Raw genomic sequence first — 55,553 nt, 5'->3', positions numbered from 1 at the left:
CTGGACGAACAGCTTGTCCGGTGCGCCAATGCCCTCTTCCGCGGCCCGGTTGAGGAAGCCGAAGTTGTTGCGGATGTTATTGCTGAACTGGGTAATCAGCTTGGTGCTGACGATATCGAACTGGTGCGCAGAAGTAGCCTGGTCGGCGCGCTCGATGACCACCGCGGTGCAGGCATCGCCAAAGATGAAGTGACTGTCACGGTCGCGGAAGTTCAGGTGGCCGGTGCAGATCTCCGGGTTGACCATCAGGATCGCCCGCGCCTGACCTAGCTGGACGCTGTTGGCCGCCGCCTGGATGCCGAAGGTGGCCGAGGAGCATGCCACGTTCATGTCGTAACCGAAGCCCTGAATACCCAGGGCCGCCTGCACTTCGATGGCCACCGCCGGGTAGGCGCGCTGCAGGTTGGAGCAGGCGACAATCACCCCGTCGATGTCCGCTACGCTCTTGCCGGCGCGGGCCAGGGCTTCGCCCGCTGCCGCGATGGCCATCTCGCAGAGAATGCCCCACTGTTCGTTGGACCGCTCGGGGATCCGCGGCACCATGCGCTGCGGGTCGAGAATGCCCTCCTTGTCCACCACGAAGCGACTCTTGATCCCCGAGGCGCGCTCGATGAAGGCGCTGCTCGATTCGGTCAGGGCCTCGACCTCGCCGCTGGCGATCTTCGCGGCGTTATCGGCATTGAACTGCTCGACGTAGGCGTTGAAAGACGCCACCAGCTCATCATTGGAAATGCTGTTGGCCGGGGTGTACAGGCCGGTACCGCTGATGACGACGTTATGCACGGTCATTCCTCTATCCACGTTGCCGCAAGGAGCGGACGATTATGCTGACGCCTGTGGCGGCTGGCCATAGGCACAAGATGCTGGACACTGCCGGGCAATCCCACTGATCGGCCCAGCGCAAAACGTAGAGTTTGCCACAGCCGAGGCGGCTGCGCCCGCCACTCAAACAAGCGTCTGACCAAGCACCCTTGGCAATCGCCAGGGCGCGTAGTGCCAAACAATCCCTGGAGCAGTGTAGCGAGCCCGCAATGGCTGAATGATGCGCCCAGCACATTATTGCCCTTCCGCCGACACGCCAATGAAACTATCCTGCGGACGAGGCCGGGACCCGCATGGCCCATCGTCAGGATCCCGCCGCCAGGCTGGACCCACTCCCCCGTGAACCCTGTGCCACCGGCGACCCTGCTCAAGTGGCGTGCGCTGCTGCCTCAACCAGGCGCCAGCACATCGCGGTTGCCCCATGCTGCGGAGCCGACTACTGCATGCTATCCCTTCCCGCCTTCGCGACAGGCCTGCCGGCCCGGGTATTGCTGCTCGCCCTCGCCTATGCCGTGTCCGGCCATCTGGCGCTGATGCTGGCCATTCCCCCCGGTTTTGCCAGCGCCATCTTCCCGCCGGTGGGCATCGCCCTGGCGGCGGTGCTGATCTGGGGTTACCCGATGCTTGCCGGGGTGTTCCTCGGCTCGACTCTGCTCAACCTCAGCATCGGCTTCAGCGGCTTTGAACACCTCAGCCTGAAGGGCCTGCTGATCGCCATGGGGATCGCCCTGGGCACGTCCGTGCAGAGCCTGATCGGCGCCTGGCTGATCCGCCGCTTCGTCGGCTTTCCGACCCCGCTCGATACCGAACGCAGCATTTTCCTGCTGCTGATGCTCGGCGGCCCGCTGGCCTGCCTGATCAGCGCCAGCGCCGGCGTTGGGGTGCTTTACGCCGGCCAGGCCATCAGTGGCGCACAGGTTTCCTTCAGCTGGTGGACCTGGTGGGTCGGCGACTGCATCGGCGTGCTGATCGCCACGCCCCTGATGTTTATCCTGTTCGCCGAACCGCGTGCGCTCTGGCGCAGTCGGGCGACCAGCGTCGGCCTGCCGCTGCTGGTCAGCTGCGCCATCATGGTGCTGATCTTCATCCGTGCCGGCACGGCGGAGCAGGACAATTTGCGTCTGCGCACCCACGAGCAGGCGAAGATGATGGCCGCGACCCTGAAGTTCCGCTTCGAGCTGTACAACCGGGCGCTGCAGTCGATCGAGCGCCTGTTCGCGGCCTCGCAACAGGTCAGCCGCGACGAGTTCGCGACCTTCGTCGGGCGCTTGCCCATCGCCTATCCGGGCATTCTGGCCCTGAGCTGGAATGCCCGGGTCAGCGCAGACCAGCGATCGGCCTATGAAAGCGAGATGGCCGCCGCCGGCTTTGCCGACTTCCAGATCCGCCAGCGCGACAGCCTCGGCGCCCTGCTACCGGCAGAGCAGCGCGGCAGCTACGTCCCGGTCACCTTTATCGAGCCCTTTGCCAGCAATGCGCCGGCTGTGGGCTACGACGTCGCCTCCGACCCGACCCGCCGCGCCGCCCTGGAGCGCGCGCGCGACAACGCCACGGCGGCAATGACTGCGCCGATCGGCCTGGTTCAGGATGATCGCCAGCAACCCGGCGTCCTGCTGTTCTACCCCCTGTACCGCAGCCACCAGCCGCCTGCCGAGCTGGTCGAGCGCCGCCGCCAGCTAAGGGGCTACGCCGTCGCCGTGATCCGGACCGACCAGCTGGTCGACTTCGCGCTCGGCAACTACCCGAGGCAGGACTTCCACCTGCGCCTTAGCGACATCAGCGAGCCCGATCCCATGCCCCTGTATGGCCAGGATCTGGCCGCCTTGCCGGCCTATGCCCAGCCACTGGTCTGGCAGGAAGACTGGGACCAGGGCGGGCGCAGGCTGCGCATCGAGATAGCGCCCAGCGAGGCGTTTCTGCTCGAGCAACGCAGCCTGCAATCCTGGGCCGTGCTGGCCGGCGGACTGGTATTGTGCAGCCTGCTCGGCGGGCTCCTGCTGACCATCACCGGGCGCGCCGAGCAGGTCAGGCGCCAGGTCGAACAACGCACCCTGGAGCTGAGTGCCATCCTGGAACATGCCGCCGAAGGCATCCTGATCTTCGATCAGCAGGGCCTGATCGAACGGGCCAACCCGGCCAGTGCGGACTTGTTCGGCTACCGGATCGAAGAACTGGCCGGGCAGCCTATCGGCCGGCTGATTCCGGCGCTGCACGGGTGCAGCGCGGCGACCCTGCAGGCGCAGCTCGGGCGTGCCCGTGAAGTCAGTGGCAGCCATGCCTGCAACCAACAACTGGAGCTGGAAATCAGCCTCGGCAGCTATGAGCTGCCCGGACGCCGCCTGTACATCTGCATGCTGCATGATATCGGCGAACGCAAGCGGGTCGAGCGTCTGAAAAGCGAATTCATCGCCACCGTCAGCCATGAGCTGCGCACGCCGCTGACCTCGATCAAGGGCTCGCTCGGCCTGCTCGGCGCGGGCGCGGTCGGCGAACTACCGCCGCAGGTCCATGACCTGGTCAGGATCGCGCAGAGCAATTCGGAGCGCCTGGTCTGCCTGGTCAACGACATTCTCGATGTCGAGAAGCTCGAGTTCGGTCAGGCCGGCATCAACCTCAGCTGCACCGACCTGCGGCCACTGCTGCACGAGGCGCTGGCGCACAACCTGGGCTATGCCGACGCCTTCCAGGTTCGGCTGCAGCTGGACGACAGCGCACTGCCCGCCCAGGTGATGGTCGAGGTCGACACCCTGCGCCTGCAACAAGTGCTGAGCAACCTGATCGCCAATGCGGTGAAGTTCTCGGAACCGCAGCAGCAGGTCGATATCTCGGCGGCAATCGTCGATGCCAGCGTGCGCATCCAGGTGCGCGATCACGGCCCCGGTATTCCCGACGAGTTCCGCCCGCGCATCTTCCAGAAATTCGCCCAGGCCGATGCATCCGACAGCCGCCGGCGCGGCGGCACCGGCCTCGGCCTGAGTATCTGCAAGACCCTGGTGGAACGCATGCACGGGCAGATCGGCTACAGCAGCGTGGTCGACCAGGGCAGCACCTTCTATTTCAGCCTGCCACTGAGCCATGCCTGAGCCGGCGGTGGGACCTACACGGCCATCACCCGTCCGGGCGATGGCCGCCGTCACGGCCAACCGTATGCTCTGCCGACCCCACACAACAACAATACCGGGTCGACACCATGCACAAACTCCTTCTGCTGCTCCTGTTGGCAATGCACTCCGCAGCCAATGCCGCCACCGGCGTGTTTCCGGCCAGCACCTTCAACAACCTCGATCACGGCCTGTACTGGTTCGGCTACGGCGATAGCTGGCAGAAAGCGGTGCCAGGCAACAGCAACGCCTATTACAGCCCGAGCAAGCCGACCCTGATCTACGTCCACGGCTGGCAGAATGGTTCGTCGGTCAACCAGAACCGCGAGACCTTCAATCGTGAGGACGCCGGCGGCCCCAACCTGGACCTGGCCCATGCCTGGCTGGCGGCGGGCTACAACGTCGGCATCCTCTATTGGAACCAGTTCGCCGACGAAGGCGAGGTCAAGGACGCCGAGGCCAAGATCTGGACCGCCAGCGGCCCCCGCGCCATGCGCTGGCGCAACGCCAGCGGCGCCTACAGCAGCGGGCCGGCACAATCGGCCGGCGACCTGCTGTTCCAGAGCTACAAGGACAACCTGGCCGGCTACAGTGGCAACAATATTCGCCTGCTCGGTCACTCCCTGGGCAACCAGATGGCCATCGTCCTGACCAAGAAGATCAGCGACGCGGTCAGCGCCGGGACCGTCAACAGCAAGCTGCTGCCCAAGCGCGTCGCCCTGCTCGATCCCTTCTACTCCAACTACGCCAAGAGCTACCTGGGCAACAAGTGGGTCGGCGAGGTCTGCCGCAATTACGTCAGCGAGCTCAAGACCAAGGGCGTGATCTTCGAGGCCTACCGATCTTCCGGGGCCAGCAGCACCGGCTTTATCGGCGACAGCAACAGCGGCCTGATGAACATGACCGCCTTCAGCGAACTCAAGCCCTGGTACTTCAACAGCGTGCAACTGACCGAGAAGCACAACGCCGCGGTCTGGCACTACTTGTGGTCGTTCGGCTTCAACCCACCGCTGATCACCGGCAGCAGCAACCAGGCCGCCTCGGCCAGCACCTCCGACAGCCGCATAAACACCCTGATGAACGGCAGCCAGAAACTGGTGCACGACCAAGGCGCCTATACCAAGGAACCCTCGGACGACAACTTCAAACAGACTGCCCGCTGACCGCCATCACGCCGCCCCGCTGCCCGGGGCGGCTCAATCCTGCGCCCGTGTCCTGGCTGGCGCGGCTAACGCCAGTCTCGACGAATCGCCGCTTAGCCATCTACATTGCCTGTTTGAGCCTCTGCGCCGCAGGAACCCGCATGAACCTGTCACTGCTCAGCCGCTACGCCTTCTTCGTCTGCTGCGTACTATTCACCCTGGTCAGCCTGACCTTCCTCGAACATCAATGGTTGTGGCCCCTTAGCCTGCTCGGCGGCGTGCTCAGCCTGGTCGGCATCGGCGACCTGCTGCAGAGCCACCAGGCGATCCGCCGCAACTACCCGATCCTCGGCAATATTCGCTATCTGGTCGAAGGCATCCGCCCGGAAATTCGCCAGTATCTGCTGGAAGCCGACCGCGAGCAGCTGCCCTTCTCCCGCGCCCAGCGTTCGCTGGTCTATGCCCGGGCCAAGGACCAGATCGCCGACAAGCCCTTCGGCACCCTGATCGATGTGTACCAGAACGGCTTCGAGTTCATCGGTCACTCCATGCGGCCGGCGCCCCTGAGCGACCCCAACGGCTTTCGCGTGAGCATCGGCGGGCCGCAATGCCGCCAGCCCTACTCGGCTTCGCTGCTCAACATCTCGGCGATGAGCTTCGGCGCGCTTAGCGCCAACGCCATCCGTGCGCTGAACAAGGGTGCCAAGCTGGGCAACTTCGCCCACGACAGCGGCGAAGGTGGTATCAGCCCCTACCACCTCGAGCATGATGGCGACCTGATCTGGGAGCTGGGCAGCGGCTATTTCGGTTGCCGCGGCAGCGACGGCCAGTTCGACCCCGACCGCTTCGCCGAACAGGCCCGCCTGCCGCAGGTACGGATGATCGAGATCAAGTTGAGTCAGGGCGCCAAGCCCGGCCACGGTGGCATCCTGCCCAAGCACAAGGTCACCGCGGAAATATCCCGGGCTCGCGGCGTGCCCATGGGCGAGGACTGCGTCTCGCCGGCCCGCCACAGCGCCTTCAGCACGCCGATCGAACTGCTGCAGTTCATCGCCCGCCTGCGCGAGCTGTCCGGCGGCAAGCCGGTGGGCTTCAAGCTGTGCCTGGGCCACCCGTGGGAGTTCATGGGCATCGCCAAGGCCATGCTGGAGACCGATATCCTCCCCGACTTCATCGTCGTCGACGGCAAGGAAGGCGGCACCGGCGCCGCGCCACTGGAGTTCACCGACCATATCGGCGTGCCCATGCGCGAGGGTTTGCTGTTCGTGCACAACACCCTGGTCGGGCTGAACCTGCGCGACAAGATCAAGCTCGGCGCCAGCGGCAAGATCGTCAGCGCCTTCGACATCGCCTGCGTGCTGGCGATCGGCGCCGACTGGGCCAACTCCGCCCGCGGCTTCATGTTCGCCGTCGGCTGCGTACAGAGTCGCTCCTGCCACACCAACAAGTGCCCGACCGGGGTGGCCACCCAGGATCCGCTGCGCCAGCGCGCGCTGGTGGTGGCGGACAAGGGCCAGCGGGTCTACAACTTCCACCGCCACACCCTTCAGGCCCTGGCCGAGATGCTCGCCGCGGCGGGCCTCGACCATCCGGCGCAGCTGAATGCCCACCATCTGGTGCGGCGCATCTCCGCCAGCGAAATCAAGCTGTTCGCCCAGGAGCATGTCTACCTCAAGCCGGGCGACTTGCTGGGCGAGACGATCGAGGGCGAGTTCTATCAACGGATGTGGAAGATGGCCCGCGCCGACAGCTTCGACGCCGCACCGAGCTGAGTCACCGACCAGCACCCTGAGAGGCCGACTGCCTCGCGGGCCGATAGACGCCGTCGAGCAACCGCTTCACTTGGTAGGCGCGCCAGCCGAGTAGGCGCGTGGCCGTCAGCACCCCGCCCATGAGCGCGCCACCGACCCCGGCGGTGACCACGTCCGAGCCGGTCAGGTAGAAGTTCTTGATCGGCGTCTGCGGGTGGATCCAGTGCTGTTCGAAGCGCTGCACCGTGTGCTCGATGCCGTAGATCTCGCCGCCCTGGTTCCACTGGAACCACTCGGTGGACAGCGGCGTGGACAGCTCGCAGTAGTCCAGGGCCGCGCGCAGCTGCGGCTGGTGCCGGTACAGCGCCTCCAGCAGCACCTCGCTGATGCGCTGCTTGAAGGCCTCGTAATCCTCGCCACGCTTGTTCCAGGTGCTGCCCTTCCACTGCTCAAACCACTGCGGGAAGCTCGGCGCGACTATCTCTACCGTCGACTTGCCGGGGTAGCGACGGTCCCAGTCCGGATCCTTGGCCGAGGGGAAGGAAATGTAGATCATCGGAAGATCCAGCCCGGGTGAATCCAGGAAGCGCTTGATGCTCAGGTCGTGGTCGAACTCGGGGTAGAGCCAGTAGTTGGTCTTGGGTAGCCCCAGGCTCGCGGCATCGCCCTTGAAGCCGGCATACAGGCAGACGTGGGAGGCCGAGGGCTCGACCTGCTGGAGCCGGTCCAGCAGGCCGTGGCGCCGGACCACCTCGGGCGGCAGCAGGCGCTGGTAGGTCGGCAGCAGGCCGGCGCAGCTGACGATCTTGTCGGCGGTGATCTGGTGGCCATCCTTCTCCAGGCGCACGCCGTAGGCGCGGTTGTCCTCGACCAGCACCTGCTCCACCCCGGCATAGGTGAACACATGGCCGCCGGCCGCCTCGATCACCGGGATGATGGTCTCGGCGAAGCGGATCGAGCCGCCCACCGGGTAGTTGCCACCGGTGATGTAATGCTTGGCGACCATGGCGTGCATCATGAACGCGGCTTGGGCCGGGGGCAGGCCGTAGTCACCCCACTGAGCGGTGAGCACGCCGATCAATTGCTGATTGTCGGTCAGTCCCTCCAGTACCTGACGGGTGCTCTGGAAGAAGTAGGCGGGGAACAGCCGACGGCGCAGGCGGTTGTAGAGCACGCCCAGCGCCCGGGGCAATGCCTGGCCGGCGAAGAAGCGCGGGATCCGCTGGCTGACCTCGCTGATCAGCTCGACGTAGCGGTCGATGGCCGCGCCTTCCTCGGGGAAGTGGCGCTTGATCTCGGCCTTGAAGGCGTCACGCCCGGCCAGGTAGCGGAACTGCTGGTCGCCGATGACGATGTGGTCGTAGTGCGCGTCCATCGGCGCCCACTGCAGCTGGCCGTCGCTGATCACGTCGAACACCCGGCGGATCATCGACCAGGGCTTGTGCACCTCACCGATGTAGTGCACCCCCACATCCCATTCGTAGCCCTCGCGCTGGTAGACGTGGGTGTAACCGCCGGCGGTGTAGTGCTGCTCCAGCACGCAGACCTTCTGCCCCGTCTTGGCCAGCAGCGCGGCAGTGCACAGGCCGCCAATGCCGGAACCGATGACGATGGCGTCGTAATGGTCGAGGGCCTTGAGCTTGCGAAAGCGGGTTCCAGTGCGTTTCATCGCGAGCTCCATGTCATTTTTGTTGTGCAAGTATTTGCATAGATAGACCAGACGCCTTGCAAATGCAACTTTTTGCATATCAGCCTAGAATGGCCGCACATCACCGATCACGGATTGTCCATGTCCCTGCGCCACGCCATCCTCACCCTGCTGGAGACCGAACCGGCCAGCGGCTACGACATCGTCAAACACTTCAAGCAGTCGCTCGGCTACTTCTGGAACGCCAAGCACCAGCAGGTCTACCAGGAGCTGCGCCGCCTGAGCGACGAGGGCTGGCTGCTCTGCGTCGAACAGGCCCAGAGCGACAAGCCGGACAAGAAGGTCTACAGCATCAGCCCCAGCGGCCGCGCCGAGCTCAAGCGCTGGCTGGCCGAGCCGGCCGCGCCGAACACGCTCAACGACGCGCTGCTGGTCAAGCTGTACGCCGGCGCCCTGGCCGAGCCGGCCGAGTTGCGCGTGGAGATGGCCCGCCATCGCGCCATCCACCAGGACACCCTAGACAGTCTGCAGGACATCGAGCAGCAGTACCTGGAACTCGACCCCGCCGAACAGGCCCGCCAGCGCCTGCCCTACCTGACCCTGCGCCGCGGCATCCTCGGCGAACGGGCCTGGCTAGCCTGGGCCGACGAAGTCGAGGCTGAACTGGCAGCACGCGCCGAGCAGCTGAACGCAGAAGCCTTTGACAAATAACAATAAAGGCCGACGAGAACCTGCCCAGTTACAATTCGGTTCATGCTGTAAGAACAAGCGCTAGTTCATCGCTGGCGACACAGCCAGAGCAATCGTATTTCCACCTCAAACAGTCTTTAGCCCAGCAACTAACACACCGAAAAACATCCACTTATCGGACAAACTTGTCGCTCTACTTGCGGAGGCTACGCTCTAAGGGTCAGTCAAGAAGTGCTGGTACTGGCACACCGAACAACAACCTCCGAGTTTCAAAGGGGAAGTACCAATGCGAACAATCACACTCAGTATCGTGGCGTTGGCAGTATCGACCGCCACCTTGCAAATGGCTTCTGCCAGCCAGCAAAGCGACTCGAACGGCTTTATCGCAGACAGCTCGCTCAACATCCTCAACCGCACTTTCTATTTCAACCGCGACTTCCGTAATGGCGGTTCCAATGGAGCCGGTACCAATGCATTCAAACCCGCATCCGAGCGCAATGGCTACCGCGAGGAGTTGGCCCATGCATTTATGCTCATGTACGAGTCCGGCTTTACTCAAGGCACGGTCGGCTTCGGCGTGGATGCCTACGGCTATCTGGGAATCAAGCTGGACAGTGGCGGTGGCCGTACCGGCACCTTCCTGCTGCCGGTAGGCAGCGATGGCCACCCTGAGGACGATTACAGCGAAACGGGCGGAGTCGTTAAAGTCAGACTCTCCAACACCGTGTTGAAAGTCGGCGAAAAACGCGTCGAGAACCCGGTAGTGGCGACCGGTGATGCACGCCTGATTCCGCAAACCGCTACCGGCATCTTCCTCACCAGCGACGAGATCGACAGCCTGAGTCTCGATGCCGGCCATATAACCGCGATGAACGAATTCGGCAGTACCAATTCCGACGGTGAACTGCAGATTCAATATGCCGGTAATGTCGGGGATACGGTGGACTGGGTCGGCGGCTCCTACAGCGCCGGCGACAACTTGAGTGTTAGCCTGTTCGCTTCTGAAGTAGAGGACACGTGGCACCGTTATTATGGCAATGCCAACTACAACATCCCGTTCAGCGACCGCAATGCCCTGAACTTCGATTTCAACATCTACCGCACTCTGGATGAAGGCAAGGCACTGGTCGGTGCCATCGAAAACACCACCTGGTCGCTGGCCTCCAAGTACAGCTTCGGCGCCCATGCACTGTCCTTAGCCTTCCAGAAGGTCGACGGCAATGACGGCTTCGACTATATCGGCTTCAACGCCATCTATTTGGCCAACTCGCTGCAATACTCCGACTTCAACGGCCCGCGCGAAGAGTCCTGGCAGGCACGCTACGACCTGAATATGGCCGACTATGGTGTACCGGGCCTGACCCTGATGGCGCGCTATGTCCGCGGCGACAATATCGACTACACCCAGGCCGACCCCTTGAGTGGCTTCTTGATAGCCGGGGGCGACGACGAGAACCACTGGGAGCGCGACCTGGAAGCCAAATATGTGGTGCAAGGTGGCGCCGCCAAGGACCTGTCCTTCCGCGTCCGCCAGGCAACTCACCGCAGCTCGTCCAACCAGATCGATGGCGACGTCGACGAGGTGCGTTTTATCGTCGAGTACCCATTGGGCGTGCTATGAAGACGACGCTCTGCGCGAGCGCCACTCAGCCTGCCGGGCTGCAGCGATGCTGCCCGGCTTCTTTTCGCCGCTACACCGCCCCTGGCCTGTCCCTCGAGCTGATTATCGGATAGCGACACCGCTCGCTTGACCGACGCTCATGCCGAGCATAAAAAGGGCGCGCGCCTCCCACAATTCACGCTGACGGACTCCATCCATGGCCTTGCACACCTGGTTGCTGTATCTCACCGCCGTCATCGGCCTGGCATTGACACCCGGTCCCAATGGCCTGCTGGCGCTGACCCACGGCGCGCTCTATGGCCACCGCAAGACCCTGTGGACAGTGAGCGGCGGGGTAATCGGCTTCGCCGTGCTGATGGCCCTGTCGATGTTCGGTATCGGTGCCCTGCTGCAAACCTCGGCCAACGCGCTGACCTTCCTCAAGTGGATCGGCGGTGCTTATCTGCTCTGGCTCGGCTTCCAGCTCTGGCGCGCCCCGCCGCTGCAGCTCGAAGCCCCCGTGCAGACCACCGGCAAAGCCGCCACCAGCCTGTTCCGCCAGGGCCTGCTGTCGGCGCTGTCCAATCCCAAGGTAATCCTGTTCTTCGGCGCCTTCCTGCCGCAGTTTCTCGACCCGCAAGGCGACCTCTGGCTGCAGTTTGCCGTGATGGCCTTGACCTTCGCGGTGGTCGAAGGCCTGGTCGAATACCTGCTGGCCCGCGCCGCCCACCGCATTCGCCCCTGGCTGACGCGCTGCGGCCGGGGTTTCAACCGCAGTTGCGGTGGTCTGTTCGCGCTGATGGGTGCGGCCCTGCCGATGGCCCGCTGAAGTACGGGTGCAAGGCGTTACCCTAGTCGATAGTTGAGGCACAGGTGCGGTAGCCAACTGCCGCATTTGCCTGGCGCTAGCACCTCAGCCCGCCGAGGAGCCATGGATTGCACCTGCCCCGCCGCATTGCTGTACTTCGTCGCCCAGTACCGATGGTTGTCTGGGCAGCCCCACTGGTCACGGGCCTGCTCGTCGGCCTGCGGGCCTGGCCGGCGTATCTGTGGGCACGCCGGCGTCCGGCCAAGCCGACGCACTAGCTGACCGGCGCAGAAGCGTCCAGGCCTGCAGCGACAAAATCCGCCGGCCTCACGCCTGACGGATCAGGCCGGCGATGTCATCGACCCGGGCGCGCAGGTCTCCCTCCAGGCGCTGAATTTCCAGGCGGTGGCGCTGCTCCTGCTCGAGTTGTTGCGCGCACAGCTTCAGGGCCGTCAGCACCAGCAGGCGTTCGCCGATCAGGGTTGGCGCGGCCGCCTTGGTTTCGGCCAGGAGCTTTTTCAGCAGCAATGCCGATTCACTCAGGGCCTGCTGCTTCCCGGCCGGGGCCTTGATGCTGTAGTCATTGCCGAGGATGGAAATGACCGTGATGGTTTCGCCGACCTGACTCATACCTGGGCAGCACTCGCATCGGCCTGGTTGCCGGAGGCCAGATCGACCAGGGCCTGGATGCGCACTGCGGCGCTGCTGTGCAGCTCCTCGTGCTCCAGCGCGCTCAGCTGCAGGGTCTCGTTCTCGTCCTTGACCTGCGCCAGCTCGGCACTCAGCTGTGCATTGGCGCCAAGCAGCGCCTTGTTCTCCTGCACCAGCTCGCCGACGAGGCGCTCCAACTGGCTGAGACTGTTTTCCAACATATTGAATACTCGTGCTTTTTGGCGGGGCGCCACAATAATGAAAAGCCTCGGCAGACGCCAGATGGCGAGTGACGTGGTCTGCGGCAATTTGGCTGCCAGCGCACCGCCATCCAGCCAAACGGGCGTCAGCGCGGCTGCCAAGCATGCCCGACTGCGACCGCCCAGCTGTGCCGCGAGTTCCCTGCGCACGTCACCCAGGGCGCGTTCGTCGTCACCGGCCCCGCATTCCCGGCAGGCCGCATTAGACTGAAAAGTGATCGATTCGCCGGTGGAGGTGCGCCATGAGCCCGTCAACCGAATCCACTGTGCCGGGCCTTCCGGCTGGGCACGGCAGCGAGCTGCCAGCGCTGATCCGCCAGTACGCAGAACCCTTGCCGGACCTGCAGGATCCGGCCTTCGCCGAGTTGTTCGACCGCTATGGCGACGCCCGCGTGGTCCTGATCGGCGAGGCCAGCCACGGCACCTCCGACTTCTATCGAACCCGCGCGGCCATCACCCAGCGTCTGATCGAGCGACACGGCTTCAACATTGTCGCGGTCGAGGCCGACTGGCCGGATGCCGCCCGCCTCGATCGCTTCGCCCGCCAGCGCGAAACCTCGGTCTGGAGCCAGACCGCCTTCGCCCGCTTCCCCAGCTGGATGTGGCGCAACACCGATGTCTCGCGCTTCATCCACTGGCTGCACCATCACAACCAGCGCCTGAGTGCCGAGCAGCGCGTGGAGTTTCGCGGCCTGGATGTCTACAGCTTGCGCAACTCGATCGACGAGGTGCTGCGCTACCTGGACCGGGTCGACCCACAACGGGCGCAGCAGGCACGCCGGCGCTACGGCTGCCTGTCGCCCTGGCAGGACGACCCGGCGCGCTATGGCCTGTATGTCGAGCACGGCAAGGCCGACTCCTGCGAGGACGCCGTGGTCGCGCAGCTCAACAGCCTGCTGAGCGAACGCCTGGAGGCCCTGGCGCAGGACGAGGAGGCACTGTTCAACGCCGCGCAGAATGCCCGCGTGGTACGTGCCGCCGAGCAGTACTATCGGGTCATGTACCGCGGCTCGGCGGCCTCCTGGAACCTGCGCGACCGGCATATGTTCGACACCCTGCAGACCCTGCTGGAGCATCGGGGAGAGCAGGCGAAGGCCGTGGTCTGGGCGCACAACTCGCACATCGGCAATGCCGCCGCCACCGCCATGGGCTGGCGCGGCGAGTTCAACATCGGTCAACTCAGCCGCCTGGCGTGGGGCCGCGACGCGGTGCTGATCGGCATGGGCACCGACCACGGCCGGGTCGCGGCCGCCGACGACTGGGATGGCCAGATGCAAATCAAGCAGGTGCGTGCGGCGCGGCCGGACAGCTGGGAATACCAGTTTCACCGCAACAGTCCCGGCGCCGCGCTGCTCGACTGGCGCGCCCCCGAGCGCCAGGACTTGCGCGAGGCGCTGTCGGTGCCGCTGCTGGAGCGCGCCATAGGCGTCATCTACCGGCCGCAGACCGAGCTACACAGCCACTACTTCGAGGCCGTGTTGGCCGATCAGTTCGACGCCTTCATCTGGCTCGATGAAACCGGCCCGATCAAGCCGCTGAGCGCCCCCGAAAGCGCGAGCCACGACGACGAGACCTATCCGTTCGGGATCTAGCGGTCGGCACTGGCGCGGCCGCTGGCGATACCGGCAGGCATGTCGCAGGCTCTTCCGCGCTCGGCCCGGTCTCGGAGCACCTACGCTATAGATGACAGCCCGCGCGCCGTGTCGGTTGCTCGGCCGCGCCGGGTGCAATGAGCCTGCGCTCGCCGCCTATTTTTTCATCGCAAGGAGATCAGCCATGATGATTGCCCGTTGGAGCATCGATGCGAAGTTCGGCTACAAGCAGAATGTGATCGACCTGATGCAGCGCTGGATCCGCGAGATCGCTCCCCAAGTTGGCTTGGGCGCGGACAAGATGCGCCTGCTCACCGGCTCGATCGGCGCGCTGGAGGCAACCGTGCAGACAGAGCACCTGATCAGCGACCTCAGCGAACTCAATCAGGCCTGGGAAAAGCTGGCGACCATCGAGGCGCACAAGCAATGGAGCAAGGAACTCGAGCCCCATGTCGTTTCCGGGACCAACCGCTGGGAAATCTACCGCGTCCTGTAACCTCGGTTGCCAATGGCTGGTGACGCCGCCACGCCAACCCACTCGCCGCCTTGCGACAGGCAAGGCGGCATGGGCTAAGAGGCTGCGCCGCTACGCCGCCGACTTTGGCCTGGTGGTGCTGATGGCCAACCAAGCGGGCCCCTCCGGCGGCTACCGGGTGGCCGGCAGAAGCGCCCTCTGGGCTGCCGGCACCGGCAGCCAACGGGTCAAGGCGACCAGGCAATCGACCGACTGGGGGGCGAATGCCTGGCGCTGTCCATCTGAAGTCGTCCCGCCCGCGCCGGCGAACCAGCGGACGCAGCAATCCCTCCAGCTGACAGCCGGGATACGCCACAGCCCCGCGGGAAAGGCCGGACTTGCCCCGCGGGCATGCGACGCCTACCAGCCGGCGACCGGCCCGGTCCCGCTAGCGGGCGAGGCGACCGGCCCTCTCGCCCTGGCTCACGCCGAGCGCCGGATCAGCGCTTGATTGAGCCGCGGGAACCTCCAGGTGTGCACTGTGGCTGTAGGGCCAGGAGTGGATGGCCCCATCCACCACGCGGTCGTGCGGGGGCGAGGCCAGCTCCTCCAGGTGGCGAATGATGTCGTCGGGCTTGAGCACCAGCAGGTCGCAGTTCAGGCTGTCGAGAATGTTCTCCGCGGTATTGCCGATCAGGGTGCCGGACAAGCCACTGCGGGCGACGCTGCCGATCACCGTCAGCGCCACGCCAAGCCGCTCGGCGACCGCCGGGATCAGCGATTCGGCCGGCCCCTCGACCAGGTGCAGGCGCTCATCGCCGACCTCGTACTCGGCCTGCAGCGCCCGGCAATGCGCCAGGTACAAGGCCTGGACGCTCTCGCGAACCTGGAAGGTCGGATCGCTGGCCATGAGTTCGGGACAGGGATAGGCGGACATCATGTGCAGGGAGCCGCCGGTCATCTTGGCGATGTCATAGCCATGGCTGACGATGCCGGCATGCAGGACCCGATGATCGAGATCGCTATTGCCGGCGTCGATGGCCGCGAGAATGGTCCCACCCGCCCAGGGCCTGGTGCTCTTCACGATCAGCACCGGGCAGGGGCAAAAACGCAGGAGCTTCCAGTCTTCCGACGGCAGGATGGTTTTGAGCAGGGGGTTGTCGGGCAGGTGCTGCTTGATCACCAGGCCGCATTCATGCTCCTGCTGCACGGCAATGACGGTCTGGTGCAGGCTGTGATCCCAGGCCTGCTGAGCGCTGACGCTGAAGCCCTCCTCGCGCAGAGCTTGCTCGGTGTCTTGCAAGGCGGATGACAACTGAACCTTCTTGTCACAAGCCAGCAGGTGCAAGTGTGATTCGGTGGCGCTGGCGATCAGCTTGGCTCTGTCGAGAAGCAGAGCGTCGGGCTGCTGTGCATCCATCACCACCAGAGTGCTGCGAATGGTTTGCATAACTAGCGTCCTGTGCGTGAGTACGATGGATATCGACTCGGCGGATCGCACGCATTGACGGACTGCCCTGTCCCTCCGTCGAGCCTAGGGTCGCAGGCGTGGTCGGTAAAAAACTGGCAGGCGACCACTCAGCTTGAAGTTCGCTGCCGATACCGCCGGTGCACTGACGGTTACATCTGGCGGACGCGTCCCTCGAGGTGGATGAGCGGGCCGCTGCCGACCCAATGAAAATGAACGCCTCCTGCAATGGGTACCTAAACGTCGTTGTGGCTATCGAGTGAGCGAGCCCTGGGGCATAGCTGGCCAATGAGTTCAATTCGAAGGGAATGCGACCTGGAAGGAACCGCAGAAACCATGACCAAGCATCTATCCGAAACACCTCTGCACTGCAGCTAGCCCGTGACCTGCGGGCGAAACCTTCGAGGGGGGTGATGGCGGTTCATTACCTGTGCTCCAGCGCAGCTCCCTGACCTTCTAAGCCCTGATTCCTGTTCGCTCGACTCAAGCTTTACTAGTGTGGGTACACCCGCAGACGATGCCAAGGTCACCAGTCGATTGACTTAAGCCGATTCGCGCTTATGCCAATGACCAGTTGATCTATCCCTTGGCTGCGATCCAGCGTGCGGGCGTGTCTTATTGGTCGACTGACCCTCAGCTGGTCGCTCGCGCGGCCATCCAGCGGCGGTACTGGCGCGTGCGCCTGGCCGTGGCGAACTGCTCCAGCAGCAGCGCGCGCAGGGGCGAGACCTGCGGATGCGGCAAGCGTCCACGGCTGAGCCGGCGCAGCTGGAACTTGACCACCGCCATGTAAGCCAAAGAGGCCAACGCCTTGTTCTTCCAGCGCAGGGGGGCCAGTTGCGGGTGACTGTCGCGGCCGGCCAGCCATTCGCGCGGCAACTGCGGATTGATCGCCAGGGCCGTGGCGATGCCGGCCATGGCCACGCCGCTGGCGAGTACCTGCTCGACCACGGCGCGGCGGCGAATGCCACCGGTGACCATCACCGGCATCCGGGCGACACCGGCGATGCGCTCGGCGAACTCCAGAAAATAGGCCTCGCGCGCCAGACTGCGGCCATCGCGGACATCGCCCTGCATGGCCGGCGCCTCGTAGCTGCCGCCGGACAACTCGACCAGGTCGACGTCCAGCTCGTTGAGCATCTGGACCACCCGGCAGGCATCCTCGGCGTCGAAGCCTCCGCGCTGAAAGTCCGCCGAATTGAGCTTGACCGCCACACAGAACTGCGGCGCAACCGCCGCGCGCACCGCCCTGACCACCTCCAGCAGCAGCCGCGCGCGGTTTTCCAGCGGGCCGCCCCATTGGTCGCTGCGCCTGTTGCTCAATGGCGAAAGGAACTGGCTGAGCAGGTAGCCGTGGGCGGCGTGGATCTGCACGCCGCTGAAGCCGGCCTGCTCGGCCAGCTGCGCGGTGCGCACGAAACGCCGGATCACCTCGGCGATATCCGCCTCGTCCATGGTCTTGGGCACGGCGAACAACCTCGACAGGCGCCCCAGCTCCAACGCCACGCTGGATGGCGCCAGCGCCTGCTGACCGAGACTGGCCTGGATCTGCCGCCCCGGATGATTGAGCTGCAACCAGAACTGGGCGCCCTGGCTCCGGCCGATACGCGCCCACTGACGAAAGCCCTCGAGCTGCCGCTCATCCTCCAGCACCACACCGCCGGGGCCGGTCATGGCGCGACGATCGATCATCACATTGCCGCTCAGCAGCAGGCCGGCCCCGCCATCGGCCCAGCGCTGGTAGAGGCGTCGCAGCTCGGCGGAAGGGCCCTGCTCGGCATCGGCCAGGTTTTCCTCCATGGCCGCCTTGGCGATACGGTTGGGGATGGTGGTGCCATTGGGCAACTGCAGTGGCTGGAACGGCGACATAGGAAGGCTCCTCATGGGTGACGCGAGGATGCTAAGGTTAAAGTCAACTTTAATGTCAAGCGGCCACGGAGCGCGTCTATGAAGATTGGTGAACTGGCCAAGCGCAGCGGGCTGCCCCCTTCGCGGCTGCGCTTCTACGAGGCCAGCGGCCTGATCGGCGGCGTCAGGCGCCAGGCCAACGGCTACCGCGACTACCCACCGCAGACCCTGCAGACCCTGGAGATCATCGGCTGTGCCCAGCAAGCCGGCTTCAGCCTGGAACAGATTCGTCGGCTGCTGCCCGATCCGGATCAGCAACACTGGGCTCATGACGAACTGCTCGCCAGCCTGCGCGCCAAGGTCGCCGAGATCGAAACGCTGCAACAGCGGCTGGGGCAGAACAAGACGCAGCTGCTGGCGATCATCGCCAGTATCGAGGACAAGCCCGACGGCATGCACTGCACGGCAAACGCCGAACGAGTGCTGGCGCAAATGAAAGGCGAACCGCCCCAAGGCCAGGCGTCTTGAACCGCAGCGCCTGGCGGGTCTAGCCTTCGCAGCCCACGGCAAGCAGGGTTTTCCGGCGACGCCCACGCCCTCCCATCCATTGCTGATTGCAAAGCCGGCGCCACGCTGATATCTGTACATGCAAACAGTGCCCGGCCCCATCATGCAGCCCCCGCTCGATTCCGCCCTCTACTACCTGACCAACTTCCACAAGGCCCTGGCCTGGCTCCAGGCACGTCATCACGACCTGCTGCTGGACGAAGAACTGGCCCTGCTGCGGCAGTTCGGCGAACTCGCCCTGCCCGCCCAGGCCCTGCTGGTGCGCATGATCATGCGCAAGGGCGTGCACTTTCGCGCCAGCAAGCTGAACTACGCGGAGATCGGCTGCCCGCTGCAGGCCGCCGAGGCGCTGCTCGACCATGGCTGGGTGCGCGAAGACGCCGAGCTGGAGCCGGCGCAATTGTTCGCCCTGCTGCGCAAGGCCGAGATCATCGAACACTTCGCCGTCGGCGCGCGCAGGTCCCTGAAGAAGGCCGAGCTGCTCGAGCTGCTGGCGGCCGAGCGTCCTGGGCCACGCCCCTTCGCCGACTGGTGCCCCGGCCTGGACGAGCGGGTGTTGAGCCTGTGCATCGACGGGTTGTGCGAACGCCTGCGCCTGATGTTCTTCGGCAACCTGCGCCAGGACTGGTCGGAGTTCGTCCTCGCCGACCTCGGCATCTTTCGCTACGAGCCGGTCGAACTGAGCCAGGACTCCCGCGCCTTTCGCCGGCGCGCCGACGTCGACTGCTACCTGCAGCTGCAGCGCTGCCGCGAGCGCTTCGAGGCGGGCGAGCCGATCGGCACGGTCCTCGCGCAGATCGACCGGCTCGACTGCGCCACGCCCTTTCTCGCCGCGCGGCGGGCCAAGCTGCTGTTCCGCCTGGGCCAGCAACGGGAACGCGAGGGCCAACTGGACAGTGCCCTCGCCTGCTACGCCGACTGCCGGTACGCCGGGGCCCGCGTGCGCCGCATCCGTCTGCTGGAGCGCCTGGCCCGCCCGGCCGAGGCCCACGCCCTGGCCAGTCAGGCCGCCCTGGCAGCGGAAGATGACAGCGAAGCCCAGGCCGTGCAGCGAGCGCTGTCGCGCCTGAATCGCCAACTCGGCCTGGCGCCACCGCCCAAGCCCAGGGAGCCGCAGCCCTCGCGGATCGAGCTGAGGCTGCCCAGGGCCGCCAATCAGAGCGTCGAGCAGGCGGTACAGGCCCACCTGAGCGAACCGCACGGGCCGGTGCACTATGTCGAGAACAGCCTGATCTGCAGCCTGTTCGGCCTGCTGTGCTGGGAGGCGATCTTCGCCCCGCTGCCGGGCGCCTTCTTCCACCCGTTCCACAGCGGCCCGGCCGACCTGCTCAGCTCCGACTTCCACGCGCGCCGCGCCGAACTGTTCGGCGAGCGCCTGGCACTGCTGGAGTCGGGCGCCTACCGCGAGGCGATCCGCCAGACCTATGCGCAGAAGTTCGGCACCCAGTCGCCCTTCGTGTTCTGGGCCGCGCTGGAGCAACCCTTGCTGGAGCAGGCGCTCGCCTGCCTGCCGGCGGCGCACCTGCGTGCCTGGTTCGAGCGCCTGCTGCGCGACATCAGGGCCAACCGCACCGGCATGCCGGACCTGATCCAGTTCTGGCCGGCGCAGCGGCGCTATCGGATGATCGAGGTGAAAGGCCCCGGCGACCGCCTGCAGGACAACCAGCGGCGCTGGCTGGCCTTCTGCGCCGAGCATGGCATGCCGGTGGATGTGTGCTATGTGCAATGGTCGGACACATGAGCGACAGGATCATCCCGATTCGGCCGCTGCCTGAGCGGCGCACCCTCTACCGCGTCGCGGTACGCGCACTGTGCGAGTTCACCGCCAAGGTCGGCGACCTGGACCTGCGCTTCACGCCCTCGCCCACCGCCCAGGAGGGCATGGCCGGCCATGCCATGGTGGTCGCCCGGCGCGGCGCCGGCTACCAGGCCGAACTGCCCCTGAGCGGCGAATACCAGGGCCTGCAGGTGCGCGGCCGGGCCGATGGCTACGACCCGGAGGCAAACCGCCTGGAAGAGATCAAGACCCACCGCGGCGACATCGCGCGCATCCCGCAGAATCACCGCCTGCTGCACTGGGCCCAGGCCAAGGTCTATGGCTGGCTGCTGTGCGAGGAGCGCGGCCTCGACGAAATCGACCTGGCGGTGGTCTATTTCAATGTGCTGAGCCAGCACGAAACCAGTTTCCACGAATCCTTCAGCGCCGAGCAGCTGCGCACCTTCTTCGAGCTGCAGTGCAACCGCTTCATCGCCTGGGCCGAGCAGGAACGCGAGCACCGTCGCCTGCGCGACCTGGCCCTGGCGCGCCTGCGCTTTCCCCATGCGCAGTTTCGCAGCGGCCAGCGCCAGCTGGCCGAAGCGGTGTACCGCGCCGCCCGCGACGGCCACGGCCTGATGGCCCAGGCCACCACCGGCATCGGCAAGACCCTGGGCACCCTGTTTCCGCAGCTCAAGGCATTTGCCGAGCAGGGTCTGGACCGTCTGTTCTTCCTCACCGCCAAGACCCCCGGCCGGCGCCTGGCCCTCGATGCCCTGGCGACCCTGCGCGCACAGGAGCAGGCGATGCCGCTGCGGGTGCTCGAGCACGTCGCCCGCGACAAGGCCTGCGAGCACCCGGACAAGGCCTGCCACGGCGACGCCTGCCCGCTGGCCAAGGGCTTCTACGACCGCCTGCCCGCCGCCCGTCAGGCCGCCCTGGAGCGCCGCTGGCTCAATCAGGACGGCGTGCGCGAGGTGGCCCTGACCCATGGCGTCTGCCCCTACTACCTGAGCCAGGAGCTGTGCCGCTGGGCCGATGTGGTGGTGTGCGACTACAACTACTACTTCGACATGGGCGCTCTGCTGCACGGCCTGACCCAGCTCAACGAGTGGCGGGTCTGCCTGCTGGTGGACGAGGCGCACAACCTGATCGAGCGCGCTCGCGGCATGTACAGCGCCGAGCTGGAACTGGGCCGTTTCCAGGCCCTGCGGCGGATCGCCCCGGCGTCGCTGAAGGGGCCGCTGGAGCGGGTCCAGCGTCACTGGCAGCAACTGCAACAGGACCAGGAGGCGGCCTACCAGGTCTACCCGACCGCCCCGGACCTGTTCGTCATGGCGCTGCAGAAGGCGGTCGGCAGCGTCACCGACCACCTGAGCGAACAACCGGCGGGCAATGCCGCCGAACTGCTGCGCTTCTACCTGGACGCCATGCTGTTCTGCCGCCTGGCTGAGGCGTTCGGCCCCCACTCGCTGTTCGATATCAGCCGCAGCGACGATCTCGGCGGACGAGTGCTGTCGACCCTGTGCATCCGCAACATGGTGCCGGCGCCCTTCCTCGCTCCACGTTTCGAGGCGGCCCATAGCGCCACGCTGTTTTCCGCGACCCTGAGCCCGGCCCGCTATTACGCCGACCTGCTCGGCCTGGCCGAGACGACGCCCTGGATCGATGTCGAATCGCCGTTCAGCGCCACGCAACTGCAGGTGCAGGCGGTCAGCAACCTGTCGACCCGCTACGCCCACCGCGACTCCTCGCTGGCGCCGATCGCCGCGCTGATGGCCCGCCAGTTTGCCAGCCAACCGGGCAACTACCTGGCCTTCTTCAGCAGCTACGCCTATCTGCAGGCGGCGCTCGACGCCTTCGTCGGCGCCCATCCGCATGTGCCGGTGTGGGTGCAGTCGCGACAGATGGATGAAAGCCAGCGTCAGGGCTTCCTCGAGCGTTTTCGCAGCGGCGGCCAGGGCATCGGTTTCGCCGTGCTCGGCGGCGCCTTCGGTGAAGGCATCGACCTGCCCGGCGAACGCCTGATCGGCGCCTTTATCGCCACCCTCGGCCTGCCGCAGATCAACCCGGTCAACGAACAGATCAAGCTGCGCATGCAGGAGTTGTTCGGCGCTGACTTCGGCTACGACTACACCTACCTGTTCCCCGGCCTGCAGAAGGTGGTGCAGGCCGCCGGCCGGGTAATCCGCACCCAAAACGATCGCGGTGTGGTCTACCTGATCGACGACCGCTTCAACCAACCGGCCGTGCGCCGCCTGCTGCCAAGCTGGTGGCGGGTCGATCGCTGCCGCCTGCCGCTACGTTAGAGCGCCGGGCAGCCGGGCCTACTCGCCGATGTCTTCATTCCACAGTTCGGGGCGGGCGGCGATAAAGTCCTCCATCAGCGCCACGCACGTCGCCTCTTGCAGCACCTCGACCTCCACGCCCCGCGACCTGAGCAATTCTTCCTCGCCCATGAAGGTCTGGTTCTCGCCGATGATCACCCTCGGAATGCCGTACAGCAGGATCGCCCCGCTGCACATCGCGCAAGGCGACAGGGTGGTGTAGAGCACCGACTCGCGGTAGGTCTGGGCCGACTGGCGACCGGCGTTCTCGAAGGCATCCATCTCGCCATGGCGGATGGCGCTGCCCTGCTGCACCCGGCGGTTGTGTCCACGACCAATGATCCGGCCCTGATGGACGATCACCGAGCCGATCGGAATGCCGCCCTCGGCCAGGCCCTGTTGGGCTTCCTCGATTGCCGCTTGCATGAAGGGATCCATGCTGACTCCTGTTGCCACTGACTGAAGCTGAGGGCCAGGGACGGCGCACCGTCCCGGTTTGTCCTGCGTCTATAGCACATAGCGCCCAACGGCGATGAAATGCAGCAGGCTGCCGGTCATCACGAACAGGTGCCAGATCCCGTGCCAATGGCGGAAACGCTCGTCATAGACGAAGAACACGATACCCACTGTGTAGCACAGCCCCCCGGCGGCCAGCCAGGCGAAGCCCGCCGTACCCAAGGCGGCGAGCAGGGGTTCGACCGCCACCAGGACGATCCAGCCCATCAGCGTATAGATCACCAGGGATAACACCCGCGCCTCCGAGCGCGGCTTGATTTCCTGCAGCATGCCGATCAGCGCCAGGCTCCAGACGATGCCGAGCAGCCACCAGCCCCAGGGGCCTGCCAGCGTGACCAGGCAGAAAGGGGTGTAGCTGCCGGCAATCAGCAGGTAGATCGACAGGTGATCGAACTTGCGCATGATCACTTTCGCGCGGCCGCGCAGGCTGTGGTAGAGGGTCGAGATGCTGTAGAGCAGCAGCAGGCTGAGCCCGTAGACCGCCATGCTGACGATCTTGCGCGGCGAGCCCTCCAGGCTCGCCGCCACCAGCAACCAGACCGCGCCGATGCAGGCCAGCACGGCGCCGACCAGATGAGTCCAGGCGTTGAGTTTTTCTCCGTGATACATGCTTGCCTCAGTCAGGCAGACACAGACGGCCCAATCCCACGAGTTTATGCAGGTTTCGCGCTGGTCAGGCAACAGTGGCGCCCAGGGTTTTCCGCCAGCACCAGCGGCGACTCATCGGCCAAGCAAGGTGCAACAGGACGCACCAAAACGGCCGGCGACGCACCGAGTTAGCCCGTAGCGGCTGATTGATCCGGCCTGCGTCCTAGCCTGTTAGCGGGCATCGGCGGCCAACTTGCGCAGTTACGGAGACATCTGCACGGCATTGAGCCGACTCGGCTTGGAACTTGCTTGACCGCGTTGGCCAGGATAGTCGCCCCATCCTCGACCGCCAGCCGCAGCTGGCGCGCCGCCAGCGCCGATCCGGGCCCAACCAAAAGCTGCACGGCCATGCTGCTCGCTGCCCTGACGGCGCGCGCTCGGCGTGACGCGGCTTCCCTTACCCGCACCGGAGCATCGCCTTGATTTCTGCCCCTATCGCCAGCTGCATGAGCAAAGACTTCGCCCTCATTCATCCCGACATGCCCGTCGTCGAGGCGTCCGCCAAGCTGGTCAGGAAGGCCATGCTGGGCGGCCCGGTGGTCGATGGCGAGGGCAAACTGCTCGGCTGGATCTCGGAACAGGAATGCCTGCAGGTCAGCATCCAGGTGGTCTATCACAACCAGCGGGTGGCAACCGTTCGCGACATCATGCGCGATGATGTGCTCTGCGTGAAGCTCGACGAAGATCCGCTGGCGCTTGCCCAGCAGATGCTTACCGATAAACCCAAGAGCTACCCGGTGGTCGATACCAACCGCAAGGTCGTCGGCGTCATCAATCGTCGTCATATGCTCGACATGCTGGTCAAGCAGCTGGCCACTTTCAGCAAGCCCCAGTGACCTGCGCAGTCAATCCCCGGCGTAGGCCTGCAGCCAGGCGTATAGCTGCTCGGTATCCTCGCGCCGGCATAGGCCACTGCCTTCGGCCATGATCGCCGCGCTACCGGCGGCCACGCCATAGCGAGCGGCCTCCAGCCAATCGGCGCCCGCGGCCAGCTTGAGCGTCACCGCCGCCACCAGGCTGTCACCGGCACCGACAGTGCTGCGCCGGCGCACGGTCGGCGCCGCAATGCGTTCGCTCAGGCCCTCGCGCACCAGCAATGCCCCCTGGGCGCCGAGGGAAACCAGCAGGGTCTGGCATCTGCCGTCCCGCACCAGTTGCCGGGCGGCGCTGGCCAGTTGCTGTGGGCTGCCGATCTCGCCACCGACCAGGGTGTTCAGCTCGTTGAGGTTCGGCTTGATCATGAAGATCCCGCCGACGTCGAGGGCCTGGCGCAGCGCCTCGCCGGAACTGTCGAGGATACAGCGCACGCCACGTCGCGCCGCATCGCGCAGCAGGCGCGGCAGCAGATCATCGGCCAGGCCCTCGGGCAGGCTGCCGCTGATCACCAGGTAGTCCGCGGGCAGTGCCTGCAGCGCGGCCAGCAGCTGCACCTGCTCATCCGCAGCGAGGCGGGCGCCGGGCATGATGAAGCGGTACTGCTGGGCGCTGGCCTGCTCCACCACATTGAAGCATTCACGGGTCCAGTCGGCGATCGCCAGGACCTGACTGGCCACCCCTTCGGCCTCGAGCAGTTCGACCAGATGCTGACCGCTCGAGCCGCCGGCGGGAAACAGCGCCAGGGCGCTGCCGCCGAGCGCATGAATGGCCCTGGCGACATTGATCCCGCCGCCGCCGGGCGCATAGACCGGCGTGCTGCAGCGCAACTTGGCGTCCGCACAGAGACGCGCGACCTGGGTGGCGATGTCCAGCGCCGGACTCAAGGTGAGGGTGACGATCCTCGCGCCTGCGCCCGAGCGACGTTGCGCCTTGCGTGCAGAAATGCCCATGCAGACCTCGGCTATCTGGTTCGTCGGGCTGCCGAGGCCCGACATGCATAAGCCTAGGCCAAGCCGGTGCGACGGGTTACGCCTGCACCGCGCAGCGGCTATGCTGGCAGGCGTTCAACGCAGCCAGGAGCCTCATGATGATCACCGCCCACCGTCTGCTGCTGCCGCTCGGCCTCATCCTGCTGAGCGCCTGTGCTCACCGGCCAGGCAGCCTGAGCGTGCAGGAGCAAAGCGGATGCCCCCTGCAGATGCACAGCGGTCAGCAGTTGATATTGACCCTGCCCAGCAATCCCACCACCGGGTTTCGCTGGCTGATTCGCGACGATGCGGCGCAGGTACTCGCCAGCCTGGGCCCCGAGGTCTACAGCAACCCGGAGGATGCCGGCCTGGTCGGCAGCGCCGGCCAGTCGACCTGGCGCTTCCAGGCCCGCCAGGCAGGCGAAGGCCACCTTCGGCTGACCTACCAGCGCCCGTGGGAGACTGGTGTCGCCCCGGCTAAATCCTTCGAGTGCGCCGTGCGGGTCGAGTGACGACGGCGGTCGACGTGCCCCAGCCTCCTCACCAGAGCCGCTACGGCGGCAAGCACATCGGCGCGTCACGTTCATCGGTGTAACAGCTGCCGTTCGGCTGTTAAGCAAACGCGACAGCCGATAGCGACTAGATTGAGTAGTAGGCATGCAAGGCATCCGACTCTACGAGGAGGACGATATGACAGTCTGCTGGCATCAAGCAGTAGTGATCGTAACCCTGGCCTGCGTGAATGGATGCAGCAGCCTTCTACCCAGTGAACGCGCGGAGATGCGCTCGCCTTTCAGTGATTACCTGGATGCGGAAATCCGTTATTCCCAAGCCGTTCCCGGCGTAACCCGCCGTGCCGACCTGTTCTCCCTGGGCTTCGACCCCCTGGCCCAGGGCAATGGCAAGATGCTCTCGTTCATCGACCTGCGGTTGATGTTCGTACAGCCGAATGTCCCCATCGACTACCTGCCCGACGGGCTGGTGCAGTGCCTGGAGGCCAAGGACCGCTGCGTCGGCTACGCCTTCGAGTTCAACAAGACCGATTCCCAGCGGGTCGGCAGCTTCTGGGCCGACATACTCAACTTCCGCAAGCAGCGCGAAGTCCAGGGCTGGACCTTCAGGGCGGTTTTCGTCCTGGTCGACGACACCCTGGTGCACAAGGTCAGCAACGGCGAGCCGAACATCCGCCGCTTGGAGGTCAAACGCAACCCGCTGGGGCCGCTACAGGGCGCTGGAGAATTCTTTTCCGATCAATTGAAGTAATCCGGTTTGGCTAGGCGGTGCACTTGGCTAAAATGCCAGGTTTTCCAGGCCCCTTCGGACGCACCGTGAGCAAACAACCCGACCGCCTCTTCGCCCAGCCCCTGGCCCAGGTACCGGACTTCGCCTTCAACGAAGACGTGGTCCGGGTGTTCCCGGACATGATCAAGCGTTCGGTACCCGGTTACCCGACCATCGTCGAGAACATCGGCGTGCTGGCGGGCAAATTCGCCCAGCCGCACAGTGTGCTGTACGACCTCGGCGCCTCCCTCGGCGCTGTGACCCAGGCCCTGCGCCGCCATGTGCAACTCGAAGACTGCCGGGTGATCGCGGTGGACAACTCCGCCGCCATGGTCGAGCGCTGCCGCGAATACCTGCACGCCCAGGATGCGATGTTTCAGGAGCTGCTGCCGGTCGAGGTGATCGAGGCCGACATCCTCGCCCTGCCCTTACAGCCCTGCTCGCTGGTGGCGCTGAATTTCACCCTGCAGTTCATCCGGCCGGAGCAACGCTTGGCTCTGCTCAGCCGCATTCGTGAGGCGCTGCTGCCTGGCGGCGCCCTGATCCTCTCGGAGAAGTTGCGCTTCGAAGACGCCGAGCAACATGCCCTGCTCGGCGAGTTGCATATCGCCTTCAAACGCGCCAACGGCTACAGCGAACTGGAAATCGCCCAGAAACGCAGTGCCATCGAGAAAGTCATGCTGCCCGACAGCCTGGAGCAGCACCGTGAACGCCTGCTGGCCGCCGGTTTCAGCCAGGTGGTGCCCTGGTTCCAGTGCCTCAACTTCGCCTCGATGATCGCCCTGCCATGATTAGCCGTCTCGACCTCGACGCCCTGCAGCAGCAACTGGCGGGCACCCCACTGCAAGACTGGGCCGCCGGCCTGCCCGGACAGATCGACGCCAAGCTGGCGATCGGCCACGGTGACCTGCAGCGCTGGTTCGGCGCCGTGCAGGCCTTGCCGCCCCTGCAGGTCGAACACCAGGAACTGCAGCAGCGCTTCAGCTTCGACGGCCCCTGCGACGAATCGACCCGAGCCGCGTTGAAAGGCGCCCTGCAGGGACTGATCCCCTGGCGCAAAGGCCCCTTCGAGCTGTTCGGCGTGCACGTCGACAGCGAATGGCATTCCGACTGGAAATGGCAACGCGTCGCTCCGCACTTGGACCTGTCCGGCAAGCGCGTGCTGGATGTCGGCTGCGGCAACGGCTACTACATGTGGCGCATGCTCGGTGCCGGCGCCGACAGCGTGGTCGGCATCGACCCCAACTGGCTGTTCCTCTGTCAGTTTCTGGCGATCAAGCACTACCTGCCTGAACTGCCTGCGTGGCACCTGCCACTGGCCTTTGAGGAGCTTCCGGCCAGGCTGCAGGGCTTCGATACGGTGTTCTCCATGGGCGTGCTCTATCACCGCCGCTCGCCGATCGACCACCTGCTGGATCTCAAGGACTGCCTGGTCAGGGACGGTGAACTGGTGCTGGAGACGCTGGTGGTGGACGGCGACGCCCAGCAGGTGCTGGTGCCGGAAGATCGCTACGCGCAGATGCGCAATGTCTGGTTCCTGCCGTCCGTGTCGGCCCTGGAGCTCTGGCTGCGCCGTGCCGGCTTCGTCGATGTGCGCTGCGTGGACGTCAACACCACCTCGGTGCAGGAGCAGCGCGCCACCGAATGGATGCGATTCCAGTCGCTGCCTGAGTTTCTCGACCCGGCCGACCACAGCCGCACCGTCGAAGGCCTGCCGGCGCCGACCCGCGCCGTGCTGATCGCGCGCAAGCCTTAACCCAGACGTTGGTGGATGGCTCCGGCCATCCACCCGCGCTCATCCTCTGTAGGGTGGAAACCGCCCAGCGTTTCCACCCGCCATTCGAATCAGCCGCGACTGGCCGCCGCGACTATCAGCTGCTTCATCTCCAGCACCGCCTGCTTGAAGCCGACGAACAAGGCGTGGGCTACCAGGGCATGGCCGATGTTCAGCTCATTGATCCCGGCGATGGCCGCCACTGGCTCGACGTTATGGTAGTGCAGGCCGTGACCGGCATTGACGATCAGCCCGTGGGCCAGGCCGCAGGCGACGCCATCACGGATACGCGCCAGCTCCTTGGCTGCCTCGACCGGCGTCGTGGCATCGGCGTAGCGCCCGGTGTGCAATTCGATGGCCGGCGCACCGACGCGCTTCGAGGCCTCGATCTGCCGTTCCTCAGGATCGATGAACAACGACACCTCGCAACCGATCTGGCTCAGGCGCTGCACCGCGGCAGCAATCCGCGGCTCCTGGCCGGCGACATCCAGGCCGCCTTCGGTGGTCAACTCCTGGCGGGTTTCCGGCACCAGGCAGACGTGGGCGGGGCGAATCTCTTCGGCAAAGGCGAGCATCTCCTCGGTGACGCCCATCTCGAAGTTCATCCGCGTCTGCAGCACCTCCTTGAGCAGGCGCACGTCGCGCTCCTGGATGTGCCGACGGTCTTCGCGCAGGTGCACGGTGATGCCGTCGGCGCCGGCTTCCTCGGCGTCCAGGGCGGCCTTGACCGGGTCGGGATAGCGGGTGCCACGGGCCTGGCGCAGCGTGGCCACATGGTCGATGTTCACGCCCAGCAGAATACGATTGGCATCAGTCACGCGGTGGCTCCTTGAAGGTCATGAATAACTCGCGGCTGACCAGCGGTCTGCCGCCTAGATGGGGGGCCAGGGCCTGGCGCATCAGGCGCTTGGCCGCGGCCAGCGCACCCGGCGCGCTCCAGTCCGCCTCGGCCATGGCCAGCAGCTCGGCGCCCTGGAACACGCCTGGCTGCAGCTGCTCGACCGGCTCCAGCCCCGCATCGGCGCGTAGGCGGTAGAGCCGACCGGCCAGCACCGGCTGCTCGCGCAGATCCCGGTCCAGAGCGAAACCATAGCCCAGTTCGTCGAGCAGGCGCCATTCGAAGGCGCGCAACAGCGGCTCCAGGGCGCGGCCCTGAGCCAAGGCCTGCAGAGTCAGGGCGTAGTGCTCGAACACCTGCGGATGCGGGTCTTCGGCCGGCAGCAGACGAATCAGCAATTCATTCAGGTAGAGGCCGCTGAACAGGGCTTCACCGCCGAGCAGGTTGGCGATGCCGGCGGCCTCGAGGCGGCCGACGGTCTTCAATTCGCCGCGCCCGCGCAACTCGACCTCCAAGGGTACGAAGGGCCGCGCCAGGGTTCCGGCCTTGCCCCGCGCGCCGCGCAGCACCGCCCGCAAGCGGCCCTGCGGGGTGAGCAAATCGACCAGGGCACTGCTTTCCCGGTAGGCACGGCTGTGCAGGACATAGGCGGGCTGACTGGGCGCAAGCATGGCGGGTGACCACTCAGGGTGATGGACGCGGGTGCGCGCCCGGGCGCGACTCAGATGTCGTCGTAACCCAGCGAGCGCAGGGCGCGCTCGTCGTCCGACCAGCCGCTTTTGACCTTGACCCAGAGATTGAGCATGACCTTAGAGTCGAACATCACTTCCATGTCCTTGCGCGCCTCCTGGCCGATGCGCTTGATCCGCTCGCCCTTGTCGCCAATGATGATCTTCTTCTGCCCGTCACGCTCGACCAGGATCAGCGCATGGATGTGCAGAATCCGCCCCTCGCGCTTGAACTCCTCGATCTCCACGGTGATCTGGTAGGGCAGTTCGGCGCCGAGCTGGCGCATGATCTTCTCGCGCACCAGTTCGGCGGCGAAGAAACGGCTGGAACGGTCGGTGACCTGGTCTTCCGGAAAGAAGTGCACGCCTTCCGGCAGGCGTTCGCCGACCAGCTTTTCCAGGACGTCGAGGTTGTGCCCGTGCTGAGCGGAGATCGGCACGATCTCCGCATTCGGCAGCTGCTCGGCAAGCCACTCCAGGTGCGGCATCAGCTCGGCCTTGTCCTCGAGCCGGTCGGTCTTGTTGATCGCCAGAATCACCGGGCCCTGCACATACTGCACCCGCTCCAGGACCATCTGGTCCTCGTCGGTCCAGCGGGTGCGGTCGACCACGAAGATCACCACGTCGACATCCTTCAACGCCGACGAGGCGTTCTTGTTCATGTAGCGGTTGAGGGCCTTCTCGCTGTTCTTGTGCAGACCCGGGGTGTCCACATAGATCGCCTGCACTTCACCCTCGGTCTTGATCCCGAGCATGTTGTGCCGGGTGGTCTGCGGCTTGCGCGAGGTGATCGCCAGTTTCTGGCCGAGGATGTGGTTGACCAGCGTCGACTTGCCCACATTGGGCCGACCGACGATGGCCACATAGCCACAGCGTGTTGCAGGTACATCAGTCATGGCCATTCTCCACACCCAGGGCAATCAGGGCAGCCGCCGCCGCGACCTGTTCGGCGATACGGCGGCTGGCCCCCTGTCCCAGGGTCTTGTCATTCAATAGGCTGACCTGACATTCGACGGTGAATGTCCGGCAATGGGGCTCGCCGAGGATATCCACCACCTCGTAACGAGGCAGCTCGCAGGCGCGCGATTGGAGAAACTCCTGCAGCCGGGTTTTCGGGTCCTTGTTGGTGTCGACCAGGGTCAAACCGTCCAACTCGTTGCTCAACCAGGCCAGCACCCGGTCACGCGCCGCGTCCATGCCCGCATCCAGGTAGATCGCGCCGATCAGAGCTTCCAGGGCATCGGCGAGAATCGACTCGCGGCGAAACCCGCCGCTCTTCAGCTCGCCGGAGCCCAGGCGCAGGTACTCGCCGAGATCGAATCCACGCGCCAGCACGGCCAGGGTCTCGCCCTTGACCAGGCGCGCGCGCAAGCGCGACAACTGGCCTTCGCGCGCCTGTGGAAAACGCTCGAACAGGGCCTCACCGGCGACGAAATTGAGGATGGCATCACCGAGAAATTCCAGGCGCTCGTTGTTGCGCCCGGCGAAACTGCGATGGGTAAGGGCCAGGACCATCAGTTCCTGGTTCTTGAAACGGTAACCGAGCTGGCGCTCGAGGCGATCTAACGAAGCAGTCACGGCATACGTACGCGGAATTCTTTATCGAAATGCACCACCAGATCGATGTTCTCGATCAGCGGCTCACGTTTTTCATACTTCAGGTGGGCGCGAAACTCGTTGTTCTCCAGTTTTACCTTCAGCACCTCCTTGACATCCAGGTCGCGAATGCTGTTGACCTCCATGCCTCTGACAACATGGCCATAGAATGCGCCGACGCTGCGGACATCCTGAGAGGCATCGGTTTCCACCGAGGTGATGATCTTTTCCATCGACATATAGTCGAGGTAATGCGGCAGTACCTTGAAGACCGCGCTGGCGAGGAACGCCACCACCGCCAGCACAACCAGCCAGCTCAGTATCGACAAGCCTTTCTGTGAACGTGCAAATTTCATCTTTGCCCCCTAGTTCGACCGATGTGAGTGCCCGCTGGGCCAAGCCTATATTTCGCCTGGGGCGCCGTATTGAACGACGCCACAAATTGGCCATGTCGTCAGTGAATCAGGCCGACACGGGTGAAGTTGGGCAGGTTGCGCACCTTCGGATCCGGCCAGCTCATCCAGATCGCGAAGGCCTTGCCGACGATGTTGCGATCCGGAACCATGCCCAGCAGCTCCTTGGGTATCCGCGGATCGTTCCAGTAGCGGCTGTCGTTGGAGTTGTCGCGGTTGTCGCCCATCATAAAGTAATGCCCCTGCGGCACCAGCCACTCGCGCCCGGGCTCGATGCGATAGCGCTTCATTTCCTTGCGGATCTGGTGCTCGGTCTCGCCCAGTTGCTCTTCATAGAGTGCCACGCTGCCGAGACTGCCCGGCTCTTCGCCAAGCAGCTGCTGGGCCACCGGCTGACCATTGATGAACAGGCGCTTGTCGCTGCCGTAACGGATGCGATCCCCGGGCAAGCCGACCACGCGCTTGATGTAGTTGATGTTCGGGTCGCTCGGGTAACGGAACACCATGACATCACCGCGCTGCGGATCGCCCACCTCGATCACCTTGGTGTCCAGCACCGGCAGACGAATGCCATAGGCGAACTTGTTGACCAGGATGAAGTCGCCCACCTCGAGGGTGGGCTTCATCGAGCCGGACGGGATCTGAAACGGCTCGACCAGAAAGGAGCGCAGCACCAGCACGATCGCCAACACCGGGAAGAACGACTTGCCGTACTCCACCAGCAGCGGCTCCTTGCTCAGACGCTCGACCACCGCCTCGTCCGGCTCGCCGACCTGCCCCTGATAGCTGGCAATCGCCTCGCGTCGGCGCGGCGCCAGGAACAGCAGATCGAATAGTGCCAATACACCACAGACGGCGACGGCGATAACCAACAGCAGCGGGAAATTGATCGACATAAGCCCTAACTATCCACCTTGAGAACCGCCAGGAAGGCTTCCTGTGGAATCTCCACGTTGCCCACCTGCTTCATCCTTTTCTTGCCGGCCTTCTGTTTCTCGAGCAACTTGCGCTTACGGCTCACATCGCCACCGTAGCACTTGGCCAACACGTTCTTCCTGAGCGCCTTGACGGTCGTACGGGCAACGATCTGCCCGCCAATCGCGGCCTGGATTGCCACATCGAACATCTGCCGCGGGATCAGCTCCTTCATTTTCTCGGTCAGGGCGCGGCCCTTGAAGTGGGCCTTGTCGCGGTGAACGATGAGCGCCAGGGCATCGACTTTCTCGCCGTTGATCAACACGTCCAGCTTGACCAGATTGGCCGACTGGAAACGGTCGAAACTGTAGTCCAGCGAGGCATAACCCCGGCTGACCGACTTCAGGCGGTCGAAGAAGTCCAGCACCACCTCGTTCATCGGCAGGTCGTAGGACACCTGCACCTGGCTGCTGAGGAACTGCATGTCGCGCTGCACGCCACGCTTCTCGATGCACAGGGTGATGACGTTGCCCAGATGCTCCTGAGGCACCAGGATATTGGCGCGAACGATGGGCTCGCGCATGTCCTCGATCGAGGACAGGTCCGGCAACTTGGACGGGTTGTCGACGTAGATCGTATCGCCGTTCTTCAGCACCACTTCGAACACCACGGTCGGCGCGGTGGTGATCAGGTCCAGGTCGTATTCGCGCTCCAGGCGCTCCTGGATGATCTCCATGTGGAGCATGCCGAGGAAGCCGATGCGGAAGCCGAAACCCAGGGCATCGGAGCTTTCCGGCTCGTACTGCAGGGCGGCATCGTTCAGGGTCAGTTTCTGCAGGGCTTCGCGGAAGTCCTCGAAGTCGTCCGAGCTGACCGGGAACAGGCCGGCATACACCTGCGGCTTGACCCGCTTGAAGCCGGGGAGCATTTCCACGTCGGGGGTGCTGGAGAGGGTCAGGGTGTCGCCGACCGGTGCGCCATGGATATCCTTGATACCGGCGACGATGAAGCCCACTTCGCCGGCTTTGAGGTCTGCGGTGCTGGTGAGCTTCGGGTTGAATACGCCGACGTTGTCCACCTGATGGATCTTGCCGGTGGACTTGACCAGCACCTTGTCACCCTTCTTGATCCGCCCGTGACGCACCCGCACCAGGGACACCACGCCCAGGTAGTTGTCGAACCAGGAGTCGATGATCAGGGCCTGCAAGGGCGCCTCGATCTCGCCGGTAGGCGGCGGAATCACCTGCACCAGGCGCTCCAGCACCTCGTCCACACCCATGCCGCTCTTGGCGCTGCAGGCCACGGCATCGGTGGCGTCGATGCCGATGATGTGTTCGATTTCGCCCTTGACCTTCTCCGGGTCGGCCTGGGGCAGATCCATCTTGTTCAACACCGGCATGACCTCGAGGCCCTGCTCGATGGCGGTGTAGCAGTTGGCCACCGACTGCGCCTCGACCCCCTGACCGGCGTCGACCACCAGCAACGCGCCTTCACAGGCGGCCAGCGAGCGGCTGACTTCATAGGTGAAGTCGACGTGCCCGGGGGTGTCGATGAAGTTCAGCTGATAGGTCTTGCCGTCGCGCGCCTTGTAATACAGGGTCACGCTATGCGCCTTGATGGTGATGCCGCGCTCGCGCTCCAGGTCCATGGAGTCCAGCACCTGGGCCTCCATTTCACGCTCGGACAGGCCGCCGCACATCTGAATGAAGCGATCGGCCAGGGTCGACTTGCCATGATCGATGTGGGCGATGATGGAAAAATTGCGGATATGACTCAGGTCACTCACAGGACAACACTCAAAAAGGCCGCAGGCGACTGCCCGCCGAAAATAGCCGCGAAGTTTACCCGATCGGCGCCACGCACGTCACGCCCGGGCGCCGACTGGCCAACGCAAGAAGGGCGACCCTGGTCGCCCTTCTTGCGTTGGCCTGCGTTTATTCGGCGAGTTTGAAGGTAATGAAGCTGGCACGTCCCTGACGCAGCACCCGCATCGATACCGAGCGGTTCTTCGGCAAGCTCTGCGCCACCTGGGCGAAGGTCTTGGCCGAATCGATCGCCTGATTGTTCAGGTGAGTGATCACATCGCCCGGACGCAAACCGATCATGGCAGCCGGACCATCGAGCACTTCCTTGATGACCACGCCACCCTGCAGATCCAGCGCCTTCTTCTGCTCGCCGGTCAACTCGGCCACCTTGACCCCGAGTCGATTGCTGCTCCGCTCTACCCCCGGCCCCTCCATGCCGGCCAGCTCGACTCCCTCTTCCGGAAGGGCACCGATCAGCACCTGCAGACTCTTGCGCGAGCCCTCGCGCACCACTTCCAGGTTGGCCTTGCTGCCCGGCTTCAGCGCGCCCACCAGATGGGGCAGATCCGCCGACATCACGATCGGCTTGCCGTTCATACTGAGAATGACATCGCCGACTCGCAGACCACCCTTGGCCGCCGGACCGCCATCAAGCACCTGGGCAACCAGCGCACCAGCCGGCTTGTCCAGGCCAAAGGACTCGGCCAGATCCTTGTTCACTTCCTGAATCACCACCCCCAGCCAGCCACGACTGACCTTGCCGTCGGCCTTCAACTGCTCGGCCACGTCCATGGCCACGCTCATCGGTATCGCGAAGGACAGCCCCATGAAGCCGCCGGAACGGGTGAATATCTGCGAGTTGATGCCGACCACCTCTCCGTCGAGGTTGAACAGCGGACCACCGGAGTTGCCCGGATTGATCGCCACGTCGGTCTGAATGAAGGGCACATAGCTCTCGTTCGGCAGGCTGCGCCCCTTGGCACTGACGATACCGGCCGTCACCGAGTGATCGAAGCCGAAGGGCGAGCCGATGGCCAGCACCCACTCACCGACCTTGAGCTCCTCGGACTTGCCCAGACGCACCGTCGGCAGGTCCTTGCCGTCGATCTTGAGCAGGGCGACATCGCTGCGCGGGTCGGTGCCGACCAGTGTGGCCTGCAACTCACTGCGATCGGACAGGCGCACGACTATCTCATCGGCGTCGGCGATCACATGGTTGTTGGTCAGCACATAACCATCGGCGGAAATGATGAAACCGGAACCCAGCGACTGGGCCTCGCGTTGACGACCGCCCCCCGGCGCCCGCGGCACCTGGGGAATGCTGCGTTCGAAGAACTCGCGAAACGCCGGCGGCAACCCCTCCAGATCCGGAATACTCAGCGCCCCACCGCCAGACGACATGCGCTCCGGCAGCTTCTGCCGGGTACTGATGTTGACCACGGCAGGCGAGGCCTCCTCGACCAACTCGGTGAAATCGGGCAGCTGAGCCTGGGCGACGAGCGCCTGCCCACACAACAACACCGCCAATAACGAGGTGACATACAGCTTGAGACTAGGCATCGACATTCAACTCCCCATCCATTTCGAGCAAAAACCCTAAACCACCAAGGCCGAGCCGGCGAGCACGGCACGCACCACTACCGGCTGCAAGGCCGGATCGTCCGCCGTTCGCCCACTGCGCCAGCGAACCCCCAGCCAGCCCGCGATCAGGCCGAGCAGGGCGAAAAGAATCACCAGCGGCTCGCCGAGCGCGAGTTGCTCGGCGAGCACGGCCGCCGCGAACAACCCCAGCAACGGAACCAGATAGACCAGCAACGAGCCACGCACCAGCAGCTCCTCGCGCACGCCTATCACCACCGCATCGCCGATATTCAACTGCAGATCGCAGAGCGCGCGCACATGAGCACGACGCCCACCGACGCCCAGCGTTTCCAGCACCCCCTGACCGCAGCCGGCCTTTACCGAGCAGCTCGAGCAGGTGCTACGGCGCAGAGTCTCCACCCAGACGGCGCCAGGCTCGATCGCCACCACACGCCCCTGCTCTTCGATCATTGCCCCTCTCCGGCTACGGCTGCACGCATCGACAGCGCCACACGCTCCGCCGTGCCCAGTGGAATCTCACCGACCACGGTCACCATCACGTCGCCGCCAGCGGTCGACAACCGTCGCGAGACCGCCGCCGTCGGCCCGATCTGGCGGCGGGCGTCATCGACCTTGGCGCCCCTCAGCGGCTCGAGAAACACCGAGAAGCGCGCCAGGCCATCCCCGTATACCATCCAGGCGACCGGCGCATCCGCCGCCGAACCAGGACGCTCGACCACCGAATCCAGGGTAAAGCCAGGCGGCAACCAGTCCGAGCGCCAGGCCTCGGCAACGGTCTGCTGCGATGGCGCGACCTGCACCGGCCGGCAATCGGCGCCAGGCCGTAGCGCCTGCTCCGTCGGCTTGGTCGAGACATCCAGGCGGGTGAACTGAAAGCGCTCGAGCAATTGCCCCTTGTCATTCAGCAGCAACGATTTCAGCGGCAGGCTGCTCTCGCGGTCCAGGTGCAATTCGACGCCATAGCGGTGCTGATCACGCGGCACCAATGCCAGGACCACCGCCGGGCGACCCGCCACCCGCGACTCGCCGATAAGGCGCAGCTCATACCACTTGCGCAGTTGGCCGACTCTCAGGTTTCGCGCGGGCCACTGCCCATCAACCACCTGGTCGATCAGGGTGCCACCGACACAATGCGTGCGGCCATCGACGCGCACCACTTCCTGCGCCGTGCCATCGAGCTGCAGCAGGCGCTCGCGCACGCGCCCGCCCTCATCCACCCGATGCCAGATGCCATGACTGGAGAAACTGCCGTTGCGCTCGTAGACGAAAGTCCCCTGAAAGCTGCGACTGCGCTCGGCCTCGACCAGGCGTTGCAACCAGTCCTCGGCCCCGGCCGCCGAGGCCGCCGAGGCCAGCCAGCTGGCCAACAGGACGAGTGCAAGGCGAGTCAAACGCATGCGCCTACTCAACGGTTTTCAAGGCTGGCTGCGCGCGCATAGGGCAGCGCGCCCTCGCTCACGCTCATGGCGGCCTGCTGGGCATGCTGGCGCAGATAGGCGGGCAAGCGCCGCTCGTACCAGCCTGACTGCGCCGCGTCCACGGCAGCCTCTTGCTCACCGACGCTGCTGAAACCGGCCAGCATGGCCGAACCCTGCGCCTGAGGCACAGACAAGGCTGGCTGCACGCTTTGCTGTTGCGCCAGCTGCGCACCGGTAATCTCGTCCTGGTTGTACAGACGCACACCCACCAGCACCGCCACGGTGACCGAGGCCGCCACGGCCAAGCGGGCCACGGTGCGCCAAGGTCCGCGGATCCCGCCGCGCGCTGCGGGGATCTGCTCATCGGCCAGGGCCGCCGACACCGCCGCGGCGATATCCAGGCGCGGCTCAAGCAGCTCCTTGTGCATCACGGCGCGGGCGATCTGGTAGCGCGACCACGTATCGCGTAACTCGGCGTCATCACTCGCGCCGAGCACACGCCGCAACTCCAGTTCGTCCGCTTCGTTATCCATCACCGCGGACAGCGATTCCTTCAGGGCTTCACGACTCATGGCGGTTCCTCTCTTGGCTGTCGCCGCTGTCTCAGGATTCCTGCAACAAAGGCTGCAAGGCTTTGTCGACGGCTTCGCGCGCTCGGAATATTCTCGAACGCACGGTGCCCACCGGACACTGCATGACGCTGGCAATGTCCTCGTAACTCAGACCATCGAATTCGCGCAAGGTTAGTGCCGTACGCAAATCTTCTGGCAACTGCTGGATGGCGCGGTGCACCGTGACCTCGATTTCGTCGCGCAACAGGGCTCGTTCCGGCGACTCGATATCCTTGAGCGCATGATCGCCCTCATAGAACTCCGCATCGTCGGTACTCACGTCGCTGCCCGGCGGCCGGCGGCCACGCGACACCAGGTAGTTCTTCGCCGTATTGATCGCGATCCGGTACAACCAGGTATAGAAGGCGCTATCGCCGCGAAAATTCCCCAGTGCCCGGTACGCCTTGACGAAAGCCTCCTGCGCCACATCCTGAGCCTCATGGCTGTCATGCACGAACCGCACGATCAACCCGAGAATCTTGTGCTGATACTTCAGCACCAATAGATCAAAGGCCCGCTTGTCGCCACGCTGCACGCGCTCGACCAGCAGCTGATCCTCTTCCTGGGCTAGCATGAACACTCCTCATTGAGTTCGAAGGAGCGCCCCTCCAGCCAGCGAATCGGCCTGCCAAAGTAGACTCGGGCATCGCGCAAAAGTTCTCCCCTCCGAACAAGCTTCCTGCAGCGCACACCTGGCTCCGCACGGAAAAACGCAACAAAGGCCTTGCCGCTGTTGCGTGAATAGTCTTAGATCGCCTGCCCAATCGGTGCCGCATCAATTGGTTGCTGTGAACGCAAAAACAAAACAGGCAGCGCCCCTCTGCGGGTGACCGCCAATGGAACCTCGATCCCCCGGAAAGTTCCCGAACGACATGGCCGCTCACCAGCCGGCTATTGTGCCGCCCACCCCCTCTATATACTAGGGGCCGCTAACCTGCGGAATCTGCCCATGAGCCAACACTACCAACACGACGTCCTGGTCATTGGCAGCGGTGCTGCCGGCCTGACCCTGGCCCTTACCCTGCCCGAGCAACTGCGCATCGCCGTGCTGAGCAAGGGCAACCTGGCCAATGGTTCGACCTATTGGGCCCAGGGCGGCGTGGCAGCGGTGCTGGACGACATGGACACGGTCGAATCGCACGTCGAGGATACGCTCAATGCCGGCGCCGGCCTGTGTCGCGAGCAAGCCGTGCGCTTCACCGTGGAGCATAGCCGCGAAGCCATTCAGTGGCTGATCGACCAGGGCGTGCCCTTCACCCGCGACGACCAGACCGCGCGCGAGGACGGCGGCTTCGAGTTTCACCTGACCCGTGAAGGCGGCCATAGCCACAGGCGCATCATTCACGCGGCCGACGCCACCGGCGCGGCCATCTTCAACACCCTGCTGGAACAGGCCAGCCAGCGCACGAATATCGAACTGCTGGAGCAGCGCGTCGCGGTTGACCTGATCACCGAACGCAAGCTCGGCCTGCCCGGCCAGCGCTGCCTGGGCGCCTACGTGCTCAACCGCGCCAGCGGCGAGGTCGACACCTATGCCGCGCGCTTCGTGATCCTCGCCACCGGCGGCGCCGCCAAGGTCTATCTCTACACCAGCAACCCGGACGGTGCCTGCGGCGACGGCATCGCCATGGCCTGGCGCGCCGGTTGCCGGGTCGGCAACCTGGAGTTCAACCAGTTCCACCCAACCTGTCTGTACCATCCGCAGGCCAAGAGCTTTCTGATCACCGAGGCCCTGCGCGGCGAAGGCGCCTTGCTCAAGCTGCCCAACGGCGAGCGCTTCATGCAGCGATTCGATCAGCGCGCCGAACTGGCGCCACGCGACATCGTTGCCCGCGCCATCGACCACGAAATGAAGCGCCTGGGCGTCGACTGCGTCTACCTCGACATCAGCCACAAGCCTGCCGAGTTCATCAAGACCCATTTTCCGACCGTGTATGAGCGCTGCCTGGATTTCGGCATCGACATCACCCGCCAGCCGATTCCGGTGGTGCCGGCAGCCCATTACACCTGCGGCGGCGTGGTGGTCGAGCAGAATGGCCATACCGACGTGCCAGGCCTCTATGCCATTGGCGAGACCAGCTTCACCGGCCTGCACGGTGCCAACCGCATGGCCAGCAATTCGCTGTTGGAGTGCTTCGTCTATGCTCGCGCGGCGGCGGCGGACATCACCCGCAGGCTGGGCAGCGTCAGCATGCCGAGCGGCTTGCCGTGCTGGGACGCCAGCCAGGTGACCGACTCGGATGAGGACGTGATCATCGCGCACAACTGGGATGAGTTGCGGCGCTTCATGTGGGACTACGTCGGCATCGTGCGTACCAACAAGCGCCTGCAGCGCGCCGAACACCGGGTGCGCCTGCTGCTCGACGAAATCGACGAGTTCTACAGCAACTACAAGGTCAGTCGCGACCTGATCGAGTTGCGCAACCTGGCCCAGGTGGCCGAGCTGATGATCCGCTCGGCCATGCAGCGTCACGAAAGCCGCGGCCTGCACTACACCCTGGACTACCCGCAACAACAGGCCGAAGCCAGGGACACTATTCTGGCGCCTGCCACCTACGGCGACTGAACTTCAGGCGCACCCGCAGGCGCCTGTGCAGGTCAGCCGCCATGGCATCGCGCGGGATGCACAGGCCACGCGTCCAGCGCTGCCCGGCCAGGCGAAAACGCAGCACCACGGCCATGGGCAGCGCCAGGCTGTCCGGGCGCAGCTCGATCGCCTGCCAGCCGCCCGCCGCACTCCACAGTTGCCAGCCATCGGCGTCGCAACGCAGCGCACTGAAGGCCCGGGCCGAATTGAGCAGAACATGCCGCGGCAACACCCAGCTGCCGTGCAGCAGGCAAAAGCCGATGCCCAGCAGGCGTGCCCAAAGAGGAATCTCGACCAGCAGCAGGCTCAGCAGCGCCAGGCCCTGGACCAGCGCATAGAGTGTCAGCAGGCGCCGCGAAGGTCGCCAGCGACATTCGAAGCCGTCACTTCGGCTGGACACGATCCAGGATCATCCGAACCATGCGTTTGAGGTCGGCATCTTCCGGCTCGCCGCGCTGCATGAACCAGCCGAACATGTCCTGATCTTCGCACTCGAGCAGCTTGCGGTAACGCGCCTGGTCATCGGCATCCAGGCTCGCATAGACCTCTTTGACGAAGGGCACCAGCAGGACATCGAGCTCCAGCATGCCACGACGGCTGTGCCAGAACAGACGGTTGAGCTCAGTCGAATCGACCATGGAGGGTTCCTTGAGATAACCAGGCGTTGGTAGGGCCGCGCAGTATAACGATGAAACCCGCCGCTGTTGACCTCGGCGGACGAGCTGAGGCGGCAACGCACGCCAGCCGCTGACAAGCCCGGGGCTGGGCTCTATGATGGCGCCCTGTCCATTTGCCAACGATGCCCAACCCCCATGGCCGACACCGCATTCTTCTGCACCCTCAGCCACGAAGGCGTTCTCGCCATTCATGGCGCCGACGCCAGCAAGTTCCTCCAGGGCCAAGTGACCTGCAACCTCAATTACCTCAATGAAGCTACCTGCAGCCTGGGCGCCCGCTGCACGCCCAAGGGTCGCATGCAATCGAGCTTTCGCATCGTCAGCGTGGCCGATGGCTACCTGCTGGCCATGGCCCGCGAACTGGTCGCGACGCAACTGGCCGACCTGCAGAAATACGCGGTGTTCTCCAAGTCCAAGCTGGCCGACGAGAGTGCCGACTGGGTGCGTTTCGGCCTCAGTAGCGGCGATGCAATCCTGGCCAGCCTCGGTCTCGACCTGCCGCAGGCCGCCGACAGCCTGAGCCGCGCCGGCGAGTTGCTGGCCGTGCGCCTGAGTGACGGCCGCGCCGAACTCTGGGCACCGGCCGGCGATGCGCCGCAGCTGCACACGCGCCTGGCCGAACAACTGAAAGAGGCGCCACTCAATGACTGGCTACTGGCGCAGATCCGCGCCGGCATCGGCCAGGTGCTGCCCAGCACCCGCGAACAGTACATTCCGCAGATGCTCAACCTGCAGGCCCTCGGCGGCGTCAGCTTCAAGAAAGGCTGCTATACCGGCCAGGAAATCGTCGCGCGCATGCAGTACCTGGGCAAGCTCAAGCGCCGCCTGTACCGCCTGGCCAGCGCCAGCGCCCAGCCGCCCTCGCCCGGACTCGAGCTGTTCAGCCCCGTGCACGGCAGCAGCGTCGGCGAAGTGGTGCTGGCGGCGCAGAGCGAACAGGGCTACGAACTGCTGGCGGTGTTGCAGGAAGACGCCGCCACTGACGGCCGCCTGTCGCTTGGCAGCGCGGATGGTCCGGCGCTGACCCTGCTGGATCTGCCCTACACCCTGGACAGCGCCCGCGAGATCCAGCGCTGACACCAACGACTGCCGAAGAGAACCGCATATGAGCAAGCTTGCCGAGAAAGTCCTGCAGGAACTGACCCAGGCCATCGACAACGATGAACTGGTACTGCCGACGCTGCCCGAGGTCGCCCTCAAGGTCCGCGAGGCGGCGGAAGACCCCGACATCGGCATTCCCCAGATCAGCAAGGTGATCGGCAACGACGCCGCGCTGACCGCGCGCATCATCAAGGTGGTGAACAGCCCGCTGCTGCGCACCAACAAGGAAATCACCGACCTGCAGATGGCGGTCAGCCGCCTGGGCATCAACTACACCTGCAACCTGGCCACCGGCCTGGCCATGGAACAGATGTTCCAGGCCACCTCCGACGTGGTCGACCGCAAGATGCGCGAGGTGTGGAACAAGAGCACCGAGATCGCCGGCATCTGTCACGTGCTCTGCAAGAACTACACCCGCCTGCCCGCCGACCAGGCGACCCTGGCCGGCCTGGTGCACCAGATCGGCGTGCTGCCGATCCTGACCTACGCCGAGGAACACAGCGAACTGCTGGCCGACTCGATCAGCCTCAATCACGTGATCGAGCAGATTCACCCGATCATCGGCGACAAGATCCTGCGCGCCTGGGACTTCCCCGAGCAGATCGCCATGGTGCCCAGCCAGTACCTGAACTTCGAGCGCAACAGCGCCAAGGCCGACTATGTCGATATCGTCCAGGTCGCCACCCTGCAGAGCTTCCTGGGCAGCCAGCACCCCTATACCCAGCTGGACTGGAGCCGGATCCCGGCCTTCGCCAAACTCGGCCTGGACCCCAATGTCGACATGCAGGAAGACGAAGACCTCAGCGCCGCCATGGAAGCGGCCATGGGCATGCTGCAATAACACCGTCGCCTGCACCCGCGCCTGCACCCACTAGACTGGAGGCAGCATGCTCGAAGGAAGGATCCCATGCAGCGCTGCCTGCTGTTAGTCATCTTGCTGCTCAGCGGCCTGGCCGCGGCCCAGCCCATCCAGCTGACGACGGGCGAATGGCCGCCCTTTCACGGCGAGCGCCTGCCCTATCAGGGCGTCGCCACCCGTATCGTCAGCGAAGCCTTCGCCCTCGAGGGCATTGAGGTGCAGTGGCAGTTCCTGCCCTGGGCCCGCGCGCTGCAAATGGCCGCCCTGGGGCAACGCAGCGGCAGCGCAGTGTGGCGGCGCAATCCCGAGCGCGAACGGCTGTTCTTCTACAGCGAGCCGATACTGACCACCCAGAACTACCTGTTCCACCGCAAGCAATTGGACTTCGACTGGCAGACGCTGGCTGACCTGCGCGGCTTGCGCCTCGGCGCCACGCGGGGCTACTTCTACGGTCATGCCTTCGAGCAGGCCGAAGCGGCGGGGTTGCTGAACGTCCAGCGGATCAACAGCGACGAAGTGGCGTTCCGTCAGTTGCTGGGGGGGCGAATCGATCTGTTCCCCCTGTCCAGGGTGGTCGCATTGCATCTGCTGTCCGAGCGCTTCACGGCGGCGGAGCGGGCGCGCTTGAGCTTTCATCCAAAACCCCTGAGCAGCCACAGGCAATACCTGCTGCTGTCGCGTCAGGTCGAGGGCAACGCGGCGCTGATCCAGCGCTTCAATCGCGGCCTCGCGCGCTTGCAGGCCAGCGGCAAGGTGGCCAGGTATCTGCTCGAGGTGCAGCAACCGCTCAGCCTGGCCCCCTGATCAGCCGGCCTCGGCCGCGAATTCCACCCGCACCAGCAGGCCATGCGGCTGAGCCCCGTGCAGGCTGATGGTCGCCTGGTGCGCCCGGCAGATCTCGCCGACGATCGCCAGCCCCAGCCCGCTGCCAGAGCCCTGAGTGCTGCGCCGGTAGAAGCGCTCGAACACCCTCTCGCGGTCCTCCTCGGGAATGCCGGGGCCGTCGTCCTCCACTTCCAGCACGGCCGGCGCGCGCACCCGCAGCACCACGTTGCCGCCGGCCGGGGTATGGGCCAGGGCGTTGTCGACCAGGTTGCACAGCAATTCATTGAGCAGGGTCGGCTCGCCCAGCAGCCAAACTGGCTGCTCGGCCTCCAGCGCCAGCGAGACGCCACGGGCATGGGCCAGGGGCGCCAGGGCCAGGCCCAGCTCGCGGGCCAGCCGACTCAGGTCGAGGCGCTGGGCACCGCCCTCGGCCAGCGCCCGCGCGCCGCTCTCGATGCGCGCCAGGGAAAGCAGCTGATTGGCCAGGTGAGTCAGCTTGTCGGTGTTCTGCGCCGCCTCATCCAGGGTCCTGCGCCAGGCCGCCGGCTCCTGCGCGCGCAGGCCCAGTTCGACCCGCGCCTTGAGCGCCGCCAGGGGGGTGCGCAGCTCGTGGGCGGCATCGGCGATGAACTGCGACTGGCGCTCGAACAGGTCGCGCAGGCGTTCGTTGAACTGGTTCAGGGCGTTCACCAGCGGCCGCAGCTCGCGCGGCAGGCCGGCGTCCGGCAGCGGCCGCAGATCGTCGCTGGCGCGCCCGGCCACGCTGCGCCGCAGGCTCTCCAGCGGACGCAGGGCCGCGCTCACCGCCAGCCACACCAGCAGCAGCGCGCTGCACGACAGCAAGCCCATTCGCCACAGGGTGCCGACCAGCAGTTCGCGGGCCAGGCGCTCGCGTGCGCCCAGGGTCTCGGCCACGCGGATTTCGGCGATTCCGTTGAGCTGCGGCTCGCTGACCGGCTGCAGCAGGCTGACCACCCGCACGCCCTGGCCGCGGTAATCGGCATCGTAGAAGTGCGCCAGGGCCGGGTAATCGTCGGTGCGCGCAGTGCCGGGCGGCGTCGCCGGGACATTCTCGTAGCCGGACACCAGATCGCCATGCTGGTCCAGCACCTGGTAATAGATGCGCCCGGCGCTGTCGTAGGCGAAGGTATCCAGGGCCACGTAGGGCACGTTCGCCTTGAGCTTGCCGTCGTCGCTGTAGAGTCCTTCGGCAATCGCCCGCGCCGATGCCAGCAGGGTCCGGTCGTAGGCGGTATCGGCGGCGCGCCGGGCGCTCCAGTAGGCGCTCAGGCTGCTGAGCAGCAGGATCACCGCCAGCAACAGCGCCAGCCGGCGCAGCAGCCGCCCGCGCAGACTGCCGAATTCAGCCATCGAACGCCTCCAGCAGGTAGCCAAGGCCGCGGAAGGTGACGATGCGCACGCCGCTGCCTTCGAGTTTCTTGCGCAGACGGTGGACGTAGATCTCGATGGCGTCGCTGCTGGCCTCCTCGTCCAGGCCGAACACCTGGGCGGCCAGTTGCTCCTTGCTCATCACCCGTCCCGGCCGGGCGATCATCGCCTCCAGCACCGCCTGCTCGCGCGAGGTCAGGTTGAGCAGCTCGCCGGCCAGGCTGAAGCGCCGGGTCGCCAGGTCGTAGAGCAGCTCGCCGCAGCGCTGCTGCTGTTCGCCGCCGAGCACGCTGCGGCGCAGCAGGGCCTTGACCCGCGCCTCCAGCTCGCTCAGCTCGAAGGGCTTGGCCAGGTAGTCGTCGGCACCCAGGTTGAGACCGTGAACCCGGTCCTTGACCTCGCCGCGGGCAGTCAGCATCAGCACCGGCAGGGTCTTGCCACGCTCGCGCAGGCGTGCCAGCACCTGGAAGCCATCCAGGCGCGGCAGGCCGACATCGAGGATCGCCAGGGCGTAGTCCTCGCTGGCCAGGGCCAGGTCGGCGGCCACCCCGTCGTGCAGCACGTCCACCGTCCAACCGGCATTCTTCAGTGCCTGGGCCACGCTCGCCGCCAGTTGCGGATGGTCCTCGACCAGCAGAATTCGCACCCTTACCTCCGCCGACAAAGCTCGTTCAAGGCGCGCAGTGTAGCGCCCCGGCCAGCCCCGTGAAGCGCCTAAACAGCCCGGCAACTGCCCTCGGCGGAAAACTTTCGCCAGTGAAAGCTTGGCGAAAGCTTGCCCGCCTAGGATCGCTCACAGGTGGCTCGATCCACCGACCAAAGCGAGGCGCACAGTGGTGTGCGGCCGCGACAAAAACAACAATTGGAGACCACAGGATGCCCATCGCATCAACCAGGGCCATTGCGCCTGTCCACCTGCTCAGTCTAGCGGTCGCCGCGACCCTGCTCGCCCCCGCGGCCCAGGCCGCCTTCATCGCTGACAGTTCTGCCAACCTGAAGGCCACCAACATCTACCTGAACCGTGACTATCGCGAAGGCACCGGCCAGAACAAGCGCGAGGAGTGGGGCCAGAGCTTCTGGCTCAACCTGCAGTCCGGTTACACCGAGGGCCCAGTCGGCCTCGGCCTCGACGCCCAGGGCCTGGTCGGCATCAAACTGGACTCCAGCGCCGACCGCACCAGAACCGGCCTGCTGCCGAGGCATGACGATGGCAAGGCACCGGATGAGTTTGCTCGTCTGGGCCTGACCGCCAAGGTCAAGGTTTCTGCCACCGAGCTGCGCTACGGTTCGCACAGCCCCGTCCTGCCGGTAGTAGTGGCCAACGACAGCCGCCTGCTGCCGCAGGTATTCGAGGGTGGCCTGCTGACTTCCTCCGAGGTGAAGGGCCTGACCTTCACTGGCGGGCGCCTGGGCAAGGCCATCGACCGCGCCTCGACCGACGCCGAGGATCTGCAGCTCGAAAGCAAGAATGGACGCTACGCCGCGGTGACCGCCGACCACCTCGACCTGCTGGGTGTCGACTACCAGTTCAACCAGAACCTCAAAGGCCGCTACTTCCATGGCGAACTTGAGGATGTCTACCGGCAGAACTTCTTCAATGTGCTGGCCACCTATCCCCTGGCCGGCGGCACCATGGCCGCCGATCTGCGCCTGATGCTCAGCGACGACAGCGGCGCAGCCAAGGCCGGCGAAGTGGACAACCGCGCCCTGAACGGTGTGCTCAGCTACGCCCACAGCGGCCACAAGCTGAGCCTGGGCTATCAGGACATGAGCGGCGACACCGGCTATGCCTATATCGCCGGCAGCGACCCCTACCTGGTCAACGACTCCGCCAACGACTATGCCAACCCTGAAGAAAAATCCTGGTCGGTCCGCTACGACTACGACTTCGCCGCCCTCGGCGTGCCCGGCCTGACGGCCTACGCTCGCTATATCAAAGGCAGTGATGCGCGAATCATCGGCAGCAACGAGCGCGGCGACGAAAAGGAAACCAACTTCGAGGTCAAATACGTGGTGCAAAGCGGCCCGGTGAAGAACCTCTTCGTGCGCCTGCGCAACGCCAATTTCCGCTCCGACTTCGCCCGCGACTCGGACGAATACCGTGTAGTCGTCGGCTACACCCTGCCAATCCTGTGACCCACAATAACAATCCAGAGGACTCCACCATGAAAACTGCCTTTACCCGCCTCGCCCTGGCCACCGCCTGCCTGGCTTTCGCCGGCCAACTGCTGGCGGGCGAACCCAAGCGTCCCGAGTGCATCGCCCCGGCCAAGCCCGGCGGCGGCTTCGACCTGACCTGCAAGCTGGCCCAGAGCGGCCTGAAGGACGGCGGCCTGCTCAAGTCGCCGATGCGCGTGACCTACATGCCTGGCGGCGTCGGCGCGGTGGCCTACAACGCGGTGGTGGCACAGCGCGCCGACGACCCGGGCACCATCATCGCCTTCTCCAGCGGCTCGCTACTCAACCTGGCGCAGGGCAAGTTCGGCCGCTACGACGAAACCGCGGTGCGCTGGCTGGCCGGCATCGGTACCGACTACGGCGCCATCACCGTGCGCGCCGACTCGCCCTACCAGAGCCTGGGCGACCTGGTCGAGGCGCTGAAGAAGGACCCGTCGAGCATCGTCTTCGGTGCCGGCGCCACCATCGGTGGCCAGGACTGGATGCAGACCGCGCTGATCGCCCGCCTGGCCGGCATCGATCCGAAGGACCTGCGCTATGTGGCCTTCGAAGGCGGCGGCGAGACCCTCACCGCCATGCTCGGCGGCCACGTGCAGGTGACCAGCAGCGGTCTGGGCGAAGTCACCCCGCAACTGCAAGCGAACAAGGTGCGCATCCTCGCGGTACTCGCCGACGAGCGCCTGCCGGGCAAGCTGGCCGACATCCCCACCGCCAAGGAGCAGGGCTACGACATCAGCTGGCCGGTGATCCGCGGCTTCTATGTCGGCCCCGAGGTCAGTGACGAGCAGTACGACTGGTGGAAACAGCAGTTCGACACCCTGCTGGCCAGCGAAGACTTCGCCAAGCTGCGCGAGCAGCGCGACCTGCTGCCGCTGTCGATGACCGGTGATGAGCTCAAGGCCTTCGTCTTCAAGCAGGTCGAAGACTACAAGAAGCTGGCAGGCGAGTTCGGCCTGGTTCAGTAACCGCGCCCACCCCGTGCTCCGGCTGGCGCCTGGCGCCGGCCGGAGCACGGCCCCCGGTCGTTTCCGACCCCGACAAGGTATTCCGTTATGTACGTCCGCCTGTTCGCCGCGACCTGGCTGCTGCTGTGCGCCTGGCTCGCCGTCGTCGCCTGGGGCTTCCAGGCACCCTTCGCCTACGACCCGGTCGGCCCGCGCGCCTACCCCCTGCTGCTGCTCGGCCTGATGGGCGCAGGCAGCCTGTGGCTGCTGGTCAAACCCGGCCGGCTCGACCAGCAACTGCACCTGCCGGCCGCGCTGCGCTCGCTGCTGTGCGTGCTGGTTCTGCTGGCCTACGCCCTGCTGTTCGAGGCGCTGGGCTTCATCCTCAGCACCGCCCTGGCGACCTTCGTCCTCGGCCTGCTGTTCACCGGCCGCCTGTTGCCCTGCGCGATCAGCGCCATGCTCATGGGTGTGCTGCTGTATGCCCTGTTCGATTTAGTGCTGGACGTGCCCCTGCCGCTCGGCGTGCTGGAAGCGTTCGTGGAGAGCTGAGATGGAAACCCTGAATTTCTTGCTGCAAGGCTTCGACGTCGCCACCCGGCCGACCAACCTGCTGGTGGCGCTGTTCGGCGCCTTCGTCGGCACCGTGGTCGGCCTGCTGCCGGGACTCGGCCCGATCAACGGCGTGGCCCTGCTGCTGCCGCTGGCCTTCGCCCTCGGCCTGCCGCCGGAGACCGCGCTGATCCTCCTGGCCGCGGTGTACCTGGGCTGCGAATACGGCGGACGCATCTCCGCCATCCTGCTCAACGTGCCGGGCGACGCCGCCGCGGTGATGACCACCCTCGACGGCTACCCGCTGGCGCGCCAGGGCAAGGCCGGCATCGCCCTGTCGCTGTCGGCGGTCAGCTCCTTCGTCGGCAGCATCATCGCCACCTGCGGCGTGGTGCTGTTCGCCCCGCTGCTGGCGAAATGGGCAGTGGCCTTCGGCCCGGCCGAGTACTTCGTGCTGATGATCTTCGCCATCGCCTGCCTTGGCGGCATGGTCGGCGACAAACCGGTCAAGACGCTGATGTCGGCGCTGATCGGCCTGGCCCTGGCCACCGTCGGGGTCGACTCGACCACCGGCGTCTACCGCTTCACCTTCGGCAGCGTCAGCCTGTCCGATGGCGTGCAGTTCGTCATCGTGGTGATCGGTTTCTTCAGCGTCAGCGAGATCCTGCTGATGCTGGAAAAAACCCACGGCGGGCAGCAGGCGGTGAAGGCCAGCGGGCGCCTGCTGTTCAACTTCCAGGAGTTCTGCGCCACGATCTGGACCATGCTGCGCAGCGCCGTGGCCGGCTTCGTCATCGGCACCCTGCCCGGCGCCGGGGCGACCATCGCCAGCGCCATGACCTACATGAGCGAGAAGCGCCTGGCAGGGGCCTCCGGCAAGTTCGGCGAAGGCGACCTGCGCGGCCTGGCCGCCCCGGAAGCGGCCAACAACGCCTCGGCCTGCGGCTCGCTGATCCCCATGCTGACCCTCGGCGTGCCGGGCTCGGGCACCACCGCGGTGATGATCGGCGCCCTGACCCTGTACAACATCACCCCGGGTCCCCTGCTGTTCGAACAGCAGCCGGACGTGGTCTGGGGCCTGATCGCCTCGCTGTTCATCGGCAACGTCATCCTGCTGGTGATGAACATCCCGCTGGTCGGCCTGTTCTCGCGCATGCTCAGCGTGCCCAACTGGGTGCTGGTGCCGGCGATCACAGTGATCAGCATGGTCGGCGTCTACGCGGTGCACAGCACCACCTTCGACCTGGTGCTGATGATCGGCCTCGGTGTGTTCGGCTACCTGCTGCGCAAGCTCGACTTCCCGCTGTCGGCGGTGATCCTCGGCTTCGTCCTCGGCGAGCTGATGGAAGACAACCTGCGCCGCGCCCTGTCGATCTCCGCCGGCGACCTGAACATCCTCTGGTCCAGCCCCATCACCCTGTGCCTGTGGGCCCTGACCGTGCTGATGCTGGCGCTGCCGGGCCTGCGCTGGTGGCGCGCCCGCGGCAAGGCGCAACTGGCCCATGCCTGAGGCGTCGCGCGCCCCGGCCCGCTGGCGTGGCTGCTGGGCCACGCCGCTGGTCGGCCTGGCCGGTGGCGGCCTGGCCAGCCTGATCGGCTGGCCATTGCCCTGGATCATCGGGCCACTGCTGGCGGTGATCGCCGCGCGCTGCAGTGGCTGGTTGATCGGCGAACTGCCGGGCGGCCGCCCGACCGGGCAGTGGCTGGTGGCCAGCGGCATCGGCCTGCACTTCACCGAAGAGGTCATGAGCCAACTGCTCGCGCACTTCGCCGTGGTCCTGGCCGGCGCCTGCGCCACCCTGCTGCTCAGCCTGATCGGCATCGCCCTGTTGCGCCGCGCCGGGGTTGACCGCGCCACCGCGTTCTTCGCCAGCATGCCCGGCGGCGCCAGCGAAATGGTCAACCTGGCCGGCCGCCACGAGGCGCAGATCGCTCGGGTCGCCGCGGCGCACAGCCTGCGCCTGCTGCTGGTGGTGCTGCTGATCCCGGCGCTGTTCACCTGGAGCCTGCCGCCGATCACCCCGCCGCCGCCCGCCGCGATGGACTGGGCCTGGCTGGCGCTATTGCTGCCGGCCGGGGCGCTGCTGGCGCTGCTGTGGAAGCGCCTCGGCCAACCCAACCCCTGGATGCTCGGCCCGCTGACCGTCTGTGCAGTGGCCAGCGTCAGCTTCGACCTGCAGCTGGGCCTGCCGCCCGGCGCGGGCCAGCTCGGCCAGTGGCTGATCGGCTGCGCCCTGGGTTGTCACTTCGACCGCGCCTTCTTCCGCAGCGCCCCGGCCTTTCTCGCCCGCATCCTGCTGTTCACCCTGCTGGCCATGCTCGGCGCCGGACTGCTGGCTGGCGCCCTCGGCTGGCTGGCGGGCCAGCCCTCGACCTCGCTGGCCCTGGGCATGATGCCCGGCGGCATCACCGAACTGTGCCTGACCGCCGAGGCCCTGCAGCTGTCGGTGGCGCTGGTCACCGCGCTGCAGGTGCTGCGGCTGTTTCTGGTGATGTTCCTGGCCGAACCGCTGTTCCGCCTGTGGCAGCGCCGCCGACCATTGCCGCGCCTCGATCGCGACCAGGCTTAGCCCGCCACGCGCGGGCTCTTTTTTAGCGGATATGTCGGCCCGCTGTGCCGAGCCGCATCCTGACTTACCCTAGAGATTGCTACCCGAGCGGATAAGGCAAACCGCATGACCCTGCTGCCCCGCCACAAGACCCTGGTCTGGCTGGTTGCCCTGAGCCTGCTGCTCGGCGCCTGCAGCCGCGTCGGCCTGGTCTACCGCAACCTCGACTGGCTGCTGCCCTGGCGTCTGAACGACTACCTGCAGCTCGACCGCGCGCAGCGCGCCTGGTTGCAGCCGCGGCTGCGGGCGCACCTGGCCTGGCACTGCAGCAGCGAACTGCTGCGCTACCTCGACTGGCTGCAGCGCACCGGCGTCGTGCTGGCGCAGCCACGCCCGGATGCCAGGCAACTGGCCGCGCAACTGGCGCAGATCGACGGTGCCCTCAAGCGCATCGCCGTGCAGATCACCCCGACCAGCATCGAGCTGCTGCGCAGGCTCAGCGACCGCCAGGTGGCCGAACTCTACGCCGCCATCGACGAAGACAACCGCGAACTCTACGAGGACTACCTGGAACCCCCACTGGCGATGCAGATCGCCGAACGTGGCGAACGCATGGAGGAGCGCCTGCGGCCCTGGCTGGGCCGGTTGAACGAATCACAGCGGGCCCGCATCGCCCGCTGGGCGAACGACATGGGCGGGCAGAACCGCCTGTGGCTGGACAACCGCATGCGCTGGCAGGAAGCACTGCGCGATGCCATCGCGGTGCGGCGTAGCGCGGACTTCCCCGAGCGGATCACCCGCCTGCTGCAGCAGCGCCAGAGCTACTTCGATGCCGAGTTCCGCGCCGCCTACCCGCGCAATCGGATGGCCCTGGCCGAACTGTTCGGCGACCTGCTGGCCAGCGCCGATGCGCGCCAGCGTTCGCGCCTGCAGCACCGCCTGCGCGACCTGCAGCGCGACCTCGCCGAGCAGCTCTGCGCGCCGCCCTGGAGTCCGGGCGAGCCGGCCCCTTAAAGCGCGGGCAGGCGCCAGTCGATCGGCGCCTGGCCGTGTTGCTCGAGGAACTTGTTGGCCCGGCTGAAGTGGCCGTTGCCGATGAAGCCACGGTGCGCCGACAGCGGCGAGGGATGGGGCGAGCGCAGGACTAGGTGCTTGCTCGGGTCGATCAGACGCTGCTTGCTCTGCGCATGATTGCCCCACAACAGGAACACCAGGTGCTCGCAGTGCTGGCTGACGGTTTCGATCACCTTGTCGGTGAAATGCTGCCAGCCCTTGCTGGCATGGGAGCCGGCGATGCCGCGCTCGACGGTCAGCGAGGTGTTGAGCAACAGCACGCCCTGCTCGGCCCAGTGCTGCAGGCAGCCGTGCTGGGGGATGTCGATATTCAGGTCGCGCTTGAGTTCCTTGTAGATGTTCAGCAACGACGGCGGCGTGGCCACCCCCGGCTGCACCGAGAAGCACAGGCCATGGGCCTGGCCCGGCCCGTGATAGGGGTCCTGGCCGATGATCACCACCTTGACCGCATCCAGCGGGGTGGAATTCAGGGCGTTGAAGATCAGCGCGCCGGGCGGGTAGATCTCCTTGCCGTTGGCCTTCTCCTGGCGCAGGAAATCGCCCAGCTCGCGCATGTAGGGCTTGGCGAACTCCTCGCGCAGGGCCTGCTTCCAGCCGGCTTCGAGCTTGATGTTGTCGACAGCGGTCATGCCTGGTTCCTGATCTGACGGACGAACGAACGAACGAGAACGGCACGCTAGTGAAGCGCTTCGGGCAAGTCAAGGCGGCCCTTGATAGGCGCCCATCACGGGGCTGGATACAGATTGCCGGGCACGCCCGAGCCGCCAAAGACTGCAGGCTCACCGACGCCTGGAGCCTGCCCCATGAACGCCACCAGCGGTATCAGTCGCGAACGCCTGGAACAGGCGCTGGCGCATTCCACCTTCGCCCAGCTGCTGGGCGCGGAACTGCTCGACTTCGCTCCCGGCAGGGTCAGCCTGCAGCTACACAGCCGCCCCGATCTCTGCCAGCACCACGGTTACCTGCACGGCGCGGTGGTCGGCTTCATGGTCGACAGCGGTTGCGCCTGGGCGGCGGCCAGCCTGGTCGGCGACGTGGTCACCAGCGAATACAAACTCAACCTGCTGGCCCCGGCGATCGGCGACAAGCTGATCTGCCGCAGCGAGGTGCTCAAGGCCGGCCAGCGCCAGGCCGTGTGCCGCGCCGACGTGTTCGCCGTCAGGGATGGCGCGGAGAAGCTGGTGGCCACCGGCCTGGCGACCATCGTCCGGGTCTAGCCCCTCAGCCCTGGTGCAGCGCCCGGTAGTGGCTGGGCGCCATGCCCACCACCTTGCGGAACAACCGCGAGAAGTAATAGACGTCCTCGTAGCCCAGTTGCTCGGCGATCTGGCGAATGCCCTGTTCGCCTTCGTCGAGCAGGCGGCAGGCATGGGCCATCTTCAGCTGAATGAAGTCCTGGATCGGGGCATGCCCGGTCAGGGCGCGGTAGGTCTTGGCGAAGTGGAAGCGCGACAGCTTGAACTGCGCGGCCAGCTCGTCGAGGTTGAGCGAGTCGTGCAGGTGGGCGCGCATCACCGCCTGCACCGCATCCACGTCCAGCACCCGCCCGGACTTCAACTGCACCCGCGCCGGCAGCACCGCCAGCGAGGCCAACAGTGCCTGCAGCTGGTGCGCCGCGTAGATGAAGTGCGGCAGGCTCAGGCCCTGCTTGCGCAAGTTGAGCAAGGCATCGAACTCGGCCAGCAGGCGCGGCTGCACGCCGATGCGCCACAGCGGGCCCTTGCCCAGTGGCCGTAGGAACTCGGCCACCAGCTCGCCATCGAAATGCACCCAATACAGGGTCCAGGGCCGGGACGGGTCGGCGCCATAGACATGCGCCTGGCCCTTGGGCAGCAGCAACAGGTCGCCGCCGGCCACTGTCAATCGTCCATTGGCGGTTTCCAGCCAGCCCTGTCCGGCGCGGCAATAGATCAGCAAGTGGTCGTCCGGCTGCGGCCGACTCATGCGGTGCCCGCGTGCCTCCGGATAGAACCCCAGGGCCAGCGGATAGCAACCCTGGCTCAGCGGATGGCGGGCCAGCAGGGGCCGCAGACGCGGAGGCGTAATGAAGCGCACGCCGTTGGCCGGTAGCGGCCAGTTGGAAGTTTCGACCCGGGCGTTCATCGTGCCCTCTGGGAACTCAATCCCAAGATCGTCCATCCATTGACCAAGATCGTCAATCCACAAGCCGCCCATCCGCGGCTATAACAATAGGCATATGGCATCCGCCAGAGCCGGCTAGCTGTGTAAACCCAGTACGTTGTTCAGTGGAAGTGGCGCGCGGCTAATGGGCGGGCTGTAACCGAGGCTGGCATGTGGGCGGTGCCAGTTGTAGTGGTGCAGCCATGGCAGCAGGAGGGCTGCG

The 55,553-nt window shown here is 65.6% G+C and carries 54 protein-coding genes and 1 pseudogene (1 of these 55 running past the window's edge); 27 read left to right on the top strand and 28 right to left on the bottom strand.

Features of this window, described 5'->3' with window-relative positions:
* Positions 1-783, bottom strand: the 5' portion of a protein-coding gene (locus AB5S05_RS19160; RefSeq protein WP_369289147.1) for a beta-ketoacyl-ACP synthase III. 339 nt of this gene lie to the left of the window's left edge; 783 of the gene's 1,122 nt are visible here — the first part of the coding sequence; it begins with the start codon at positions 781-783; the stop codon falls past the left edge of the window.
* A 482-nt stretch (positions 784-1,265) separates the two neighbouring features.
* Between AB5S05_RS19160 and AB5S05_RS19155 the strand changes: the two genes are divergently transcribed.
* From AB5S05_RS19155 to AB5S05_RS19145, 3 genes are all read left to right on the top strand, one after another.
* A complete protein-coding gene (locus AB5S05_RS19155; RefSeq protein ID WP_369289124.1) occupies positions 1,266-3,905 on the top strand; it encodes a CHASE domain-containing protein in 2,640 nt (879 codons plus the stop codon).
* 107 nt (positions 3,906-4,012) lie between these two features.
* Positions 4,013-5,086, top strand: a complete 1,074-nt coding sequence (locus tag AB5S05_RS19150) for an alpha/beta hydrolase family protein (RefSeq protein ID WP_369289123.1) — start codon at positions 4,013-4,015, stop codon at positions 5,084-5,086.
* Positions 5,087-5,226: 140 nt separating this feature from the next.
* Complete coding sequence (locus tag AB5S05_RS19145; RefSeq protein ID WP_369289122.1) at positions 5,227-6,837, top strand: FMN-binding glutamate synthase family protein; 1,611 nt, start codon at positions 5,227-5,229, stop codon at positions 6,835-6,837.
* 1 nt (position 6,838) lies between these two features.
* Here the strand turns inward: AB5S05_RS19145 and AB5S05_RS19140 are convergent, their stop codons facing one another.
* A complete protein-coding gene (locus AB5S05_RS19140) occupies positions 6,839-8,485 on the bottom strand; it encodes a phytoene desaturase family protein (protein ID WP_369289121.1) in 1,647 nt (548 codons plus the stop codon).
* Positions 8,486-8,605: 120 nt separating this feature from the next.
* Between AB5S05_RS19140 and AB5S05_RS19135 the strand changes: the two genes are divergently transcribed.
* From AB5S05_RS19135 to AB5S05_RS19125, 3 genes are all read left to right on the top strand, one after another.
* Positions 8,606-9,175, top strand: coding sequence for a PadR family transcriptional regulator (locus AB5S05_RS19135; protein ID WP_369289120.1), 570 nt, complete (start codon positions 8,606-8,608; stop codon positions 9,173-9,175).
* Positions 9,176-9,440: 265 nt separating this feature from the next.
* Positions 9,441-10,775, top strand: a complete 1,335-nt coding sequence (locus AB5S05_RS19130; protein WP_369289119.1) for an OprD family porin — start codon at positions 9,441-9,443, stop codon at positions 10,773-10,775.
* Between the two features lie 196 nt (positions 10,776-10,971).
* Positions 10,972-11,583 carry a LysE family translocator gene (locus AB5S05_RS19125; RefSeq protein WP_369289118.1) on the top strand — a complete coding sequence of 204 codons (612 nt, stop codon included), beginning with the start codon at positions 10,972-10,974 and terminating at the stop codon, positions 11,581-11,583.
* Positions 11,584-11,889: 306 nt separating this feature from the next.
* Here AB5S05_RS19125 and AB5S05_RS19120 read toward each other — a convergent pair whose 3' ends face one another.
* Positions 11,890-12,192, bottom strand: coding sequence for a cell division protein ZapA (locus AB5S05_RS19120; protein ID WP_369289117.1), 303 nt, complete (start codon positions 12,190-12,192; stop codon positions 11,890-11,892).
* Positions 12,189-12,434 carry a hypothetical protein gene (locus AB5S05_RS19115; protein WP_369289116.1) on the bottom strand — a complete coding sequence of 82 codons (246 nt, stop codon included), beginning with the start codon at positions 12,432-12,434 and terminating at the stop codon, positions 12,189-12,191. Before AB5S05_RS19115 ends, AB5S05_RS19120 begins: the two co-directional genes overlap by 4 nt.
* A gap of 281 nt (positions 12,435-12,715) precedes the next feature.
* Between AB5S05_RS19115 and AB5S05_RS19110 the strand changes: the two genes are divergently transcribed.
* Both AB5S05_RS19110 and AB5S05_RS19105 read left to right on the top strand, forming a co-directional pair.
* Positions 12,716-14,065: an erythromycin esterase family protein gene (locus AB5S05_RS19110; RefSeq protein WP_369289115.1), complete on the top strand. Its 1,350-nt coding sequence runs from the start codon at positions 12,716-12,718 to the stop codon at positions 14,063-14,065.
* Positions 14,066-14,249: 184 nt separating this feature from the next.
* Positions 14,250-14,561, top strand: coding sequence for a hypothetical protein (locus tag AB5S05_RS19105; protein WP_369289114.1), 312 nt, complete (start codon positions 14,250-14,252; stop codon positions 14,559-14,561).
* A 553-nt stretch (positions 14,562-15,114) separates the two neighbouring features.
* Here AB5S05_RS19105 and AB5S05_RS19100 read toward each other — a convergent pair.
* Together AB5S05_RS19100 and AB5S05_RS19095 are read right to left on the bottom strand one after the other, a co-directional pair.
* Positions 15,115-15,969: pseudogene (locus tag AB5S05_RS19100) on the bottom strand (universal stress protein); the annotation flags it as partial.
* 651 nt (positions 15,970-16,620) lie between these two features.
* Positions 16,621-17,856 carry an NADH:flavin oxidoreductase/NADH oxidase family protein gene (locus AB5S05_RS19095; protein WP_369289113.1) on the bottom strand — a complete coding sequence of 412 codons (1,236 nt, stop codon included), beginning with the start codon at positions 17,854-17,856 and terminating at the stop codon, positions 16,621-16,623.
* Positions 17,857-17,934: 78 nt separating this feature from the next.
* Between AB5S05_RS19095 and AB5S05_RS19090 the strand changes: the two genes are divergently transcribed.
* The 3 genes from AB5S05_RS19090 (at position 17,935) to AB5S05_RS19080 (ending at position 22,467) form a co-directional block, all read left to right on the top strand.
* Positions 17,935-18,363, top strand: a complete 429-nt coding sequence (locus tag AB5S05_RS19090) for a MerR family transcriptional regulator (protein WP_369289112.1) — start codon at positions 17,935-17,937, stop codon at positions 18,361-18,363.
* Positions 18,364-18,505: 142 nt separating this feature from the next.
* The gene (locus AB5S05_RS19085; protein WP_369289111.1) at positions 18,506-20,143 is read left to right on the top strand and encodes a VRR-NUC domain-containing protein; all 1,638 of its coding nucleotides are present in this window, start codon (positions 18,506-18,508) and stop codon (positions 20,141-20,143) included.
* A complete protein-coding gene (locus AB5S05_RS19080) occupies positions 20,140-22,467 on the top strand; it encodes a helicase C-terminal domain-containing protein (protein ID WP_369289110.1) in 2,328 nt (775 codons plus the stop codon). The genes AB5S05_RS19085 and AB5S05_RS19080 overlap by 4 nt, the downstream gene beginning before the upstream one ends.
* A gap of 18 nt (positions 22,468-22,485) precedes the next feature.
* On the opposite strand, the gene AB5S05_RS19075 is transcribed toward AB5S05_RS19080, so the two are convergent.
* Together AB5S05_RS19075 and trhA are read right to left on the bottom strand one after the other, a co-directional pair.
* Positions 22,486-22,923 (bottom strand): nucleoside deaminase, encoded by a 438-nt coding sequence (locus AB5S05_RS19075; protein WP_369289109.1) that lies wholly within the window; start codon positions 22,921-22,923, stop codon positions 22,486-22,488.
* 69 nt (positions 22,924-22,992) lie between these two features.
* Positions 22,993-23,610 (bottom strand): PAQR family membrane homeostasis protein TrhA, encoded by a 618-nt coding sequence (trhA, locus tag AB5S05_RS19070; protein WP_369289108.1) that lies wholly within the window; start codon positions 23,608-23,610, stop codon positions 22,993-22,995.
* Between the two features lie 458 nt (positions 23,611-24,068).
* Here trhA and AB5S05_RS19065 point away from each other — a divergent pair, with 458 nt between their 5' ends.
* Entirely contained in the window at positions 24,069-24,485 is a 417-nt protein-coding gene (locus tag AB5S05_RS19065; RefSeq protein WP_369289107.1) for a CBS domain-containing protein, read from the top strand.
* A 9-nt stretch (positions 24,486-24,494) separates the two neighbouring features.
* Here the strand turns inward: AB5S05_RS19065 and pfkB are convergent, their stop codons facing one another.
* A complete protein-coding gene (gene pfkB, locus AB5S05_RS19060) occupies positions 24,495-25,475 on the bottom strand; it encodes a 6-phosphofructokinase II (RefSeq protein ID WP_369289106.1) in 981 nt (326 codons plus the stop codon).
* Between the two features lie 137 nt (positions 25,476-25,612).
* Between pfkB and AB5S05_RS19055 the strand changes: the two genes are divergently transcribed.
* From AB5S05_RS19055 to cmoB, 4 genes are all read left to right on the top strand, one after another.
* Positions 25,613-26,005, top strand: a complete 393-nt coding sequence (locus AB5S05_RS19055; RefSeq protein WP_369289105.1) for a protease inhibitor I42 family protein — start codon at positions 25,613-25,615, stop codon at positions 26,003-26,005.
* A 178-nt stretch (positions 26,006-26,183) separates the two neighbouring features.
* Complete coding sequence (locus AB5S05_RS19050; protein ID WP_369289104.1) at positions 26,184-26,756, top strand: hypothetical protein; 573 nt, start codon at positions 26,184-26,186, stop codon at positions 26,754-26,756.
* 32 nt (positions 26,757-26,788) lie between these two features.
* On the top strand, positions 26,789-27,565 hold the full coding sequence (cmoA, locus tag AB5S05_RS19045) for a carboxy-S-adenosyl-L-methionine synthase CmoA (RefSeq protein ID WP_369289103.1): 777 nt from the start codon (positions 26,789-26,791) through the stop codon (positions 27,563-27,565).
* Positions 27,562-28,530, top strand: coding sequence for a tRNA 5-methoxyuridine(34)/uridine 5-oxyacetic acid(34) synthase CmoB (gene cmoB / locus AB5S05_RS19040; protein ID WP_369289102.1), 969 nt, complete (start codon positions 27,562-27,564; stop codon positions 28,528-28,530). Before cmoA ends, cmoB begins: the two co-directional genes overlap by 4 nt.
* Positions 28,531-28,619: 89 nt before the next feature.
* Here the strand turns inward: cmoB and pdxJ are convergent, their stop codons facing one another.
* The 12 genes from pdxJ to rpoE all read right to left on the bottom strand — a co-directional run bounded on the left by pdxJ (position 28,620) and on the right by rpoE (position 39,048).
* Positions 28,620-29,366 carry a pyridoxine 5'-phosphate synthase gene (gene pdxJ, locus AB5S05_RS19035; RefSeq protein WP_369289101.1) on the bottom strand — a complete coding sequence of 249 codons (747 nt, stop codon included), beginning with the start codon at positions 29,364-29,366 and terminating at the stop codon, positions 28,620-28,622.
* On the bottom strand, positions 29,359-30,057 hold the full coding sequence (recO, locus tag AB5S05_RS19030; RefSeq protein ID WP_369289100.1) for a DNA repair protein RecO: 699 nt from the start codon (positions 30,055-30,057) through the stop codon (positions 29,359-29,361). The genes pdxJ and recO overlap by 8 nt, the downstream gene beginning before the upstream one ends.
* Positions 30,058-30,107: 50 nt before the next feature.
* Complete coding sequence (era, locus tag AB5S05_RS19025) at positions 30,108-31,010, bottom strand: GTPase Era (RefSeq protein WP_369289099.1); 903 nt, start codon at positions 31,008-31,010, stop codon at positions 30,108-30,110.
* On the bottom strand, positions 31,003-31,692 hold the full coding sequence (gene rnc, locus AB5S05_RS19020; protein ID WP_369289098.1) for a ribonuclease III: 690 nt from the start codon (positions 31,690-31,692) through the stop codon (positions 31,003-31,005). Before rnc ends, era begins: the two co-directional genes overlap by 8 nt.
* On the bottom strand, positions 31,689-32,066 hold the full coding sequence (locus AB5S05_RS19015) for a DUF4845 domain-containing protein (RefSeq protein WP_369289097.1): 378 nt from the start codon (positions 32,064-32,066) through the stop codon (positions 31,689-31,691). The genes rnc and AB5S05_RS19015 overlap by 4 nt, the downstream gene beginning before the upstream one ends.
* Positions 32,067-32,164: 98 nt before the next feature.
* On the bottom strand, positions 32,165-33,019 hold the full coding sequence (gene lepB, locus AB5S05_RS19010) for a signal peptidase I (RefSeq protein WP_369289096.1): 855 nt from the start codon (positions 33,017-33,019) through the stop codon (positions 32,165-32,167).
* Positions 33,020-33,024: 5 nt separating this feature from the next.
* On the bottom strand, positions 33,025-34,824 hold the full coding sequence (gene lepA / locus AB5S05_RS19005) for a translation elongation factor 4 (RefSeq protein ID WP_369289095.1): 1,800 nt from the start codon (positions 34,822-34,824) through the stop codon (positions 33,025-33,027).
* 148 nt (positions 34,825-34,972) lie between these two features.
* The gene (locus tag AB5S05_RS19000) at positions 34,973-36,409 is read right to left on the bottom strand and encodes a DegQ family serine endoprotease (protein WP_438943597.1); all 1,437 of its coding nucleotides are present in this window, start codon (positions 36,407-36,409) and stop codon (positions 34,973-34,975) included.
* A gap of 30 nt (positions 36,410-36,439) precedes the next feature.
* The gene (locus AB5S05_RS18995) at positions 36,440-36,895 is read right to left on the bottom strand and encodes a SoxR reducing system RseC family protein (RefSeq protein WP_369289094.1); all 456 of its coding nucleotides are present in this window, start codon (positions 36,893-36,895) and stop codon (positions 36,440-36,442) included.
* Entirely contained in the window at positions 36,892-37,842 is a 951-nt protein-coding gene (locus tag AB5S05_RS18990) for a MucB/RseB C-terminal domain-containing protein (protein WP_369289093.1), read from the bottom strand. The genes AB5S05_RS18995 and AB5S05_RS18990 overlap by 4 nt, the downstream gene beginning before the upstream one ends.
* A gap of 8 nt (positions 37,843-37,850) precedes the next feature.
* On the bottom strand, positions 37,851-38,435 hold the full coding sequence (locus tag AB5S05_RS18985; protein ID WP_369289092.1) for a sigma-E factor negative regulatory protein: 585 nt from the start codon (positions 38,433-38,435) through the stop codon (positions 37,851-37,853).
* 31 nt (positions 38,436-38,466) lie between these two features.
* Positions 38,467-39,048, bottom strand: a complete 582-nt coding sequence (rpoE, locus tag AB5S05_RS18980) for an RNA polymerase sigma factor RpoE/AlgU (protein WP_369289091.1) — start codon at positions 39,046-39,048, stop codon at positions 38,467-38,469.
* Positions 39,049-39,423: 375 nt separating this feature from the next.
* Here rpoE and nadB point away from each other — a divergent pair, with 375 nt between their 5' ends.
* Complete coding sequence (gene nadB, locus AB5S05_RS18975; protein ID WP_369289090.1) at positions 39,424-41,040, top strand: L-aspartate oxidase; 1,617 nt, start codon at positions 39,424-39,426, stop codon at positions 41,038-41,040.
* Here nadB and AB5S05_RS18970 read toward each other — a convergent pair.
* Positions 41,009-41,461 (bottom strand): protein YgfX, encoded by a 453-nt coding sequence (locus tag AB5S05_RS18970; RefSeq protein WP_369289089.1) that lies wholly within the window; start codon positions 41,459-41,461, stop codon positions 41,009-41,011. The two genes, nadB and AB5S05_RS18970, sit on opposite strands and share 32 nt — an antisense overlap.
* Entirely contained in the window at positions 41,445-41,699 is a 255-nt protein-coding gene (locus tag AB5S05_RS18965; protein WP_369289088.1) for an FAD assembly factor SdhE, read from the bottom strand. Before AB5S05_RS18965 ends, AB5S05_RS18970 begins: the two co-directional genes overlap by 17 nt.
* Positions 41,700-41,873: 174 nt before the next feature.
* Between AB5S05_RS18965 and ygfZ the strand changes: the two genes are divergently transcribed.
* The 3 genes from ygfZ (at position 41,874) to AB5S05_RS18950 (ending at position 44,502) form a co-directional block, all read left to right on the top strand.
* Positions 41,874-42,815 (top strand): CAF17-like 4Fe-4S cluster assembly/insertion protein YgfZ, encoded by a 942-nt coding sequence (ygfZ, locus tag AB5S05_RS18960; RefSeq protein ID WP_369289087.1) that lies wholly within the window; start codon positions 41,874-41,876, stop codon positions 42,813-42,815.
* A 28-nt stretch (positions 42,816-42,843) separates the two neighbouring features.
* A complete protein-coding gene (locus AB5S05_RS18955) occupies positions 42,844-43,680 on the top strand; it encodes an HDOD domain-containing protein (RefSeq protein ID WP_369289086.1) in 837 nt (278 codons plus the stop codon).
* A gap of 66 nt (positions 43,681-43,746) precedes the next feature.
* Positions 43,747-44,502: a substrate-binding periplasmic protein gene (locus tag AB5S05_RS18950; RefSeq protein WP_369289085.1), complete on the top strand. Its 756-nt coding sequence runs from the start codon at positions 43,747-43,749 to the stop codon at positions 44,500-44,502.
* Here AB5S05_RS18950 and AB5S05_RS18945 read toward each other — a convergent pair whose 3' ends face one another.
* Together AB5S05_RS18945 and AB5S05_RS18940 are read right to left on the bottom strand one after the other, a co-directional pair.
* The gene (locus AB5S05_RS18945; RefSeq protein ID WP_369289084.1) at positions 44,503-45,894 is read right to left on the bottom strand and encodes a sensor histidine kinase; all 1,392 of its coding nucleotides are present in this window, start codon (positions 45,892-45,894) and stop codon (positions 44,503-44,505) included.
* Positions 45,887-46,558 (bottom strand): response regulator, encoded by a 672-nt coding sequence (locus AB5S05_RS18940; protein ID WP_369289083.1) that lies wholly within the window; start codon positions 46,556-46,558, stop codon positions 45,887-45,889. The genes AB5S05_RS18945 and AB5S05_RS18940 overlap by 8 nt, the downstream gene beginning before the upstream one ends.
* A 230-nt stretch (positions 46,559-46,788) precedes the next feature.
* Here AB5S05_RS18940 and AB5S05_RS18935 point away from each other — a divergent pair, with 230 nt between their 5' ends.
* The 6 genes from AB5S05_RS18935 to AB5S05_RS18910 all read left to right on the top strand — a co-directional run bounded on the left by AB5S05_RS18935 (position 46,789) and on the right by AB5S05_RS18910 (position 53,149).
* Entirely contained in the window at positions 46,789-48,048 is a 1,260-nt protein-coding gene (locus AB5S05_RS18935; RefSeq protein WP_369289082.1) for an OprD family porin, read from the top strand.
* Positions 48,049-48,077: 29 nt separating this feature from the next.
* Positions 48,078-49,055, top strand: coding sequence for a Bug family tripartite tricarboxylate transporter substrate binding protein (locus tag AB5S05_RS18930; protein WP_369289081.1), 978 nt, complete (start codon positions 48,078-48,080; stop codon positions 49,053-49,055).
* 87 nt (positions 49,056-49,142) lie between these two features.
* A complete protein-coding gene (locus tag AB5S05_RS18925) occupies positions 49,143-49,586 on the top strand; it encodes a tripartite tricarboxylate transporter TctB family protein (RefSeq protein ID WP_369289080.1) in 444 nt (147 codons plus the stop codon).
* 1 nt (position 49,587) lies between these two features.
* Complete coding sequence (locus tag AB5S05_RS18920; RefSeq protein WP_369289079.1) at positions 49,588-51,096, top strand: tripartite tricarboxylate transporter permease; 1,509 nt, start codon at positions 49,588-49,590, stop codon at positions 51,094-51,096.
* Complete coding sequence (locus tag AB5S05_RS18915; RefSeq protein ID WP_369289078.1) at positions 51,089-52,156, top strand: AbrB family transcriptional regulator; 1,068 nt, start codon at positions 51,089-51,091, stop codon at positions 52,154-52,156. Before AB5S05_RS18920 ends, AB5S05_RS18915 begins: the two co-directional genes overlap by 8 nt.
* Positions 52,157-52,261: 105 nt before the next feature.
* Entirely contained in the window at positions 52,262-53,149 is an 888-nt protein-coding gene (locus AB5S05_RS18910; protein WP_369289077.1) for a DUF6279 family lipoprotein, read from the top strand.
* Here the strand turns inward: AB5S05_RS18910 and ung are convergent.
* Positions 53,146-53,838, bottom strand: coding sequence for a uracil-DNA glycosylase (gene ung / locus AB5S05_RS18905; RefSeq protein ID WP_369289076.1), 693 nt, complete (start codon positions 53,836-53,838; stop codon positions 53,146-53,148). The genes AB5S05_RS18910 and ung overlap by 4 nt on opposite strands.
* Before the next feature lie 174 nt (positions 53,839-54,012).
* Here ung and AB5S05_RS18900 point away from each other — a divergent pair, with 174 nt between their 5' ends.
* The gene (locus tag AB5S05_RS18900) at positions 54,013-54,426 is read left to right on the top strand and encodes a PaaI family thioesterase (protein WP_369289075.1); all 414 of its coding nucleotides are present in this window, start codon (positions 54,013-54,015) and stop codon (positions 54,424-54,426) included.
* A 4-nt stretch (positions 54,427-54,430) separates the two neighbouring features.
* Here AB5S05_RS18900 and AB5S05_RS18895 read toward each other — a convergent pair whose 3' ends face one another.
* Both AB5S05_RS18895 and AB5S05_RS18890 read right to left on the bottom strand, forming a co-directional pair.
* Positions 54,431-55,312 (bottom strand): AraC family transcriptional regulator, encoded by an 882-nt coding sequence (locus AB5S05_RS18895; RefSeq protein ID WP_369289074.1) that lies wholly within the window; start codon positions 55,310-55,312, stop codon positions 54,431-54,433.
* A gap of 114 nt (positions 55,313-55,426) precedes the next feature.
* The coding region (locus tag AB5S05_RS18890; protein WP_369289145.1) for an integrase core domain-containing protein at positions 55,427-55,553 on the bottom strand (127 nt) is incomplete at its 5' end.

Source organism: Pseudomonas zhanjiangensis (assembly GCF_041027545.1).
Lineage (GTDB): Bacteria > Pseudomonadota > Gammaproteobacteria > Pseudomonadales > Pseudomonadaceae > Aquipseudomonas > Aquipseudomonas zhanjiangensis.
This window is presented reverse-complemented; position numbering and strand designations above follow the sequence as displayed.

Excerpts from the sequence above, each read along its gene's own strand:
- AB5S05_RS18930 (WP_369289081.1), top strand. The coding sequence starts at position 48,078 with ATGAAAACTGCCTTTACCCGCCTCGCCCTGGCCACCGCCTGCCTGGCT.
- AB5S05_RS19130 (WP_369289119.1), top strand. The coding sequence starts at position 9,441 with ATGCGAACAATCACACTCAGTATCGTGGCGTTGGCAGTATCGACCGCC.
- AB5S05_RS18995 (WP_369289094.1), bottom strand. The coding sequence starts at position 36,895 with ATGATCGAAGAGCAGGGGCGTGTGGTGGCGATCGAGCCTGGCGCCGTC.
- AB5S05_RS19050 (WP_369289104.1), top strand. The coding sequence starts at position 26,184 with ATGACAGTCTGCTGGCATCAAGCAGTAGTGATCGTAACCCTGGCCTGC.
- AB5S05_RS19155 (WP_369289124.1), top strand. The coding sequence starts at position 1,266 with ATGCTATCCCTTCCCGCCTTCGCGACAGGCCTGCCGGCCCGGGTATTG.
- nadB (WP_369289090.1), top strand. The coding sequence starts at position 39,424 with ATGAGCCAACACTACCAACACGACGTCCTGGTCATTGGCAGCGGTGCT.
- AB5S05_RS19110 (WP_369289115.1), top strand. The coding sequence starts at position 12,716 with ATGAGCCCGTCAACCGAATCCACTGTGCCGGGCCTTCCGGCTGGGCAC.
- AB5S05_RS18895 (WP_369289074.1), bottom strand. The coding sequence starts at position 55,312 with ATGAACGCCCGGGTCGAAACTTCCAACTGGCCGCTACCGGCCAACGGC.
- AB5S05_RS18910 (WP_369289077.1), top strand. The coding sequence starts at position 52,262 with ATGACCCTGCTGCCCCGCCACAAGACCCTGGTCTGGCTGGTTGCCCTG.
- AB5S05_RS19115 (WP_369289116.1), bottom strand. The coding sequence starts at position 12,434 with ATGTTGGAAAACAGTCTCAGCCAGTTGGAGCGCCTCGTCGGCGAGCTG.
- AB5S05_RS18915 (WP_369289078.1), top strand. The coding sequence starts at position 51,089 with ATGCCTGAGGCGTCGCGCGCCCCGGCCCGCTGGCGTGGCTGCTGGGCC.
- AB5S05_RS18925 (WP_369289080.1), top strand. The coding sequence starts at position 49,143 with ATGTACGTCCGCCTGTTCGCCGCGACCTGGCTGCTGCTGTGCGCCTGG.
- AB5S05_RS18955 (WP_369289086.1), top strand. The coding sequence starts at position 42,844 with ATGAGCAAGCTTGCCGAGAAAGTCCTGCAGGAACTGACCCAGGCCATC.
- recO (WP_369289100.1), bottom strand. The coding sequence starts at position 30,057 with ATGCTTGCGCCCAGTCAGCCCGCCTATGTCCTGCACAGCCGTGCCTAC.
- cmoA (WP_369289103.1), top strand. The coding sequence starts at position 26,789 with ATGCCAGGTTTTCCAGGCCCCTTCGGACGCACCGTGAGCAAACAACCC.
- AB5S05_RS19120 (WP_369289117.1), bottom strand. The coding sequence starts at position 12,192 with ATGAGTCAGGTCGGCGAAACCATCACGGTCATTTCCATCCTCGGCAAT.
- ung (WP_369289076.1), bottom strand. The coding sequence starts at position 53,838 with ATGACCGCTGTCGACAACATCAAGCTCGAAGCCGGCTGGAAGCAGGCC.
- AB5S05_RS19085 (WP_369289111.1), top strand. The coding sequence starts at position 18,506 with ATGCAGCCCCCGCTCGATTCCGCCCTCTACTACCTGACCAACTTCCAC.
- AB5S05_RS19075 (WP_369289109.1), bottom strand. The coding sequence starts at position 22,923 with ATGGATCCCTTCATGCAAGCGGCAATCGAGGAAGCCCAACAGGGCCTG.
- AB5S05_RS19080 (WP_369289110.1), top strand. The coding sequence starts at position 20,140 with ATGAGCGACAGGATCATCCCGATTCGGCCGCTGCCTGAGCGGCGCACC.
- AB5S05_RS18950 (WP_369289085.1), top strand. The coding sequence starts at position 43,747 with ATGCAGCGCTGCCTGCTGTTAGTCATCTTGCTGCTCAGCGGCCTGGCC.
- AB5S05_RS19135 (WP_369289120.1), top strand. The coding sequence starts at position 8,606 with ATGTCCCTGCGCCACGCCATCCTCACCCTGCTGGAGACCGAACCGGCC.
- AB5S05_RS19055 (WP_369289105.1), top strand. The coding sequence starts at position 25,613 with ATGATCACCGCCCACCGTCTGCTGCTGCCGCTCGGCCTCATCCTGCTG.
- cmoB (WP_369289102.1), top strand. The coding sequence starts at position 27,562 with ATGATTAGCCGTCTCGACCTCGACGCCCTGCAGCAGCAACTGGCGGGC.
- AB5S05_RS19095 (WP_369289113.1), bottom strand. The coding sequence starts at position 17,856 with ATGTCGCCGTTCCAGCCACTGCAGTTGCCCAATGGCACCACCATCCCC.
- rpoE (WP_369289091.1), bottom strand. The coding sequence starts at position 39,048 with ATGCTAGCCCAGGAAGAGGATCAGCTGCTGGTCGAGCGCGTGCAGCGT.
- AB5S05_RS19125 (WP_369289118.1), top strand. The coding sequence starts at position 10,972 with ATGGCCTTGCACACCTGGTTGCTGTATCTCACCGCCGTCATCGGCCTG.
- AB5S05_RS19150 (WP_369289123.1), top strand. The coding sequence starts at position 4,013 with ATGCACAAACTCCTTCTGCTGCTCCTGTTGGCAATGCACTCCGCAGCC.
- AB5S05_RS18965 (WP_369289088.1), bottom strand. The coding sequence starts at position 41,699 with ATGGTCGATTCGACTGAGCTCAACCGTCTGTTCTGGCACAGCCGTCGT.
- AB5S05_RS18900 (WP_369289075.1), top strand. The coding sequence starts at position 54,013 with ATGAACGCCACCAGCGGTATCAGTCGCGAACGCCTGGAACAGGCGCTG.
- AB5S05_RS18945 (WP_369289084.1), bottom strand. The coding sequence starts at position 45,894 with ATGGCTGAATTCGGCAGTCTGCGCGGGCGGCTGCTGCGCCGGCTGGCG.
- AB5S05_RS19015 (WP_369289097.1), bottom strand. The coding sequence starts at position 32,066 with ATGAAATTTGCACGTTCACAGAAAGGCTTGTCGATACTGAGCTGGCTG.
- AB5S05_RS19000 (WP_438943597.1), bottom strand. The coding sequence starts at position 36,409 with ATGTCGATGCCTAGTCTCAAGCTGTATGTCACCTCGTTATTGGCGGTG.
- AB5S05_RS18985 (WP_369289092.1), bottom strand. The coding sequence starts at position 38,435 with ATGAGTCGTGAAGCCCTGAAGGAATCGCTGTCCGCGGTGATGGATAAC.
- era (WP_369289099.1), bottom strand. The coding sequence starts at position 31,010 with ATGACTGATGTACCTGCAACACGCTGTGGCTATGTGGCCATCGTCGGT.
- AB5S05_RS18935 (WP_369289082.1), top strand. The coding sequence starts at position 46,789 with ATGCCCATCGCATCAACCAGGGCCATTGCGCCTGTCCACCTGCTCAGT.
- AB5S05_RS18920 (WP_369289079.1), top strand. The coding sequence starts at position 49,588 with ATGGAAACCCTGAATTTCTTGCTGCAAGGCTTCGACGTCGCCACCCGG.
- AB5S05_RS19145 (WP_369289122.1), top strand. The coding sequence starts at position 5,227 with ATGAACCTGTCACTGCTCAGCCGCTACGCCTTCTTCGTCTGCTGCGTA.
- pfkB (WP_369289106.1), bottom strand. The coding sequence starts at position 25,475 with ATGGGCATTTCTGCACGCAAGGCGCAACGTCGCTCGGGCGCAGGCGCG.
- AB5S05_RS19105 (WP_369289114.1), top strand. The coding sequence starts at position 14,250 with ATGATGATTGCCCGTTGGAGCATCGATGCGAAGTTCGGCTACAAGCAG.
- trhA (WP_369289108.1), bottom strand. The coding sequence starts at position 23,610 with ATGTATCACGGAGAAAAACTCAACGCCTGGACTCATCTGGTCGGCGCC.
- AB5S05_RS19140 (WP_369289121.1), bottom strand. The coding sequence starts at position 8,485 with ATGAAACGCACTGGAACCCGCTTTCGCAAGCTCAAGGCCCTCGACCAT.
- ygfZ (WP_369289087.1), top strand. The coding sequence starts at position 41,874 with ATGGCCGACACCGCATTCTTCTGCACCCTCAGCCACGAAGGCGTTCTC.
- AB5S05_RS19090 (WP_369289112.1), top strand. The coding sequence starts at position 17,935 with ATGAAGATTGGTGAACTGGCCAAGCGCAGCGGGCTGCCCCCTTCGCGG.
- AB5S05_RS18990 (WP_369289093.1), bottom strand. The coding sequence starts at position 37,842 with ATGCGTTTGACTCGCCTTGCACTCGTCCTGTTGGCCAGCTGGCTGGCC.
- lepB (WP_369289096.1), bottom strand. The coding sequence starts at position 33,019 with ATGTCGATCAATTTCCCGCTGCTGTTGGTTATCGCCGTCGCCGTCTGT.